This is a genomic window from Streptomyces sp. NPDC005141 (assembly GCF_053599975.1).
Window position 1 is genome coordinate 1 of record NZ_JBSFYW010000049.1, and the last position, 57671, is coordinate 57671.

Here is a 57671-nt window from a genome sequence, read left to right on the forward strand (position 1 = left end):
CGACTGCGCGACCGCGCGCGGGAACGCTGGCCCCAGCTCTCGGGTGTCCAGGTCCGTTTCCGTACGGGATTCGCCTACGTGGCAGGCGAATTGCCGGGCGAAGAGGAGCCGCTGCCGCTGTGCCGCCTGCGCTTCACCGGCGTCCTGCACACATGGGGCTTCGCGATCTACCTCGCCGGCAGCGGCAAGTACCAGGACAACTTCCTGCCCACCGGCCTGCCCTTCGGCTCCCCCGAAGAAGCCCTCGACTGTGCCTGCGGCCTCTACCTCAACGACCCCACCGCCTGGACCACACCGCCTGGACCACACCGCCTTCCACACCTTGGTAGAGGGCTCGGTAGATGGTCTCGTGACAGAGGTGCCGCTCGGGACGGTCGGGCCAGCGGGTCCTGAGATGGGCGGCGATCTGGTCCGGGCTCCACTCCATCCAGCCTGGACTGAACCTCTGCTTTGAGCTCGGAATCCGTGGACAGCTTGGAACGTCTGGGACGCCCGGCCCGTTCGCGGCCGCGGTGGTGGGCAAGGTCGGCGTCGTACCTGCCGTAGTCGTGCGGACGGCTGTTGCGCCGCAACTCCCAGCTGACCATCGGTGCCCGCCCGAGCAGCCCGGCTATCTCCCGGATCGCCGGGCCGCGACCACGCAACGAGGCGATCCTCCGACGCTCCAACAGCGACAAGTACCGGCCCGAACGCGAGACTTCCGGGAGGTAGTCCGGTTGCAGGCCACCGTTCTCCGCACGCCACCGGTAGCCCGTCTTGCGCCCGATCCCAAGGCACCTGCACGCTTCGACACTGCCCACCCCGGCCGCCAGAAGGCGCCAGTACTCAACCTCGAGCTCCAGTCTGCGCTTACGTCCCCGCCTCGCCATCAACACTCCACAATGATCAAGGAATGTTGCGACAAGCGTTAGAACCCAAGCGTCGGAACTGGATCACGATTCGCCCGTCGCCGACAGTCTCGAAGTACTTGCCTTGCGGAGCGTCACACAGCCCTGCCCGCGATGGCGTGGGCGATGATCGCGTCGAGCTCTGTGCCCACGCCAAAGTCATCATCCGAATGCCCTGTAGGTGCTGGGTTCCCAGCGCCAGATGAGGGCTGACTTCCGCTCGGATGTCGGTGAAGCGTGGCACTTGAGGATGTCGGACCCATTGAGGGGCGGGCACCGCCAGCGGCATACCGTCAGTTCTCCCTCGCGACTTCCCCACACTTGCGCCCAGCGTCTGCGCGCCGTACTGACCGGTGGCGGCCTCACATTGCGAGAAAGCAAAGATGTGCGGTGACATCCGTTGATCCGACCGGGGGGTGTGGTGGCAGAGCCTGTCCGTGTGCGCTCGGTTGACCGACCAGGAGGGCACAGGGTACCGGTGATCGCGAAACTGGTGCAGGCGGACGAGGACACCGTCCGCAACATAGTCCACTGATTCAACGAGATCAGCCTGGCCTACCTGGACTCCTCGCGGGGTGAAAGGCCGTCCCGCCTGCTCACTCCTGACGACGAGGACTTCGTCGTCCAGGACGGCGGCCGCCCGCCCGACCAAGCTCGGCCAGCCCTTCAACTTGCTGGTCTTGCACACTCGCTCTCAATCCTATTGAGCACCGTTCGTAGACCACTCGTTGGCGAAGTGCTCCATCTGCTTCAGGACCAGGTCGACAGCCTCCGCGCGCCTGTCCGGCGGGTAACCGTGGCGGGCCAGCAGGCGCTTGATGGCGCTGCGGAGACCGGCGCGGACCGGTTCACGAGCGATCCAGTCGGGCTTGAGCTTCTTCTGGACCTCCGCGACGAGATCGCGGGCGATGCTGGCCAGGATTTCATCGCCCATAAGGTCTTGGGCCGTGCCGTGCGCGGCCACGGCGTCGTAGAAGGCGAGCTCACGCCAGTTCAGCGGCGGATCGAACTTCTCGCCGCGCCGAGCGTCTTCGACCACCTCCTTGGCCATCTCGACCAGCTTGGCGATGAGTTCGGCACTCGTGTACTGCTGCCGCGTGTACCGGATCATCAGGTCCTGCAGACGGTCGGAGAAGGCCGTGCGGCGGACGATGTTGTGACGCGTGACCTCGCGCATCTTCTGCTCGATGAGCCGACGCAGCGCCTCCGCCGCGAGGTGAGGGGTATCGCTGCCCTGGAGCTTGGCGATGAGCGCGTCATTGAGGTGCGTCAGGTCGGCCATCTCCAGGCCGGCCTCGGCGAACAGGTCCGATATCCCCCCAGTCTCGACCACGGACGAGGTCAGCTGGGCGAGGTACAGCTCGACATCGCGAGCTACCGGTAGGCCACGGGCTTCGCGGTCCGCCGCGTCGAGCTTGGCCATGTAGGCGCGGACCTCGACGAAGAACTGGATGTCCCGGCGCCAGGTCGGGTGGTCCGGAAAACGCTCGCCGATGTTCGTGGCACTGGCAGACAGCGCGTAGAAGCGCTCCAGGCGGTGGGAGTGGTCGCGGAAACGCCGGCCGACGGTCTGGCGGGGGTCGTCGAGCTTCTCCGGGTCATTGCCGGGGGTACGCGGGTTCCGGAGGTACTCGGCGGCCCCGCCGGCGGCGTTGACGAACGCCTTCGCAGTCGGCTGTTCAAGACGCGCACGCCAGTTGAAGCCGCGCAGGATGTCGCTGAGGATGTCGTACTCGTTGCGCAGCTCATCCAGCGCGCGGTCGAGGTCCTGACCGAGGGTGCGGTCCTCCTGGTCGGCGTCCGTGTACTCGGCGATCGCCTTCTGCAGGCTCTCCGTCAGCGGCGCGTAGCCGACGAGCAGACCGTCCTCCTTGCCGCGGAAGCGGCGGTTGACCCGGGCGAGGGCCTGCATCAGGTTGGCGCCCTTGAGCGGACGGTCCAGGTACATGGTGTGGACCGGCGGGGCGTCGAAGCCGGTCAGCAGCATGTTGTTGACGATGAGCAGCTCCAGCTCGTCGTCGGGGTCCTTGGCCCGGTTGATGACCGCCTTGCGCTGGCCGTCGGGCAACGCGTGGACGAGCAGGTGGTCCTCGTCCTTGCGGGAGTTCGAGGAAAAGACGATCTTCATCGCGCCCTTGGCTGGCTCCTCGCTGTGCCAGTCCGGCCGCAGCTTGCGCAGGGCGTCGTAAACCTTGACGCAGATCTCACGGGTCGCGCAGACGACCATCGCCTTGCCGGCCGCCCCGCCCTTCTCGGAGACGCCGACGAACGGCCGCATACGCTCGCGCCGCTCCTCCCAGTGCGCCACCAGATCCTCGGCGAGATCCCTGACACGGGCCGGCAAGCCGTACATGGCATTCATCGTGGCGACGGCCGTCTCGACACGGCGGCGCTCGGTGTCGTCGAGGCCGTCCGTGATGCGGTCGGCCTCCTCGTCGATCTTCGTCGGGTCGACGTCTTTGCCGAGGACGAGCTTGATGACCCGGCCCTCGTGGAAGACCTTGACCGTCGCGCCATCGTCGGCGGCCCTCTTGAGGTCGTAGATGTCGATGTAACCGCCGAAGACCTGGCGGGTGTTGCGGTCGGCCTCGGAGATCGGCGTTCCGGTGAAGGCGAGGAGCGTGGCGTGCGGGAGGGCGTCGCGGAGGTGACGGGCGTAGCCGTCGAGGTTGTCGTAGTGGCTGCGGTGGGCCTCGTCGACGACGACCACGATGTTGCGCCGGTCTGAGAGCAGCGGGTGGTCGGCCCCCGACTCCTTCTCCTGCTTGGTCTTACCGAACTTCTGCAGGGTGGTGAAGAGGATGCCGCCGGTCCGCTTGGCCGCGAGCTCCTCCCGCAGCTTGGCCCGGGTCGCGACCTGGAGGGGCGTACCCGGGAGGATCTCGCTCTCCAGGAAGGTGGAGTACAACTGGTCGTCGAGGTCGTTGCGGTCGGTGATGACGACGACGGTCGGGTTCAGCAGGGCCGGGTCGCTCATCACCATCGCCGTGGTGAGCACCATCTCCTCGGACTTGCCCGAGCCCTGCGTGTGCCAGACGACACCGGCCTTCCCGTCTCCGGCTGCCGCTTCGCGCACCTTCTCCGCAGCACGGGTCACCGCGAAGTACTGGTGCGGCTTCGCGATGCGCTTCATCCGCTTGGACGGCACGAAGTTGATGAAGGACCGGCACAGGGAGAGGAACCGGGTCTGGGTGAACAGCCCGTGCAGCGCCAGGTTCTGGCCCGAGTCGGCCACCCCGTCACCGTCCGCGGTGAACGGGTCGACGCGGGCCCCGAACTCGTCCGTGTTCCACGGCGCGAAGTGCTCGTACGGGGTGAAGGGCGTGCCGTACTTCGCCGTGATGCCGTCAGAGAGCACCACCACCGCGTTGTAGCGGAAGGCGGTCGGGAACTCCTTCACGTATCGGGCGACCTGGGAGTGCGCGTCCTGGAGTGTGGCGTTCTCGTCGCCGGCGCGCTTCAACTCCAGTACAGCGAGCGGGAGTCCATTGACGTACAGGACGATGTCGAAGCGGCGCCGCTTCTCGCCGTCGACGACGGTGACCTGGTTCAGCGCGCGGTACGTGTTCCCGTCCGGGTCCGCCAAATCCACGAGGCGGACGGTCGGGTTGTGCTCGGCGCCGAAAGCGTCGGTGTAGACGACGGAGCGGATGCCGGCCGTCAGGGAACCGTGGGCGGTGCGGTTCTCCTCGTACGTGTCCTGCGACTGCGGGGTCGCCGCGGCGGTGACGGCGTCGCGGACGGCATCCGGAGGCAGCTCGGGGTTGAGCCGCTCGATCGCCTCACGCAGGTCGGGGTAGAGGATCAGGTCGTCCCAGGACTTACGGTGCCCGGAGCCGGGGGCGAACTCGTTGCCGGGGGCGGGCAGCCAGGCCAGCTCGGCCAGTTCGTCGAGGGCGAGCAGCTCCCAGTCGGCTTCCAGGGGGCGGTGGTTCTGGCTTCTTCTGCTCGCGCTCTTGTCGTCGTGCGTCATACGTGGTCCTCGACAATCTTCTCGGCGTCCTTGACGCGAAGGCGGCCGGACATGAGCTGGGGGAGGAGGGTGTCGCGGAGGGACGCGAGGGCGCGGCTTTCCTCCTCTCGACTGCGCTGCAGCTGGAAGAGGCTGCGCGCTTCACCCGTGAACTCCCGCATGGCATCGGGCTCAGGAATACGAAGGAATAGTGACTGCACCCTGTCCCTATTGAGGCCAGGAACCGCAGAATCGGAGTTCATATGCTCCAGCCCCAGAGCCCCCAGGGCAAAATACATATACTCCAGGGAAATCTTGTTATTCTTGCATGCGACATAGAAGGTGGTGTCGATGGGAAAGAAATCCACCTCCGACCAGTAGACGGCTCCTACGGTTCCCTTACGGCCAACGACAATTCCGGGCCCCTTCACCAAGGCATCGCAATGAGTACCGCTAATTCCTCCACTACCAAACACAGGAACGTCCCCAGCGATACGTCGCACCACAGGCAGAGACTTTCCATATTTGAGCTCGACTACATCACCAACAGTCACTTCCGCGTTGGCCGCACTAGAGAGGAGTTGGAATTTTGCCTTACCCAAATCCATGGCCGAGGCCGCAATGTGCTCGTTGACGGCGATCTTGTCATCCAGCGCCCCTAGCACGGCGGAAATTGCGTCCCGTTCTCGTTTCGGGGGGACGATGACGGGAATCTCGCGAACATCTCGAAGGTTAAGCGTGGCCTGCACTGTAGTATTCAGGCGTGTCTTAATGAACTGTTGAACCGGCTCCGAGGAAAGCCAGAGCTTGAGCCACACATTTGAGACGGCTTGCCCAGGCCGGAGTACTGCCACCGCACGCACAGTATTCCATCCAGAAAGTTCTGGGGGGACAATCGCCACGCGACCGACAGAGCCTACGAGAGACAGCAGAATCTCTCCACCGATCAATCGTGCCCCGACGTGCTTCTGTTCGACTTCCACGCTCACTCTCAGTACATCGCCAGTCGTGATGCGACCGTTCTGCATGTCCTTCACGCGGACAACGGGAACACCATCCGGATCATGTGCACCCGGGTACATTACGCCGATAGCGATTCCCTTAGGTTGCAGCAGATCCCGCAAGGAGAAGGTTTCCCAGCCATCTGGCAAATCAACACTTTCCAAGAGTTGGTTAACGCTCATCTCAGTCACGGATCATCCCCAAGTTCTCACGGACTTTCCGTGACAGCGCGTCCGACTTGTCAAATAGATCGAACAGCTCAGCCGATAGCTGTTCGATCTTCTCGGCGACCGCCTCCGCGTCCTCCTCCTCCGCCTCAACGGCCCCCACATACCGCCCCGGCGTCAGCACGTATCCGTGCTGACGGACCGTCGCGAGTTCGGCCGAGAAGCAGAACCCGGGCTCGTCCGCGTACGTCAGCCCCGCCTCACGAGCCGACGCCGTACCCCGCCACGCGTGATAGACACCGGCGATCTTCGCGAGGTCAGCCTCCATCAGTACGCGCTCCGTCCGGTCCACCATCTCGCCCATGTTCCGGGCGTCGATGAACAGGATCTCGCCGCGCCGGTCGTCCAGGCGCTTCGCGCCTTGCGGGGTCTTGTCCTTGGCCAGGAACCACAGGCACGCAGGGATCTGCGTCGTGCGGAAAAGCTGGGACGGCATCGCGACCATGCAGGCCACCAGGTCGGCCTCGACCAGCGCCTGGCGGATCTCGCCTTCGCCGCTCTGCTGGGAGCTCATGGAGCCGTTGGCCAGGACGATGCCAGCGGTGCCTCGCTCGCCCAACTTGGAGACCATGTGCTGGAGCCAGGCGTAGTTTGCGTTGCCCTTAGGCGGTACCCCGTACCTCCACCTCGGGTCGCCTTCGTCCCTCGCCCAGTCCTTGATGTTGAACGGGGGGTTGGCCATGACGAAGTCGGCCTTGAGGTCGGGGTGCTTGTCGTCGGCGAAAGTGTCGCCCCAGCGGGGGGCGAGGTTGCCGTCGATGCCGTGGATGGCGAGGTTCATCTTGCCCAGGCGCCAGGTGCGCTCGTTGAGTTCCTGGCCGAAGACCGAGATGTCGGCCTTGTGGGTGCGCCCGGCGTGGGCCTCAATGAACTTGGCCGCCTGGACGAACATGCCGCCCGAGCCGCACGCCGGGTCGTAGACCCGTCCCTCGTACGGCTCCAGGATCTCCACGATCAGCCGGACGACGGACTGCGGTGTGTAGAACTCGCCGCCCCGCTTGCCCTCGGCTCGCGCGAAGTTGCCGAGGAAGTACTCGTACACCTCGCCCAGCACGTCCTGCGCCGGCTTGTCGCCAGAGCCGCCGAAGCGGGCGTCGCTGATGAGGTCGACGAGTTCGCCGAGGCGCTTCTGGTCGACGTTGTCGCGGTTGAAGATCTTCGGCAGGACGCCCGTGAGCGAGGCGTTCTCGCGCATGACCGCGTCCATCGCGTCGTCGAGGAGCTTGCCGACACCTTGGCTCTTGGCGTGGGTGGCGATCCACGTCCAACGGGCGGTCTCCGGGACCCAAAAGACGTGGGCACCGGTGTACTCGTCCCGGTCCTCCAAGAAGTCGTCCATCCGGTCCTCGGTGATGCCATCATCGGCGAGTTCCGCGGCCAGTTGGGAGCGGCGCTCGTCGAAGGCGTCGGAGACGTACTTCAGGAAGATCAGTCCGAGGACGAACTCCTTGTACTGCGCGGCGTCGATGGAGCCGCGCAGCTTGTCAGCGGCCTTCCACAGAATCGCCTGGATCTCCTTGGCGGTGGAGGCGCTGAACAACTCCGCCTGATCGGTGGGTTTCTTCGCAGCGGTAGCCATGGGGCAGACCGTCTCCTTCAGTCGTCGATTCCGGGGAGGTTCTGGAGGGTGAGCGTGCCGTCGGCGATACCGGCGGCGGTGAGGCGGGCCAAGTCGTCGAGAGCGGCGGACTGCTCCCGCAGGAGGTGCGCGCGAGTCTCGATCTCCGCGAGCACGGCGTCGAAGCGCTCGGCCTCGCGTCGGCTCAGGTCGGGGATGAGGAGGTCTTCGACGCCTCGCGAGGCCCGCACCGCGCCGCTGATGCGCGCGTACTCGGCGGCGGTCGCCCGCAGCAGTGCCGCGAGCACCCGTGGCAGCACTGGCGGGTCGGCGTCGGGGTGGACGCGGAGGATGCGGGCCGGGGCTGCCACCAGGGACAGGCCCGCCTCGTCGACGTAGGCGCCGAAGCGGGGGCTCGTGGTGACGACGATGTCGCCCGGCTCGGTGAACAGGGCGTGTTCGTAGCCGGTGAGGAGCACTCCGCGGTCGATGCGGCGCCCGCCCGGGCGTGCGATGCCGAGGACGACGTCGGGCGTGAGCACCGTGTAGTGACCGTCTGCCGTGAGGTGCTCGTCGGCGAAACGGTGCCCGGGGCGTCGGCGCAGGCGCCGATCGTCGAGGAGCCGACGGACGGTGGTGCGCCGCACCGGCTGGTCGTCGGGGCGCAGCACGGCTTGAGTGCTCAGTGCCGTGCGCAGGTCGGCGCGCTGCCGGGCCTGCTCGTGCAGCTCCGTCACGCGCTGCTCCAGGGCGCTGATGCGGACCGGACGCTCGATGACGCCCCGGGTGTAGCGGGCCAGGGGCGGGCGGTGCTGGGTGGTGAAGGCGGCGCCCGGCCTGTCGTCGAGGTCCTTCGCGGGGACGATCACCGCGTGGCGGGGTTCGTGGCGGCGGTCGCCGCGCCAGGGGGCGGCGCGCCAGATGGCGATGTCCTCGGCGAGCACGTCAAGGACCGTGTCGGTGAGCGGCTGCGCGGAGTAGTCGGCCAGCAGGACCAGGCCCGTGCGGTGTTCCGCCGAGGTGCGGGCCAGTACCCAGAGGGCGGTGCGGTAGCCGGGGCGGTAGGGGAACGCGCCGTCGGGGAGGCTCACCGCGGCCTTGAGTAGACCGTTTCGGAGAAAGGACCGGCGCAGGCGGTCGGCCTCGCTGTGCCGGGGGAACGCGCGGACGAGCACGTCGGCGGGGCCCAGGACGACGGCTGTTGAGCCTTCGTCGAGGTAGTCGGTGAGTGCCTGTACCTGTTCCAGGACGATCTGTGGGTTGCGGTTCTCCCCCGCTTCGTAAGGGAGGACAGAGACCAGCAGATGGGGGTATCCCCATTCGTCGGCGGACAGGTCCTCCCCCTCTGTGACGCCGAGGTCGAACTCGTTCACGCCTCGGACGAGCATCCGGCGGCGGACCAGGCGGGCCCGCCCCGGGTCGGGGTCGGCGGCGAGGTAGGTGTGGCCGGAGTCCTCGGCGGCCCGGGCGTGCAGGGCGGCGAGCAGGTCGCCGGAGCGTGCGTGCGGGGTGGCGACGACGGAGCCTTCGTCGAGGGTGTCGACGCCGGACAGGGCCGCGAGGGCGCGTACCACCGCCGGGGTGGGCTCGTCGGCGGCCAGGTCGTGGGAACCGAGGCGGCGGCGGGCCTCCAGGACCCAGTCGAAAGCCTCGGCGGGGGTGTAGGCGGCCTCGGTCAGCTCGTCGACGAGGTCAGCCAGGGCCTGGCCGGTGTGCTCCGGGTCCGGCACGGCACGCAGTTCGGCCGACAGGAACGTGTCCTCCGGGTCGAGGTCGGCGGCTTGGGCGAGAACCTCGTCCCAGCTCCGGCCCGAGAGGGGAGCGTCGAGCTGCCGGCGCAGGCAGATCAGAGCGGTCAGTGCCCCCACGAGGATGGGGGCAGGCAGGGCGGGAGTCCGCCAAGCGGAGAGGGTATGCAGCGCCAGCTCGGCGCGCAGCCGACGAGGGTCAGCATTGCCGCGGCCGGTCGTCGTCAGCCAGTCAACGACCGCACGGGCGTCGAACAGGGGGCGGCCGTCCTCATGGGCGACGGGCGCTGGGAAGTCCGCATGCCTGCGGCTCCAGGTAGTGGGGACGGGCCGCTGCACGTGCGCGAGGGCGGCGATTTCGGCGTATGTGATCCGCCATGCCAGCATCTCGGGCAGGATGTGGGATCCCGCTTCGAGCGCAGCGCTCATCGTCTCCACCACCCTTTCCGTACGGGCCCTGCCCTGTCAGCTCCGGAAGGGAATCCCTGAGCCGGAGCAGGTGGCAGAACCCTACTGCGGGCGGACCACGCTGCGACCGAGATGCTTGATAACCAGGGTTATCACCTTCATTAACTCATCCTGTCATCCACGAACGTCACCTTGATCTCCGTTGACACATCGCCGCGTGGGACTGCCCACGCGACAACCCGGAGGTCCCTGAGATGACTGGCACTCCCTCGATTCCGCCCGCTGCCCAGCCCGATGGGGCCGCCCCGACCACCAGCTGGGCCGCCATGTCGCCCCCGGTGCCGCCGCAGCCGCCGGTCCAGAAGCCGTCTCGCCGAAAGGCTTGGCTCACTCACGGTGCGACGGCTTTCATCGCACTGATCTTCGGCGCCGCGATCGGCGGCAACGGAGAGTCGAGCAGTGCGACGGACTCCGCGCGGCCCGCACCCGCCGTTACCGTCACCAAGACCGCCGGAGCCCGTGCGCCGAAGCCGGCCGCGACCGTCACCAAGACGCCCAAAAAGACAGCCACCGCCAAGCCGAAGCCGACCAAGAAGCCCGGACCGCCCGACACCATTGAGGGCGACGGCCAGTACCTGGTCGGCGAAGACATCCAGGCCGGCACCTACAAGACGGCCGGACCCGAAAACGACAATTTCGGCCTCGGTTGCTACTGGGCCCGGACCAAGAACGCCTCCGGCGAAATGGAGGCGATCATCGCCAACGACAACATCACCGGCCAGTCGCGCGTGACGGTAAACAGGGGCGAGTACTTCGAGACCAAGGGCTGTCTGAAGTGGGAGAGGGTCGGCTGACGCCACCCCTTGCGGTTCTCCCCTCACTAGGGCGGGCAGGGCTGCCGCACTCACGGCGGGCTGCCCCCGCCCTCTTCCGAGTCCTGAAAGGAAGCACAGCGATGTCCGAATCCGAACCGCCTGCTCACCTCCCCGCCCCGGCCCCAGGCCCGTCCATGCCAACGTTCACGCCGGAGGAAGACCGTTCCCCTGCCGGACCGTTGAGCCCTTCCCGCTGGGCGCGACTGCACCGGGGCACCGTCCTAGCCCTCGGGGTCGGTGCAGGAGCCGCAGCGATGGCGGCGTGCTGGCTGACCGTGTCTCTCATCGGCGGAGACACGGTAGGGACGAAGGGTGGCAGTCCTTCGAAAGCCGCCACGGCCGAGGAAACGAAGCCACCGGAACCGTTCGATACGGATGGCACGATCACGCTCACCGACGTCGGCGCGGACCTCGAAGACGGGGAGCCGTGCTCCGGCACGGGCGGTTACTCCGACATCGACTTCGGCGCCCAGGTCAACGTCACCGATGCGGCGGGAACCCTGGTCGCCACCAGCTCCCTTGGCCTCGGGGAGAAGACTGAGGCGGGCTGCGCTTTCGCGTTCACGGTCGACGAGATCACCCCGGGCTCGAAGTTCTACACCGTCGAGGTGTCCCACCGCGGTGGTCTCACCCAGACCGAGGCCGAACTGCGCGCAGGCGGACTCGATTTCACGCTCGGCGACTGACGAAGGTTCGGCAGGAACAGCGCGATAAGCACGCGTCCAAGCGCCGCCCGGTTCCGACCTCTGCGCGCAGCCCGTCTTTGGGCATGAAGCCGCCGCCGGAACAGCCAGGCCTGCGGGATCGAGCGTGAGTGCACGGATTAGCAACTCGAATTATCACCAAGGAAGTTGATAACCCTGGTTATCAACTTCTACATGATGCACAACACCTGGTTCTCCCTATCGTTCCCGGTGTCGGATGCGGCGCAGGAGTCACACCCTCCACGGTCGCAGCCGGTGTCCCACCCTTCCTCCGCATCAGCACCGGACCCCGGGAGACACCCATGACCGTGACGAAACAGCCCGAACAGAGCGCGCTCCACCTCACCCTCCCCGCCCAGCCGACCCAGGTCGAGCAGCCCGTCCCCGTGGCGGAGCTGGTGCAGACCCGCTTGGCGGGGGCAGACCTCACCGAGGCCGTGAAGGTGATCCTCAAGGAGGCTCTGGGCGACGGCGAGACCCCGCAGACCGCCCAGGCTGGCCGGATCTGCCTCGAGTCCGTCGCCGTCACTCGGTTCCGCGGCATCGGCCCCCGTGCCTGGCTGAAGCTCAGCCCCCGGCCCGGCGTGAATCTCGTCGTGGGCCGTAACGGCTCCGGCAAGTCCAGCATCGCCGAGAGCATCGAGACTGCCTTCACCGGCACCAACCTGCGGTGGCACGGGAAGGACGCGACGCGTAGCCGCAACTGGCGCAACCTCCACGACACCGGCAAGCCGGAGATCGAGGTGAAGCTCGCCATCGAGGGGGACACCGGTCGCAGCACACTCACCCGGACGTGGAACAGCGAGGACTTCAACGACTCCGAGGGTGAACTCAAGCGGCCCGGACACGGTCGTGTGGCCCTCGACCAGGCGGACTGGAGGCAGGCCCTGACGGATTACCGGCCCTTTCTGTCGTACGTCGACCTGGACCGCATGATCAGTGGCAAGCCCTCCGAGATGTACGACGCCATCGCCACCATTCTCGGTCTGGGGCAGTTCAACGCTGCCGACAGTCGGCTCCGCGTGGAGACCAAGGCTCTCGAGGACGCGGCGAAGGTGGCGAAGGCGGAGCTGCCGAGCCTCAAGGAGGGCTTGTACGAGCTCGAGGACGACGAGCGCGCCGTAGAGGCGCTCGTGGCCATCGACTCGAAGGGGGCTCCCGACTTCGCGACCCTTGAAGCACTCGTCAGTGGTCTGCCCAACGTCGACGAGGGCCTGATCGCCGAGCTGCGCTCCGAGGCTGTCGTAGAGGGACCCGACATGGCACAGGTCGGCTCGGCTGTGGACCGGCTGCGTAAGGCCCTCGCCGGCGTCGAGGACCTGCACGGTACCGGCGCCGAAGACGCACTGCAGCGTGCGGAGCTCCTCGAGCGGGCGGTGGCTCACAACGACCGCCATCCCGACGAGGATTCGTGCCCCGTGTGCCGAACCGAAGGAATGCTGGACGCCGCCTGGGCCATGGATGCCACCTCCCAGATCGCCGCACTGCGGCAGGAGGCCACGACCGCCGAGAAGGCACGGAGCGAACTCCGCTCGGCCGCTCGGGCTGTGCAGGATCTCGTCCATACGCCTGGGTGGATCCCCGTCGCCTTGACCGATCCGTGGGGCGCCTGGACCGCCTGCCGAGCGATCAGTGATCCCGCCGAACTCGCCCGGCGTGCCCACGAAACCGCCGCGCCCCTGGCCGATGCCTGCGCTGCGGTCAAGGAAAGGGCCTGCAGGGAGCTGGAGAAGCGGGATGAGCGCTGGCGCAGGCTTGTCACCCGTCTGACGGGCTGGGCGGAGAAGGCCCTCGCCGTAGAGGCGAACAAGGGGCGGCTGCGTGACCTCAAGAAGGCGAGCACCTGGATCAAGGCCCTGGCCGCCGAGCTGCGGGAGCAGCGCATGGAGGGCTTCGCGGACCAGTCGCAGCGGATCTGGGAAAAGCTCCGCCAGGAGAGCAACATCGACCTCACGGCCGTGAGCCTGAAGGGTAGCGAGAAGGCCACCGTCCGCAAGCTCGTCATGGACGTCTCCGTCGACGGTCAGGAAGCCTCAGCGCTCAGCGTCATGAGCCAGGGCGAACAGCACTCCCTCGCGCTGTCCCTGTTCCTGCCCCGGGCCGCCACCACCGACAGCCCGTTCGGCTTCGTCATCATCGACGACCCCGTGCAATCCATGGACCCCGCCAAGGTTCACGGACTCGCCCAGGTCCTGTCCGAACTCGGCAAGCACCGACAGGTCGTCGTGTTCACCCACGACACCCGCCTCCAGCGCGCGTTCACCAATCAGGAGCTGCCCGTGACAGTGTTCGAGGTCGAGCGGGGCGAAGCCTCGAAGGTGAAGATCAAAGCGGTGACCGACCCGGTTCAGCAGGCCCTCGACGACGCCCGTGCCGTGGCCAGCACCGTGGACCTGCCGGAGGCGGCCCGCACGCACGTGCTGCCCAGCCTGTGCCGCATCGCCCTGGAGAACGCCTTCCTCGAAGCCGCCTGGATCCGCCACCACCGCTCGGGCGGTGCTGAACACACCCTGCAGGCCGCCGTGTCCGACGCCGACAAGCTCATGAAGGTCGCCGCGCTGGCTCTCTTCGGCGACACCGGGCGGACCACCGACGTCTACCGGGAACTGCGCACCCGGTGCGGGCCGCGTGCGGTGGACCTGCTCAAGCAGTGTCAGAGTGGCGCCCACGCCGCCGGGGCCCGGATCATCGATCCCCACCGGTTCGTGGACGAGATCACGCTCTTCGCGCAGAAGGTGCGCAAGCCGGAGGTGACGGTGTGATGATCGCCCCGACCACTTCTGCCGAGGACCTTCTGCTGACCGCTGATCGGCTGCTGTCCTCTCTCCACTTGGGGGCGACGCCGGCTGGGCGCCACCGCGGTGCCGCCCTCGCCCTGCGCACCGCCCTGGAGATCGCCGTCGACCGCACTCTCGAGGCGGCGGTGCCGGGGCTCGCGGGCAGCACCGTGCGGGCCAGGATGCTCTGCCTGCGCTGCTACACCGGTGCAGCGACCGCACGCCGGGCCCGCGCCGTCTGGTCGCACTTGTGCCTGGGGTGCCACTACCACCAGTACGAGATCGGCCCCACCCGCGACCAGGTGCACGCATGGCGAGCGGAGGTGGGCGACCTTGTCGCTGTCTTGATTCCCTGACTGCCCGCCAGCCGGGGTGTTGTGTCTGATATTTCTTTCGCTGGGACCGGGCCTGTGCCCGGCGCAGCACCTTGCGAGGTGCTGCTGGGGAGGGGAAAAACGCATGAGCACCACCACACGCGACGAGATCATCGCCATCGAGCAGAAGGCGGTGGACCGCGCCTACGACTGCTACCACGAGCGGATGGCCGAACTGACCGGAGGCTCGATCGCCTCGGCTTCTGCCAGCGGCAAGGACGGCGTCGCCAACCGCCTCGATGCCGAGGACAAAGCCGCCGCGTACGGCGGTCTCGGCGACGCCTCTTTGGTCATCAACCGGGTGGACGTGAACGACGGCCCTGGCAGGCAGCCGGATACCTGGTACGTCGGGCGGCGAGCCGTCTCCGACGTCCACACCCGCGACACCGTGGTCGTGCTGTGGACGACCCCGCAGGCCAAGAAGTGGTCCGAGGCACTGCCCGACGCCCCGGGCGAGATCGTCCTGCGGCGGCAACTGCGCTGCACGCGACAACGCGTCGAAGGCTACGCCGACGACATCTGCCTCGTCCTTCCCTCCCTGCAGCAGGCTGTGGACGACGCCGAACAGCAGGTCGCTGCGGCCGGCACGGCCGATGCCGTACCGCAGGCGGGGAAGATCCGGCCGCCGGCTGGCACACCGACCGATGTCGCCCGCCTGCACCGGCAAAAGCCCCAGCCGCCCGACGACTTCCTCCTGCAAGAGCTCCAGCGCTCCCGCAGAGGCAGCATGCGCGACATCGTCGAGACCATCCGCCGCGACCAGATGGCCCTCGTCACCGGCTCCCCCACCGACATCCTCGTCGTGCAGGGAGGGCCGGGCACCGGCAAGTCCGCCGTCGGCCTGCACCGCGTGACGTGGCTCGTCAACAACGAGCACTTCACCGCGCAGGACATCCTCGTCATCGGCCCCCACCAGCAGTTCCTCGACTACGTCAGCCAAGTCCTGCCCACCCTCGGCACCCGCAACATCAACGCCGTGCAGCTGTCCCGCCTGTGGGACGGCGAGATCCTGGGCACCGACACACCCCCGGCACAGCTCCTCAAGTCCGACGAGCGCATGGCGGCCGTCCTGCGCCGCAGTGTCGAGCAGGCGTGCCGTCCCGAGGCGATCGACGACTTCACCACCACCCCCTCCTACAAGGACGCCACCCCGGAATTCACCGTCACCGCCGGCAGCACCACCCTGCGCATCCCGCGCTCCGAGGTCCTCGCCCTCCTGACCGACGTCCGCGCAAGCGACGGCTCCTACCGTCAGCGCCGCGACCGCTTCCGCAGCCTGCTCGTCGACCGCCTGCTGCAGGAACTCGCCGCCGTCGCCCCGCGCCGCGGCCGCGACGCCACAATCCGCCGCGACCTGGAACGCAATCGCCAGGTCGAGCGTCTGATCGAACGCGTCTGGCAGTCCCCCGGCCCCCGGGAGACACTCCGCAGCCTGTACGACTCCCCCGACCTCCTGCATGCCTGCGCCGACGGCATCCTCGAGGACCAGGAGCAGACCGTCCTGCACCGTCCCCGGGCCGACAAAGCCGACGCCGACCCCTGGACCCTCCACGACCACGTCTGCCTCGAGGAACTGCAGTACCTCATCACTGGCGAGACCCCGCAGCGCTATGGGCACATCGTCATCGACGAGGCCCAGGACCTCACGCCCATGCAGGCCCGCTGCCTGCACAGACGCTCCGCGGTGAATGGCTCCATGACCATCCTCGGCGACCTCGCCCAGGCCACCGGCCCCCACGCCTACACCGACTGGGACCGCCTGGGCGCTCTCCTGTCCGACCACGGCGACTGGCGCGTCGCCGAGCTGAGCACCAGCTACCGCGTTCCCGCGGAGATCATGGAGTTCGTCGCGCCCCTGGCCCGCGCGATCGCCCCCGCGCTGCCCTACCCGCGGGCCATCCGCGAGGCCGGCGAGACGGCCGTCCGAACGCTGGCGACCGACCCGTGGAAACTCCTCGACGACACCGTCGGCCACGCCACCCGGCTCCTGGGCAGCACTGACGGCAGCACCCTGCGCTCCGTGGCCGTCATCGTCCCCGACGACTCCGGCTGGCTCGACGAGATCAGTCGCCACCTGGGCCAAGCCGCCGGCATGAGCGACGAACAGCGGGAAGCCGTGTCCGTCCTGGCCGCCGCCCAGGCCAAGGGCATGGAGTACGACCACGTCCTCGTCGTCGAGCCCGCCACCATCGCCGACCGCGGCCCGGCCGGCCTGCGCCAGCTCTACATCGCCCTCACCCGCAGCACGCAGAGCCTGACCGTCCTGCATACCTCCCCGCTCCCGCACGCCCTCACGAACACCGGTGACACCGCCACACCCTCACCCGCACAGACCGCACCCGCCATAGCGGACGGTGAACTCCCCGAGATCGGGACCGACATCCGGGTCCGCGTCCTCGGCCCCGGACCCGGCGGCCGCTACCGGGTCGAAGCCCTCTCCCCCGTCACTGAGGTGCCCCTGGTCCTGGCCGTCCGCCACGGCTCCACTCTCCCGCACACCGGCGATGAACTGGACTGCTGGGTGCTCGCCCACGACACACACCACTGCCTGCTCACCGCGGACCAGCGCGGACGCCAGCCCATCTCCCCCCGGATGGCCGAACGCTATGTGGCCGCCCTCGGCGTTCTAGAGGAACTCACCACCGAAGACTGCACCGTCCCGGACGACGCCCGCGAACGCCTCTCCGAACTCAAGGGCATGGCCAACCGCGTCCTACGCCGCGACCAGGCGGACTGGGTGGACGTACGACGCGTGCTCGGCTCCCCGGACAAGCACCGGTTGAACCTGCTGCGCGACCTCGCGACAACTACCAACCGCGCCCTCAAGGACCACACCCTCGACATCGACCGACTCCAGGCGGACCTGGCCCGCGCCGGTTGGACACAGCCGCTGGCCGAGGCCCGCGAGACGCTGCAACAACGCCTGGCTGACCTGCCCGAGCCGGAAACCGCACCCTCAACGGCTCCGGCCACACCGCAGCCCGCACAGAAGGAAGCCGTACCCATGGCGCCCGTCGCAGACCCGCCCGCCACGCCAGCACCCACCTCCACGGGTCTCCTGGACACCCTGGAGGCCGCGGCCGCTGCCGACCGCAGGTGCAAGAAGCATGAGGCAGTACGCCACGCCCTGATGTCAGACCTGCTGTGGGCAGACCTTCAGCCGACCGACTCCCCGGCAATCGACGTCAGCCGCGTCGCCGAGGACGGTCACTTCCTCTACGAGGTCCTCGGCGCAGGCCACTCCACACACACCGACCTCCGTTCAGGAGCCGCCCGTCTCCTCGAGATCAACCACACCCTTGCCACTCCCGCCGACCGCCTGTACCTGGTCCTGTCTGAACCACCCACCGAGGACTGGTCGACCGACACCCTGCACAACGTCTTCGACGTCCGCGTCTTCTGGCGCACACCGGGCAGCTGGGACGGCCCCGACGCCGGATCTGCCCTCAAAGCATGAACTCAGCCAGGCCGTCGGTCCGTCCGTCGCACAATCAGATCGGGACCTCCGGAAAAGGGAAAGTCGCACGTCAAAGGTCTAAATGCCCTCGCGGCTACATCCCCATCACGAGCGGCCCACCTTCGAGACGCCCCGGCCCCAGGCCCGAACAAGCCATGCCCTGCTGCCCGTGCACCACCGTCAGCCACGCGGCCAGGAGCAACTCGCGATCTGTGACCTGACAGCTCACCCACTCGTACATCACCATCCACGCCCCGGGGGGCATTCATGAGCAACCCTCAGCAGCCCAATCAGCTGCCCTCGGACTACGAGCTCGCGGAATGGCAGGCTATCCAGCAGTTCAAGCAGCGCCCGCTGTCACGAGCGATGAGAAACGCCGGCGAGCAGGTCGCCAACAGCGTCAAGGAAGTCGGCAAGCGTGCCACGAAACAACTGGAGAACTACCCACGGGCCAAATCGGCCGTTTCGCGTGGACAGGAATTCGTTGCCAAGGGCACACACAAAGTCGGCGTCGGGGCTCGCGGAGCCGCCGACGCCCTGCCGGACTGGAGCGGCACAGCCGTTCAGTCCATACGACGGACGTTGGGACGAGTCTCTCGAGCAGGACTCTCCTCCAAGCGCGTGGTGGCACTGCACAAAAAGCGCGGACACGACGTCGCAAGGCTCTCCGACCTGCGCCGCCTCGACCTCGAACAGGTCGACGCGGTCCGCGGGCGGGCAGCGAGCTGGTACTTCCCGGCCGTCGCCGCGCTCTCGGGAGCCAGCGCGGGGCTTGTGATCTCCGGAGGACAGCTCGTCATCGCCGCCTCCGCCGGCGCCGCGGCGGCCCCCACGGGAGGTGCGATCACCGGTGCCTTCGTCGCCGATACCGCGTTCGTCCTCGGACTCGCGTCCCGTGCCGTCGGCCAGGTCTCGCTGTTCTACGGCTACGACCCCGAGGAGCCTGCCGAGAAACTCTTCGTGATGTCTGTCGTCAACGTCGGGACAGCAAGTTCTGCCACCGCCAAGAACGCTGCGATGGCAGACATCTCGCGACTCACCCAGGCACTCTTCCGCGGCAAGACGTGGGAGGTCCTGAACGAAACGGTTGTCGCCAAGGTCTCCTCGCAGTTCGCGAAGGCATTCAGCTTTCGCCTCACCAAGAAGGGACTCGGCAAGGCCGTACCCGCAGTCGGGATCGTCGTTGGAAGCACCCTCAACTGGACCACCCTGGAGGGGATCGTCGACGCCGCCGAGCTGGCATACCGACGGCGGTTCCTCCTGGAGAAGTACCCGCATCTCGCCGACGAGGAGGGCTCAGGATCATTCCCCGATGCCGGCCCGGATGTCCCAGACGACGCCGACGAGGAAATCAGCTTGCTCGGTAAAATAGTTGAGGCGGGCGGACCTGACCTCCACTGACCCGGCGTCCCGGCGTCCCGGCGTCCCGGCGTCCCGGCGTCCCGGCGTCCCGGCGTCCCGGCGTCCCGGCGGAGGATGTCATCACACGGGCCGCCGGGACTTCACCCGAACAACGAGCAGTCACCCGCTCAACACACGCTCCGCGCTGCTCCAGCTGGAAGCCTGACTCAGGCTAGAGCCAATGCCGTTGCCTTACGGCTCTGTGGGGTGGGGTCTTGTGATGAGGATGGCTTGGGTGCCGGTGCGGGTGGGGTGGGGGCAGGCATGGTGTTCAGCGCGTTTGAGCCGGTAGTTGGACATCTTGCGTTTGACGACGCGGGGCTGGCTGCGGAGCCGCCTGGCGGGCAGGAGGCGTTCCAGGAGGTCCTGCTGGAGCATCACCAGTGCTCTGACCAGGAGGTCAGGGGGAAAAGCTGCCCGGCGTGACGGTCACACTGCGCCGGGCGGAGCGCAGGGTTTCGGTGAAGGAGACCCGGTCGGGATCCAGGCCACGGGTGCCGGCCGTTCTCAGCATGAGTTCGCGCAGGGCGTGGTGGACCAGCAGGTGTGCCCAGATCTGCTGACGGACACCGTCGGGGGTTTTGCTGCTGAGGACGACACGTGCGCCGCGCTGTTGGGTTTTGATCTCGGCGAAGACGGACTCGATCTCCCAGCGTTCGCGGTAGAGCGCGGCGAGTTGCCGGGCGGGATACCGGCGGGCGTCCAGCAGGGTGGTGACCAGGCGGTAGTTGTCAGCTGCACCCTCGCTGCCCTGGCCCTTGAGCTGGTAGGCGAGGACCCGCACGGTGACCGGTTCATGCCGGGCAGGGCCGCTGCTTGCCCGGATCCGTGAGAGCCATGACCCGTCCCGGAACTGCTTGATGACCGGCAGAACGCGGTTGGCGGGCACCCGCCACAGCAGATCGGCGCCGGTGGCGGTGAAGGCCTGCCACAACGGGACACCGAGGAACTCGCGGTCGGCCAGGACGAGCTGGCCCGGACCGACCGAACGCGGCAGGCGCCCGACCAGGGTGACTTCCCCGGTGCGGCAGCCGGCGAGTTCCGCGTCCAGCACCGCATGACTGCCCACCTCCACCAAAGCAGCCATTCGCACCTGCGGGAACGCGCTCTTGTCCGGCCCGCGGCCGTTGCCCGGGCGTGCGAAGGCGGCCTCGTTGGCCTCGCTGTCCGCGACGTCCCAGCACGTCCCGTCCACCGCCAGCAGCCGCAAACCCCGCCAGAACGCACCGGGTGTCGCCTCGTTGGCCATCGGCTTGGCGGTGGCGGCGAACAGCACCCGCAGGGGCTCACAGCCCAGCCGCTGCCGGGCCCGGAACAGCGAGGACTTCGCCGGCACATGCCAGTCGCCCAGCAGCCCCTGGCCTCGCAGCCCCTCCACCAGGTGACGCATCACTTCCAGGTACGGAGCCGGAGAGAACAGCGCCAGCCCCAGCACGAAATACACCACCAGCCGGGCGGGAAGCAGTCGCTTGCGTCGCTCCGCGCATTCGCAAGCGGCCACCACACGATCCACCAACCCCGGTGGATACACCCAGGTCAACAACCCCAGACCCGATAACTCAGACACACTCGCAGCCACCCGAACCACCCCCGGGACCCACTGCCAAGCAGCCTACGCCCGCCACCTAAAACAACGGCATTGACCCTAGGCGTGGCCGAGCGCGCGACTGAGTCGGGCGGCTCCTTGGCAAAGACACCGACCTGCTCGTCGCCGCCGCCGCGCTGCACGACGTCGGGTATGCGCCTCGACTGGCTGTGACGGGATTTCACCCGCTGGACGGGGCAAGGTTTCTCCGTGACGAGCACGAGGCCGACGAGCCACTTGTACGGCTCGTCGCGAACCACTCGTTTGCCTTGTTGGAGGCCGAGGAGCGCGGGCTGCATGATGAGCTGGCGTCGGAGTTCCCCTTGCCGGACGACGCACTGCTGGTGGACGCACTCGTGTACTGCGACATGACGACGACGCCCGACGGCGGCCGGACCACTGCGCAGGAGCGTGTCGCGGAGATCATCGGCCGCTACGGTGCGAAGAGCGTGGTTGGGCGGTTCATCCGGCGGGCGGCACCGGAGATTTTCTCCTCGGTCGCGAGGATCGAGGCCGCGCTGGCGGCTCAGCCGAGGTAGGGGTAGGTGCCGGCGAGGTAGTCCCCGATCTGCTGGCGCATGCTTGGGTGGATGTCGTACTGGTTCAGGTCGGTCGGACGAACGAAGCGGACTCCGTCGGCCTCGTCGTTGATGGTGGGTGCACCGCCGACGGGGCGGCCGATGTAGGTGTTCTCGTACTGCTGGCGGATCTCGCCGTCGGTGTAGGCGACGATGTGGTTCGGGTTGGTGTAGACGCCGAGGAAGCCGGTGATCTCCGCGATGATGCCCGTCTCCTCCAGGCACTCGCGGACAGCGCACTGGGCCGCGGTCTCGCCGATGTCCTGGGCACCGCCGGGGAGCGCCCACTGCCCGGTGTCGCGGCGTCGCTGAAGGAGGATGGCGCCGGTCTCGTCGACGACGAGGAGGTTGCTGGCCGGGATGAGGGTGTTCGCCTTTGGGGCACTCGGGTCGTTGAAGTACTCAGTCCTGCCCATGGTCGGTGGTCCTCTCCTGGTGGGATGCCCACGGCCGCGCGGCGGCCCAGACGGCGTCGAAGCTCTGAGCGTAGTTGTCGAACCACCCGGTGCCGTCTGCCCTCTTGAGGTGGAACAGAGGGTTGGCGCTGGCCGGTTGTCCCCAGATGTGAGGGTTGACGAGCAGGTTGTCGTCGTAGCGGAACATGGAGGTGTAGAGCGTGGTGTCGTGGAGCCGTACGGCGCACCCGGCCTCGCCCAGCAGCGGGCGGTAGTACGTCAGCGAAGCGCGGATTTTGGCAGCGAGGGTGTCGCCGATTCCCTCCTCGCGGCCTCGGATGGAGACTGCCTGCCCGTACGGGTCGCCGAAGCACAGGCGCACTCGCACTCCGTCGGCGGCGCGTTCGGAGAGCATCTTGGCGACGTGGGGGTTGGATTGAGCGAAGAACGTGCCGGAGAAGACGAGGACGCTGATCTCGTGCCGGGCCTCTAGCAACAGCGCCAGCCAGACGTCCCGGGGCACGCTGGCCCGGTTCTGGTAGGTGCCGACCAGCTCGGTGCCTAACCCGTCCCGCGGTCGGCCGGGGCGTTTGAGCGGCTCGGGCCAAAGGAAGGTCTCTTCCACGCGCAGGTGTCGCGCAACGCGGAAGCGGTGCCGGGCATGGGGAATCCGCCCGCCCAGCCACCGGCTTACCGTTTTGGGATCCACCTCGCAGACCTCGGCAAGAGACTCGGGCGAGACGCCACGCTGGCCGAGCACAGTGCGCAGTCGGTCGTTCACAGCAGCCATCGAATCGGTGCAGCACATGATCACGCAAGGACGTTTTGGGACGTAGTCGCTGATGCGCAACCCCGCCCCCTGCCTAATCTGGCGCCATGGAGCTCATCGTCCTGTGGGACATCGACCACACCCTCATCGAGAACTCGGGGGTGAGCAAGGAGATCTACGCCGCTGCCTTCTCGGCGCTCTCGGGACGGGAGCCTACGGCGCCGGCGCGTACCGAGGGGCGTACGGATCGGCTGATCATGCGCGACATGTTCGTGCGCGACGGGCTGCCCGTACCTGACTGGCGCTCCATCGAGACCGCGCTCGCCCAGGCGGGGGAAGCGCGCCTGGATGATCTGCGCAGGCGTGGGACTGCCTTGCCCGGTGTCCATGAGACGCTGAAGGCCGCCTTCGCCCAGAGCGGTTGGGTTTCCTCCGTCCTGACCGGCAATATCGCCGCCAACGCCCGTGTGAAACTGTCAGCGTTCGGCCTCGACTCGCTGCTGGACCTGCCGGTGGGCGCCTACGGAGCGGACGCTGAGCTCCGTCCTCAACTGGTCGCTGTCGCCCGCGAGCGCGCGCAGCGGCTTCGCGGCGTTCCGGCTGGCGTCCCCACCGTCCTGGTGGGTGACACCCCTCGCGACGTGGAAGCGGCCCTGACCACGGGCTCCGGGATCGTCGCCGTCGCCTCCGGCATCCACAGGCCGGAGGAACTGACCGCCGCCGGCGCTGCCGAAGTCCTGCCCGACCTGTCGGACACGAAGCGCGTTCTGGGCATCCTGGAGTCCTTCGCAGGCCACTGAAAACGTCCCAGGACGTCCTCGGATCGTCCCTGAACGCGGTGTCGAGGTCCCCGGGCAGAAAGCCATTATCAGGGCTCCCAACAGGCAGTCAGCCGAAGGAGCCGATGTGATCGGGGAAGTCACCGGGATCAGAAAGATTCGAATGCTGTACCTGCAGCTGCTCTACCGCTGCAACTTCACGTGCCTGCACTGCTTCCACGGCAAGCGGCTCCAGTACGCCGACGCCTTCACCGCCGAGGAAGCCGTCAGCCTTCTCGCCCTGATGCGGGACGAGTACGGCACGGAGGCCGTAACCCTGCTCGGCGGAGAGCCGTTCGTCTACCGGGACCTCGCACAGGTCGTCCGCCATGCGAAGGAGGAACTGGGCCAGCGCGTCGAGATCTGCACCAACGGGTACCGGATCGAACGCCGACTGACCGAGATCGCTCCGCACCTGGACCTGCTCAGGGTCTCGCTGGAGGGCGTCGGATCGACCAACGACGGCATCCGCAGGCAGGGCAGTTACCTCAGCGCCCTCAACTCGCTCAGTCTGGCGCGGGACCTCGGCGTTCCGACGGGCGCGACGATGACCGTCACTTCGCGGAACATCGACGAGGTCCTCCCCCTCGCCAGCGTCCTGGCGCAGCTCGGGGTCCGGCAACTCAAGCTCCACCACCTGCGGGCGGTCGGCAACGCCGCCGACCACCCCGAACTGCTGGTCACCGCCCCCTCCGCCTACGGCCGGCTCCGCGAAGAGCTCGCTTCGGCCGACCTGCCCCTGGAGGTGATCGTCGACGAGGATCTCTCCGAGCACGGCGCCCCGCAGGTCTGCGCACCGGACGACGGGCCTCGCGAGATCGACCGCATCGAGGCGGACCCACGCGGCGCGCTGACCATGTTCTGCAAGGCCGTGGGCAAGGACTCGCACGCCTTCTGGTACGAGAAGGCGGCGGGGCACATCGTCCATAAACCCTCGGCCGCCGACGAGCTCGCCCTCGCGGTGCCGGACGTGGTGTACGCCCGTGCCTGATCGTCCGCGTTTCGAGAGCCTGGAGGGCCTACGGGGCACCGGTAAGTCCACCCTGGCGCTGATGCTCGCCGCCGCCCGCCAAGCTGTCCTCGTCCCCACCGTCCCGGCCCCCTATCAGCCGCTCAGACACGCGGTGGACGAGCGGACGAATGTCGAGGCGCGGATGTGCCTCTACCTCTCCGCGCTGTTCACCGCGGCCGAGGAGATTCAGCGCCACCTCGACGCCGGCGTCCCGGTCGTCGTCGAGAGCTACTTCGCCCGGTGCCTCGCCAACCACTGGGCCCTGGGCGCCCGGCTCGGCGTCACCCTGCCGAGCTGGTTGCCGACACCCGTCACCTACCACCTCGTCTGCGCCGACGACGAACGACAGCGCCGCCTCGCCGGTCGGAACAAGCCGACATCGCGGTGGGACGTACTGATCGAGTCCGTCACGGAACGGGTGACGGACGCCTACGCCTCGTTCCCGACGCATCGCATCGACACCACGGGGCGCAGCCCCGACGAGGTCCTCCGCGTGATCACAGACACCGATACGCAAGGAGCGCACTCCCATGCAGACACAGAGCCTGTGGGAGCACACCCTCACCTTCTTCCCCCAGTTCCTCGCCGCCCTGCGGGAACGCGTCGCCCCTGACGCCACCGTCGCGGTCATCGGCGCGAGTGACGGCAAATTCGTCTTGCCCCTCGCCGCTGCCGGTTACCACGTCGTCGCCATCGAACGCGACGCTGTCGCCCTCCACGGAGGCGAGGTCCACCTCCCGGGTGGCCAGGCACACGCATTGGGGCTACTCGATCGGCTGAAGCTCGAAGAACTCCACGACCGCGTACAGGTCGTTGAGGACGACTTCCTCGATGGCGAACCCCTGGGCCTGCAGTGCGAGGCTGTCTGGACGAGCTGCTCATGGCACTACAGTGCCAACCACCATCGCCCGCTCGCCGAGTTCGTCGACCGCATGCAGCGTCTGGTCCGCCCGGGTGGTGTATTCGGCGCGGAGTTCATGATGCCCGTCGAAAGACGCCATCACATGATCGAGCACTACACCTCCCCAGAGCGCCTGCGCCATCACTTCCTCGGCGGCTGGGAGGTCCTGCTCACCCTGCGCACGAACGAGTTCACCGAGCGACCCCACGTCGGCCAGCTGCACGACCACACGCACCGCATGGGCCTGCTCATGGCAGCCCGAACGTCCACCCTCACCGACCACTTCTGAGAGAAGGACCCGTGAAGCACGAGTACGAGGCGAAGTTCCTGGCCGTCGACGCCGCCGACCTCCAAGCCAAGCTGACCGCCCTCGGCGCTGTCCAGGCGCTCCCCCGCACGCTCCTCACCCGCAAGATCTTCGAGAACGACTCCCTCGACGGCGGGGCCTGGCTCCGCCTGCGCGACGAGGGCACCCGCTCGACGCTCACGTTCAAGCAGGTCACCGACGCCACGACGATCGACGGCACCAAGGAGATCGAGACCGAGGTCACCGACCTGCATGCCATGGCCGACATCCTCCGTCGGGTCGGCCTCGCCGAGGTCCGGTATCAGGAGAACTACCGCGAGGAGTGGCGCCTGGGCGAGGTCGCCTTCGACTTCGACACCTGGCCCGACCTCCCCACCTTTCTGGAGATCGAAGGGCCCGACGAGGCATCGGTCCGGGAGGCCGCCGCGCTCCTGGACCTCGACTACTCCGAGGCCCGGTTCGGCAGCGTCGACGAGATCTACAAGAGCGAGGCCGGCCGCGACATCCTTGCCGAACCCACCCTCCTGTTCTCCGGCGCCGAGAAGCAGGAGGACGCTTCCCCGACGGCCCAGGGCCGCTGATCACGGAGGTGCAGGAGCAATGCTGACGGAAGTCGCCTTACAGCACAGGGTGATCCCCGGAATCGCCGAGTTCGCCCGCGGAGGACTGCCCGCACCGGCGGCCACCGACGACGGCAACGAATGGGTCGACGGGTTCTGCTGGCTCTACTGTGGGCAGCGGTGGACGCGCGTCCTGTGGATCGGCCCCGCCAGGGTCGCCGGCGCCCAGGCGCCGATGTATGCGTGCGGCCCCTGCATCCGCGTGCTTCAAGAGCGGGTCTGGCAGTCCCTCTTCAGTATGGACCGCCCGGACCGCTCCGCCCAGCGGAGCGAAGCCGCCGCGATGGGACGGCCGACCTCCGGCAGGAGGACCGGCAAGCACCGGGGCCAGAGCAGGTTCCTCCGCCGAGGTTAAGCCCCGCCCTAGTCACGCAGTGTGCCCGCCGTCCCCCGCGGCGTGAGCCCCGTGGCCAGGGCGGGCCTTGGCCGTGCGCACCGTGCCGGCGTCCGCCGCCGACCACCGCCCGCACCGGTCTGGCGTGGAGATCAGCCGGGTCCAGTACGACTCCCCGGGATGGGACGACCGCTCCAACCGCCTTGGCTGCAACGGCCATCCATGCCGCGAGTGCACGAAGCTGACGCAACCACGGCCCAGGCACCGTTGCGGCAGTTGGCCACTGCATCACGCCCGCCAGGCCCCGCCACCCCACCAGACGTCCGGCCGCCACCCGAAAGTGAGTAACAACCCCGCGCCCGACCAGTCGCTCCTGCTCCGGACAGCAAAAAAAGACCCCGTCCCGCAGAACACGGGACAGGGTCTTCACAGAGCGCCGGGCAGGCCTTGCACCTGCATCTCCCCACAGGAAGCGGGACGTCTTTCCTTGGACCACCAACGCATCACCAACCGGGGCAACTTCCGCCGATCAGCTCAAGATCAATACTACCAGGGCACGGCACACCCGGCCTCGCCAACCGGCTCCGCCTATGCCTACCCTGCATGAACCGCGAGACTCAGGACACGCCCTGAGCAGCCGCGCGCATCTCAGCGTGCCCTGTCGGCCACCATGTCCCTCCCTCCCGTCCCCCGCCGCACCGGCCGTTCGCCCCATCTGCAACACCCGATCCGCGCGGCACTCAACTACCCACTGGAGAGGCCGTGTTGCAGGCGGGCTCTTCGGCAAACGAGCCACGCCCCAGTGACCTGGTCCGTAGGCTTTGCGACGGAATCACTGGAATCTTCCTGCATGGGCTGAGACACCGTGGACACTGCGACTCTGCTGCTGCTCGGCGCCGCGGGCGGAGCTGTACGCGGGATCATGCACGCCTACGACTGCATGACCGAATGGCTCAACAGGCGTCAGCAGTACCGGCTTGCTCCCGAGCCGGGTGCTGAAGGGCCGCCCGCGTTCGGCGCGTTCTACGACATCGGGGGCGAGTCGATCGCCGCTGTGGTGCACACCGTCCTGGGAGCCCTGGTAGCCGGACTACTGGGGGCGTCGGGACAGGTCAGTGGCGGCTTCGCGATCTTCGCCGCCGGAGCCTCCGCGCCCCTGGTCCTCGTCCAGCTCAAAAGCTCCCGTCTGGCCGAGGCGATTCTCGGGGAAGGCGCTGCTCCCGCAGCCGCGAGCGTCACGCAGACGGCCGACGCAGCAGGCAACGGTCCGGGACAGGTCCTGCACAGCACCCGGGATACCCCACCGGCGCAGCGCACCGCCGCCAGCACACTGCTACCGCCTGCGGCGGACAGCCCGCCCTCATCACGTCCTTCCCCGCAGCCGGGCAGGGCACGCAGGCCGGCCGCGGACCAGGACGGCACCGGATGAGCCGGCCCAGCCTGCTGCGACGGGCCGCCGCAGCCGCCCTCGGCACCACCGCGCATCCCACCCGGACCACCACACTGACCCCCGCCCTTGAGCTCCGCCTCGCGCGCCGGGCCGCGGCCGCCGTCATCGGCATCCGCTCCTACCGGCTGGCCGGGCGAGTGGAAGCAGCCGGCCCGTCCCACCCAGCCGGCAACTCCCCCAGGCAGCCGAGGGTCTGGGAAGTCCGCCGCCCGACCGACAGCACCTCACGCCGGTCCATCCTCACGGCACCACCACCGCAGGCCGAGAAGAGCACAGCCACCGTCCCTGGGCCCACGCACCACGACAGTCCCCGACCAGACCCATCGGACTGGCTCACCATCGTCCTCGATCACGCGTCACCCGTCGTGATCGGTACGAGCGACACCCCTGCGCAGCAGCACCGGCCGCGTCACACTCTCGCGCTGGCCGCGATGGCCGCCGTCCTCGCCATCGCCTTCACCGCATTCGGCTACCAGCTCCGCCCCTTGGTCCACCGGCAGACCCCCTCACACTCCGTGGGCAGCAATACGCCCTCCCCCACTCCCGTCGTGAACGGAGACGTGCCAGAGGGCTACCTCGGCAGCTGGACCACCACCATCACCAACACCACCGGCGAAAACACCAGATCACTCGTCATCAAACAGGGCAACATCGGCGACGACGTACTGATCCTCGTCGCCGACGGCCCCACTAGCAACGACACCTACCACTGCGTGTTCACGGCCCCCCTGGCCGCCGTGCCGAGCGGGGGCAGCCGACTGGAACTCGGCCCGAGCACCGTCACCTCCGGTATTCCTGCAGCCTCCTGCACGCCGGGTGGTACCTCGACCCTCAGCCTCAAGAGCGGCAACAGCCTGCGCCGCACCACCGACAGCGGAGAAGCCCTCACCTACACCCGTACCCGATAGCCCGCACCGCCCCGCAGGCACCCAGGTGGCCTACTTGGGTGTGTTGGCCTATCGGTCCCTGAGCACGCAGGACAGAATCCAAGAGAAGAGAAGCCGAGTCGTGGACTTCGCTCCCACCGGATGTGCGGGTGGGTGTCAGCGCTTCAGCCCCATTTGATCCGCTCCCTGGGAAAGTTTTCGGCGCCGTGGATACCAGGGTGGTTCCGTGGCACACCGAGGAGCTGTATCCGCAGGTCAGGCATGCGCTCGAGCCCCGCCAGATCGGCTTCCCAGCCGATCCCCGTGACACCGAGCGTGAGCCGGCGCAGGGCCGGGAACGCGGTCGGCAGACGCGTCAGGTCGATGTCATCGAGCCCGTGATCCGCGTGAAGCATGAGACCGAGGTGGTTCACTCCGCCGTGGCCGAGGCCTGAGGGCATGGTGAATTGCCGCGCCGAACACGAGACGGACAACTGCGTGAGGGCCGGCAGGTCGCCGAGCGAGTCGATCCCCTCCACCGCGGAGCCGGTGAGCCAGACCTGGGCCAGGCTCGTCCACTCGGCAACATGCGCCGGCCAGTCGAGGGGCATGGACGTGAGCGCCAGATCCCTCACCTCGGGCAGCGCGGGCAGGGTGAACCGGAACGCTTCGTAGTGCCGATGGGGCATGAGAATCATGGAGGCAATGAACAGCGGGTCACTCGTGGTCGGCGCGATTCCGAGAAGAAGGCTGGTCAGCCCATGTGCCTCACGGAGAAGGTCAAAGGATTCGGTGTCCTTGAGAGCGGTGGGCGTCCAGTTCAGCAAGCTGGTCCGGTGCCTGTTGGCGAAGGAGACGACCTCTGCGAGAGGCATAGCCTTTCGCACCGTCAGGCCCTCGACCGAGCCCAGAACGTGCGCCTGGCCGAGCTGCTCGGCCGAGTCGGCCCACAGCCGGGAGACATCCAAACCGGCGAGTACGGCATCGGCGTATTCCCGACCCGGGCAGTTCTCCCATATGCCGACGAGTACCGAGGCGAGCTTCTTCCGCTGCTCGAACGGCATCTGGGAAAGGAAGCCGAGAGCCTCGGAGCCTCCCAGCCTGCCAGCCAACTGGGCGGCGCTGCGGCAGAGGTCCATGTCCTGCCAGTCGAAGTCACGCTGCAGAGCGGAGAGCAGGTCGGGCCCGACCGAGGCGTACTGGTCGGTCTCGTGCGAGAGACCGTCGTCCTGCGACCCGGTGGGTTGTGCAAGGGCCTTCTCCGGCCCCGAGGCGAGTGCCTTGCTCTCTTCGTTCGCCGCGAGCCGGAACGTTTTGGCGACCCCCGCGATCAGGGACCCGCGGTCCTCCTCCTCCATCTGCACCGCGTAGGGAATGCACGATGCCGCAGCCAGGCGCATGCGCGCGCGCTGCTTCCCGTTGGTCACCAGGCGGGCCTTGCGCCGCATCTGGGCGACGAACTCACGGGTGTCGGCAAGATTGCACTGGCTCATGGCGAAGCGCAGGACGTCGTCCCACATCTCCTCCCCGGCGTGGCCGGCGAGTTGCCCGAAGGAGCGCTGGGCGACCAGATCTGTCGCCGCGAGGTAGTCCTGGAAGGTGCGATGGCTGAAGCGCAGGGTGTCCTCGGCCGGGGCGACGAGAAGCCCGCTCCGCTCGTGCAGGGCCTTGCGGATCTCACTGGGGGTGTGGGCGCCGGGCTCCCGCCCCAGACTGGGCAGCCGGCTCTGCACCTTCTCGTCGAAACGCGTCAGGGTGATCTCCCGTTCGCCTTCTGCCGTCAGGTATCCGGCGATCCAGGAGAGAACGGCCCGGCGTTGATCGATGTCCAGGCCAGGGAGCGGCTCGGGCACCTCACGGTCCGCGTCGCGCAGCCCGAGCATCATGTCGACGGTCCGCGCGTACAGCTCCTGTCGGAACCGCGGGAGCCGGGTGCCGTGCACCTCGTGGAGCTTGCACAGTACCGCGCAGAGCAGTGGGGTCGCGGCGAGCGCGGAGAGATCCGATGATGCGTTGATGTGGCGGGTCAGAGAAATTTCGTAGGCGGAGAGGCGGTCGATCCGCCGGTCACGCTCCTCATCACCGAGCCGTGACGAGTGCACCCCGAGGATCGCCGCCTGGTGCCACTTGTGGATGAGCTCCGCCCGCTGGTCGGCGTCGAGTTCAACGAGTTTGAGCTCCACGAAACCGAGCCTGGCAGGCGGGGACCAATGCTGCAGCGCCTCCGGGCGCCCCGTGACGATGACCTGCAGGGCAGGGAACTCCCGCAGAAGATCGCTGATCCAGCGCAGCACGCCGTCCCGGTCGCCCTCCAGCACCTCGTCGAGGCCATCGACGAGCAGGAGCGCCCGCTCTTGCTCAAGCATCCGGCGAATCCACCCGTCGGGCGGGGCGAAGTCACTCGCCATCCCGCTGAACTCGAGGAACTGTCCAATCCGCGGCGGAACTCCGTCCCGTCCCTCGATCCGTTTCCATCTCGGCGCGTACATGTCGCGCAGGCGTAGCAGGAAGGGAATCTGGTCGTTGAACGGTTCGAGTTCGCCCTTGCACGAACCTCGCGCCATGGAGACGGCAAGCCACTCGAGCAGGGTGGACTTCCCCGCCCCCGGGCTGCCCCGCAGCAGGAGCCGCGTGTTCTTCGCGATGAGGGGCTCAACAGGTCTGGTCTGCTCCGCCGTCGACGACAGGCGCCGCGAAGGAACGCCCGCACGCAGACTCACGTACGCGTGGTCGATGCTGATGTCGTCCGCGAGATGGCCTTGGAGCCCGAGCCCGAACAGCTCGATGTGCCCGTAGCGGCGGATCGTCTCGCTGCGGTACGTGTCCAGGAACGCGGCGTCGCGAGCGTCCGACTCGGTAACCGGCGGTGAAGGCCGGACGCGGAACAGGGCGTCAGCAAGCGGCAACCCCTCGAACAGTGCACTGATAGGACTCGCCTCGAGCCGGGAGTGGTTCCATCCCGTCGAGTCGCGCACGACGACACCGATCAGCCACCGGCCCGCATGGAACACCGGTGCACCCGACATGCCGCTCCACGGTTCCGGACCCGCCGGCGGGTGTCCGTCGAGTTCGAGGGAGAGGTAGCCGTGGTTGTCCGCGCTGTTGGGTGCCACGCGAAACGCGGCCTCGAGCGGGGCGACGCCGGCAGTCACCCGGGTCATCACCGCGGGCAGCCCCAGTGCCGAGCAGTCACCGAAGTGCGAGTCGGATCCCAGCTCGCGCAACGCCACGTTCGCCAGCTCCCCCGGCGCGGCCAGGTCCTCGGCCGTGAGGAGTACGGCGATGTCCTTCTCGATCCGTACAACCTCGGCAGTGGTCGCGCGCAGGGTATGCAGTCGGCAGACACGCAGATCCTCAGCCGGGACGCCTTCGACCACATGGCCCGCCGTCACGACGACGCGGCTGTTGAGGAGGTACCCGCTGCCGCGCACTTGGTCGTCGCTTGTAGTGAGAGCGACCAAGTAGAGGCGGCTGGGGTGGCGGACGGCAGCGCTCATCGGACGATGCGGTGGCCGGACTCGGTGTTACGGATCTCGGGGCTCTCGCCGGTGGCGGCCGATACGGGAGTGAGGTTGAGCGTCACGCGATGGGTGTGCGCCATGGACCGCTTGCGCTCCGCGTCGGCCGTGACGACCCACGCCTTGATCCCGCCCTTGGCAGTCCGGTCGCGGGTCAGCGCAACAGTGAACTCCAACTGGATCGGGCCCATTTGGAAGCGAAGGTCCGAGTCAGGGTCGGATGCGGCCGCCTCGGTGATCTGTGCACGAAGTGCCCGCACGGCAGACACCAGTTCGACGGATGCCTCAGCAGGACCGTCGTCCGGCTTGCCGCGAGAGAACCACATCTTCTTCAACTCCTGGCACAGCCGCAGTATTTGGGCCACATCATGATGAACCCCGCGACGTGGGCGAGCAAGACCGTCTTCGCAGCGCCGGTATCGACGGGGACGAGCGAGCCTTGGCTACCAGCGCAGCGTGATCCCGCCGACGGCGTTGCCACCGCCCCGTACTGCGGACGCTTCGTGGCCAGACATCACCGGGTTCCTTCGAGGATGCCTCGGCCTTCAGGCCGGGGAGGAATCGGACTCCTGCGGAGCAGGGCAGGAAACGGGTGTTCGCCCCAAGGGCGAAACACCGTCCACCTGATTTGGGTAAGCTGCACACCGTGCTGATCGAGAGCCAAGACAGCACATGCACCTCCAAGCTTTGCTGTATCAAACCGGGCTGTTTTCGACCCGGCTGGTGTTGATCGCGGAAGACCTGTGGGGTCGCTGACCCGCAGGCAGCGTGAGCCAGGAATCCCCCTGCTTTAGCTGGGGGAGGATTCAAGCGCCTTTGCCGGGATGAGCAGGACGGAGCAGACCGTCGCCCGGCCACAGGACGCGCCCGGCTTCCGCCAAGGCCAATTGCTTGCCGACCTCGACCAGGACCTCGATCCGGTCGGCGGGCCCCCACGTCTGATATCGCGCGGCCGCCGGGTCGTAGGCCCGGACTCGGCTGTGCGGACCGGAGCACACCAGGGAACGGGCGATGTATGGCAGGTCCAGGCCGAGGGCGTCGCACGCGCGGTCGTGGATGAGCTGGACCAGGTCTACGGTGACCGCCTCCCAGTCGCCGACCTCCGGCCAGCGCGCGCCGCCGTCCAGTTCGTGGGTGAGGGTGGACAGCGGCACGATCTCGCCCTGCCGGCGCCCCCGGGTGAGGCGGTCGTAGATGCGGGCGCCGTCGGGTTGCCTTACGCGCGGGTGGAGCAGGGAGGCTGCGGCCACCAGCGAGGTGTTGATCTCCTGGGCGGCGGCCGGGTGGTAGGCCTCATGGGCGAAGAGCAGATACACCTGGCGGGCCTGCTCTTCGAGACCGTCTTGGGGCATGTGCGATTCCTCCTTCATCGACGCGATGGGAGTCGAATGGCCGGCTGAGTGACGGGGCCTGGGCGGATAGGGGCCCAGCGGCTCCTCTGCGTCGGCCCGGTCGTGCCGGACGGACGGTGCGCCGTCCTGCGTGGGCGTGACGATGTGGTGGGTCTGGACGGCGAGTTGCAGCATCAGCTGCTCCCGGGCGATGAGCTCGCCGGAGGCTGAGCGGGTGTCGTGGCGCTGGAGCAGGTCAGCTGTGTCGAACAGTTGGTGGTGGCCGGTCTCGACGGCGCGCCGCACCTCGGGGTGATCCCTGCCGGCGGCGGCTATGACGAGGCCGGCGTGCAGAGCGGCGAGGCGCTGCAGGTAGCGGCAGGCGGCTTCGGCCTCGACGATCCGGACCCTCTCGCCGGTACGGGCCTTAAGCGGGTCGCTCGAGTGCTCCACGAGGAGCGGGGCCAGGACGGCTGCCGGCAGCACGATGCCGAAGGGGACACTGTGAAGGATCGCGAGGACGGCCGCCGGCAGAGCAAGGACCGCGACGGCGGCTGCAGCGGTCCGTACGGCCACCGGGCCGAGGCGGATCCGGTGTGCGGAACTCCTGGCCAGCCAGCGCAGGCGAAGGCGCTGGGTACGGGTCGCGATCGGAGTGAACACGGCGATCCGGTGGGGCTGTTCGGGCAGGCTGCCGTCGGCCGGAACGCTCCAGTCGATCCACCCCCATCCGGCCTGTTCCCGAATCAGGACGGGTTCGCAGCCGGCTGCGCAGCCAGTGCAGACGTGGCCGCCGCGCACCGCGCGGGCCCGCTTCTTCTCCCATCGCTGGGGATGCTGCCCAAACGGGCTCAGCGGCTGAGCGATCCCGGACGTCGGCAAGGCAGGGGTGGTCATGGTGTGCTCCGTTCCGGCAGGCAGGTGGATGCGGTGGCGCAGGCGGTGCAACGGCCGTTGCCGTCGGGGTGGGCGCGTCGGGGTGTCGGCCCTGGGCAGGTTCGACACAGCGGCCAGCCCAGGCAGGCCGGGCAGAGGTCTTCGCCCAGGGCGGTGCCGGGTACGCCGCAGCCGGCGCACTCGACGAGCGCCCGGTAGGTCAGGGCCTCGGTCACTGTGCGGGCCGCGCACACTGTGGAAGTCCGCTCGGTCACCGGCCACGCGGGCAGCTCGTCCTGCAGGACGCGGCCGCCGTGGTGCAGGCTGTCCCGAGCGGCGGGCGGCGGATAGGCCTGAGCGGCCCGCAGGCGGGCGGCAATGATCGCGCCGACCGAGGTCCGCAGCGGGTTCGGCAACGGCCGACCGGTGATGACATGGCGCAGCTGCTCCCTGCTCCAGCCGGACTCCATCATCACGGTGGCCACGCGCCCCTGATCGGTCAGCGCCTTTCCTGTCAGCAGGAGTTCGGGATGGCTCGCTGCGATTTCAAGCAGGAGCCGGAGCCCTGGATGCATCTCGTCCGCCGGGACAGCGGCTGGCAGGGATGCTGGTGTGTCCGGACGGCTCGCTCCTGGGGGCGTCGCAACGTCGGCGCGGTCGCACGGACGGAGGGGTCTGGTCTTCTGCTTCGTGGTGTTCTTGCTGTTGGTGTTCTTAGTGGGGCGGTGAACCGATGTCGGGTCATCCACCGGTGGAAGACCCGACATCGGCTCGGACCTGGTGTTGTGCAGGCTGGGCAGGTCGGTGATGACGTACGCGGCCGCGCCGAGGGTGCCGTCGGGGTTGCGCTCGCGTTCCCGGAGCAGGAAGTCGTGCCTCTCCAGCTCCCTGAGACCGCTCTTCACGGCCGCCTCGCCGTCCCGGCCCCGGCGCGCCAGGTCTGCGACGCTTGTCCGCCAGCCGTCCCTGTGGGTGCTGATGAGTCCGAACAGGCCCTGGGCCTTGAACGACAGACGTCGGTCGCGGAAGAGGCCGTTGGCGATCTGGGTGAACTGGTCCGCCGCCATCACCCCCCGGCGGATCCCCGCCCCGGATACGGCCCCTGATCGGCTCGGCGTGCTCGGCGTGCTCGGCGTGCTCGGCGTGCTCGGCGTGCTCGGCGTGCTCGGCGTGCTCGGCGTGCTCGGCGTGCTCGGCGTGCTCGGCGCAGCGAAGACGCATGGCGTGTCCTTTGGCTGTGCGAGCACCGTGTCGAGGGGTGCCGGGCGGTCCGTGATCGAGTAGGCGATCTCGCCGAGCGTCCCGTCGTCGTGCCTCAGCTGTTCGCGGATGAGGTAGCCGTGCCTCTGCAGTTCGTTCAGGCCGGCGCGCACGGCGTCCCGCCCATCGGGTCCAGCGCGCACGAGGTCGGCGACCGTGACGTGCCAGCCGGCGACGTGGGTGCTGATGAAGCCGAAGATTCCCTTCGCCTTGAAGGAGAGCCGGGGGTCGCGGAAGAGGCTGTTGGCGATCTGGGTGAACTGATCCGCTGCCATCACCCCCCGGCGGATCCCCGCCCCGAAGCGGCTCATCGTGCTACCGCGCCTGCCATGAGCCTGCGGCGGCTGACGCCTTGGGGGCGCGCTGTGGGCCGGAGGCAGCCGGGGCCGCTGAGTGAAGAGACGTACGCGAGATCCATACGGTCAGCTCACCGGGCGCCACCGACCAGGCTGACGGCCACAGCCCCCGACCATCGGTCACGATCCGACACCATGCACGCGGGGCTGCCGTGGTCAGGCTCCTGGTCTGGCCGGCCATGGGCGTCCCCCGCGCGCTCAGAAGGGTTACGCGATGCTCACGCCGGACGAGCCGTCCGGCTGGGAGGGGGGTGTCGTGAAGTGGCCGAGATTCCCCGATCGTTCTTGGGTTCTTGATCACTGTCTGCCTAGAGTCCCCATTTGTGCCGACTTCTTGTGTCTGGCACGGACCTGCAAGGGGGAAGAACAGCGTGAACCGAGTCAAAAACACGGTGGGTGCCATAGCAGCCACAGTCCTACTCGGCGCCTTCAGCGTTCCGGCAGCTGCCACGACCAGCAGCACAGCCGAAGCGACTGCGGCGGCCAACCCGGCCTACCGGGTTCTCAAGCACCTCGACTACTCCGGTCCGGGCAAGGCGTCGTTACGCGTGGGCTACTACGACCGCGGACAGGACAAGGGCTTCGGCTGGAACAAGGTAAAGAAGAAGCACAACATCACGAAGTACTCCGCGGTCGAGTACATCGCCAAGTCACCGAACCGCAATAGGGTCGGCAACACGACGACCTATCACATGACGGGATATGCAGGGAAGTACCGGTGCCGCAACGGGGTGTGCACTCTCGTCAAGCAGTACAAGATGATTCTCTCGGTCAACGAGAAGGTGCAGCGTGACGGCCAGGACAAGGGCGTCATCACCATGTACTGCGTGGGTGTCGTCCGGTGCCCGAATTGGGTCAGCACGACCTTGGCCAAGGAGAACAACTCCCTTGCCGCATCCCCGGAGGAGACGACTCCGGAGGAAGACGCTCCCGACAACACCGAGGCCCCATCCGACGAGGGTGTGGACGAGGGCGACACCGAGGATGAGAACACGCCCGTGGATGGGAGGGCTCCGGCAGACGACGGCGACGCTACGGACGGCACCGAGACGTACCTGAGCTCCTACGAGCCACTGGCGAACTCCGTCCCCACCACAGCACTGGCAGTCGCGCCGGCTGCCTCCAGCAGTGAGAGGCTGATGGCCTCGTACAGCCCCCTCGCATGGACGATTCCTGTGTCCACCGCTGAAGACCGGTACCGCTACGTCGGGTCCTACACCCCACTGCGGTAGACGTCGATCCACTCTGGCCGCCCCCGCCCGCTCGGGGGCGGCTCTCCACCGCCCAGGAAGACACGATCGTGGCCGATCAGGACAGCGAATTCCTCACTCATGCCGCGGAGGTCACCTTTGACCTCGGTCTCGACAGTTTCCGTGTCACCAAGCTCACGCTCGGATCCCGCGCCATTGAATTCACTGAAGTCAGCGGAGAGTCAGAGCCGCCCGTCTATCTCGAGGGCGAGCCGCCCGGGGAGGGACGCGAGGCGCGCCGCATGTACGACTGGCAGCCCGCTGCCAGCGCGCCGGCCTGGATGAATATGGCATGGCTGCTCGATGACCTGGCTTCCTGGGTCGATCAGATGGCCGACGACCACATCACTTTGATCGGCATCGAGGCGCCGGAGTCGCACTGGTGCGATGTGCTGCTCCTTGACGGCGACAGCCGCTATCGAGTCCGGATGACACTGGCCGATCGACGCGAGATTTTGGACTTTCCCGGAATGTATCTGCGGGAGATGTTCATTGAGGGCCGCTATCGCGCCTACCTCGTCGAGGGCCAACCGGTCGTCGACCTGCGTGCTGTCCTCTGAAGGCTGCTCGTTCCCCCCTGAGGGCGGTGGCGGCAAGGCGGCCACCGCCCTCAGCCACCGGTCACGATCGGCAACCTGCGCACGGCACTGCCGTGGTCGGGCTCACGGTCGGGCCAACCACGGATGTTTGCCCGACGTCGAAAAGGCTGCGCATCGCGGTTGCGCAGCAACGGCGGGCGCTCGTCGCGCGGTGGCTGTGCAGGGGCGCCGCCATGTCTTGGGGCTGCGCACACGGCCCCCCGGGGTGCGCAGCCCCGGAGCGCTTGAGCCAGTTCCCGTCCCGCCGCCTTCAGCACGCCGACCCGTTCCGTCATGCCCGGGGCTCGTGGTCGGCTTCGTGGTCGGGGCGACCATGGGCTTTGTGTCCCCATCGTGACTGTGGTCGGGCTCTGGTGGTCGGTGGTCGGGTCGGGGCCTGCGGGTTTTCTCAAGGTCAGCAAGTACACGTTCTGACCTGGGAGTTCGACCATGTCTGTTGGCAAGCAAGCCTCGGGCAGCGAGGCCGCTGCTCCGATGGTTGCGGGGGCCCGGCTGGAGGCGATGCGACGCCGCGTCCGGCTTTCGCGCCTGGCTCTTTGGACCGTCATCGCGGCCGGCCCCGTCGCCCTGGGTGTCGCCATCACTTCCACCCCGGCCACGGTCGAGGCAGCCACGCCCACCAGGCCCGCCGCCGTGCGCACCTCGGTGGCCGCTGACCCGTCCGGCTATGCGCAGCTGTTCGTCGGCGCCTGGTTGCGCAGCAGTGCCGATGACGCCACGAGTGCGCAGGCGCGACTTGCGCAGTCGATGGGGCCGGACATCGAGTTGCCCGACCCTGCCGTCGGTGCGCAGTCCAAGCCGGCGTCCGTGACCACCGTGCGCAGTACGAAGCGCGCGAGCGATGCGTGGTCGGTGACGGTGGCTGCGCAGTACGCCGACGGAGCGGTGCGCTACTTCGCCGTCCCCATCCTGGTGGACCGTGCGGGCACAGCGTTCGCGGTGACTGCGCAGCCCGGCGTGGTGGCCGGCCCGGCCCGGATCGACGTGCCGGCGTCGTCGTACGGCGTGAGCGTCCCCGAAGGAGAACTGGCTTCCGCTGTCGCGGAGTTCCTCGGCGCGTACCTCACGGGGGCCGGGGAGGTGGAACGCTACCTCGCGCCCGGGGTGACGCTCCCGGCCGTCTCTGCCTCCCCGTATTCGACGGTCCGCCTCCAGCAGGTGCTCGCTGCCGAGAAGGCGGCAGCCGCCGAGCAGATACCGGGCGACGGCACCCGGGTGCACGTCTTTACCCAGGTGGAAGCCCAGGATGCGGCAGGACGGTGGCCGCTGGCCTACGAGGTCGTGCTGAAGGCCCGCTCGGGCCGGTGGGAAGTCGCCGCACTGGAGTCCGCAACCGCCCAGGCCGGGGGTGCCCGGTGAACACGGTGCACAGCCTGATGCTCGCCGGGGAGCTGAACGACCTCGGCGACAGCTGGATCGCCATGTTCAAGGAGTGGGCGACCAAGGGCCTGCAGGCCGGTCTGGTCGTCCTCGTGGTCGTCATCATGATCCAGAAGTTCAGTCTCAAGGCGGGGATCGGCGCCCTGATGCTGATGATCATCGCGCTGGGGCTGTACAACTCCCGCGAGGACCTTGCCGGCATGTTCGAGGACGAGGTCAAGAACCCGGCCAAGGGTGCGCCCGCGATCCCTGGCATCGTCCGTGCCCCCCATTCCGTCGTGTGGGAACACGCCGCAGGCTCGGGAGACCGACGGTGAGCGCGGCCGCCGCCGGGCGGGTGGGGCGCTTCTACACGTCGGCCCGCCGGCACCCGTGGGTGCTGGGGAAAGTGGCGGACTGGAAGATCCCGCTCGGCCCGTACACCCCGGCGCAGATCGCGGTCGCCGTGGGCGGCTGTTTCCTTCTCATCAAGAGCATCAGTTGGTGGTCGTGGATGGGGCCTGTCCCGATCGTGGCCTGGCTGCTGGCGGTCTGGGCGGTGCGCCGGCCGAAGGTCGGGGGCCGTGCACCGATGCAGGCGGCCGTGGGCTGGATGCTGCTGGGCCGGCAGCCTCGCGGAGGCCGGATCGGCGGCCACGCCGCACGCGACCGTGCTCCCCGCCCGCTCCTGGGCGGCTTCACCATCGAGGACGCGCTCTCCTCCACCACGACTAGCGCCTTCGCCCGTGCCGGGCGTCGGCCTGTCGGCCGGACACCGCGCCACAGTGCCACCTCAGTTCACCAGTCGGTAAGTCGGCGCCCGCCGTCGGCCGGCCCCGCGGCACCGCTGCCAGTGTCGGGTGTACAGCAGTTGCTGCACCTCGCCGAGCAGGCAGGGGGTGCGCGGTGAGGATCCCGATCCGGCACATCGCCGGACACCTGCTCTGGTCGGCGCACGGCAGCGTGTGGGCCCTCTACCGGCTGCACCCCGGCCCGGATGCCCTCGGCTGGACGGAGGAGACCGTTCAGGGCACCTACGTGCCCGCCGCCGTACGCGACGAACAGCTCGCCAAAATCACCCACCTGGTGCGCTCCCTGTCCGGTGCACCGCGTCTGTACGGGATGTGCGCGCAGGTCGATCCGGGCGAGGTCGCCCTCCGCATGATCGAGGGCATCGCACCGGCCGGCCCCTCTCACGATGACGGCCCGCATCCGTGGGTGGAGAACGTCGAGGCCACCCTGGACCTGCTGGACGAGCAGGAGATGCACCGCCGCACGCTGTGGCTCGCCGTACCGCTGCAGACCCAGACAGCCGGCCTGCAGGTGTCGGCATCGCTCGGAGCCATGCGGGCCGAACTCGGCCTGGTGCTGGGCGTCCGGCCCGCGCCGGTGGCGCGGCGTGAAGTGAACGCCTACCGCGAGCAGGCCTCCCGCGTGGAAGCCGCCCTCGCTGGCGGCATCGCCTTCCGCCCGGCCCGTCCGGCGGAAGTCGTGTGGATGGTCCAGCACGCCCTCCACCGCGGCCTGCCGGAGCCGCTCCTCGCTGAGGCGGAGAGCAGCAAGCTGTACGGCGGTCAGGTCCGCAAGGGCGTGCTCCACTCCCCCAGCTACGCCGACCTCGGCCAGGTGCGCCTGCAGGAAGGCGGCATCGACCCCGCCGTCGACGACGTCGACGATTTCACGAGCGCAGGCCACATCACGCGGTCGGGCCGCAGCACCTGGTGGCGGCTGAACACCTCCTCCCCGCTCAGGCGCCGCTGGCTGCAGGTCGAATCCGACGCCGGCGTGGGCTACCAGGCGCAGTTGGCGCTGGCCGAATGCCCGCCCCTGGTCAGCCAGGATGCCGCCGACCTGTTCGCCCAGCTCGAGACCTTGGACTTTCCCGTCGACTACACCGTCGACCTCACCCTGGTGCCCGCGGAGAAGGCCCGTGCCCAAGTTCGGCGCAAGAAGAACGAGCTGATCGACCAGGCCGACCAGTACGACGCCCGGCCCACCGGGATGCCCGCCTCCCTGACCGAGGCGGCCCGTGATCTGGGCGAGCTGGACGCCCGCCTGTCGCGCACGTCGGTCGAGGTCGAGGTGCAATCGGTGACCGTGCTCACGGTATGGGGGCCGAGCGCGGCCGTCTGTGACGCGCGAGCCCGGGCGCTGGCCGCGCTGCTCGGCGGGGCGGACTACCGGGCGGTGCGACCGGCCGGCCTGCAGGAAGCGTTGTTCACCCTGGGGCTGCCCGGCACGACCCGGCCCGGGCTGGTGCGGGAGTTCACCCAGCACCAGGTCTCCGAGGACTGGGCGCTGGGCGGCGCCTTCACGGTCGGCGAGGTCGGTGACCCGAACGGCATGTTCCTCGGCATCGACCTGGACAGCGGCACCACCCGCCCCGTGATGATCAACGTTGCGGACGCGCCCAAAGTGGATGCGTCCGCGTCCATGGGCATCGTCGGCGACCTCGGCGCGGGCAAGAGCGTCCTGGAGAAACTGATCGCGGAGGCGGTGTGGGCACGCGGCGGCTGCGCGATCTGCATCGACCGCACCCCGGTACGCGAATGGGCGACCTTCGCCCGCAGTGCCGCCAAGGGCCGCGTCCAGATCGTCGACGCCGCCCAGGCCGAGGTGTCGATCGACCCGCTGCGGATGTTCGACGGCCCCGAGGGCCGTCACTACGCCCTGTCCTACCTCACCCTCCAGCTCGGCATCGGCCCGATGAGCACCAGCGGCGCAGTCCTGCACCATGCCGTGGAACAGGCCGCCGCAAGCGATGCCCCCTCCATGCACCGGATGCTTCAGGTCCTCGAGAAGATGTCCGTGCAGGCGGCGGGCAAGCGGCAGGACGCGGCCGCCACCCTCGCCGGCCTCATCCGCGTGGTGGCGACCAACCCGCTGGCCCGGATGGTGTTCGACCCGACGCTGCCACCGGTGCGACTGGACGCCTCCAGCACCTCCGACATGATCGTCATCACCACGACGGGCCTGAAGCTGCCGCCGAAAGCGGCGTTCGACAAGCCCGAAGTCCTCCACCAGCAGCCCCTCGAAGCCCTGATCGGCCGCGCGGTGCTCTACCTGATCGCCGCGATCGCCCGCCAGACCGCGTTCGAGGATCCCGGGCGGTTCACCGCGGTGGTCCTGGACGAGCTGTACTGGCTCACCTCGTCCGCCGAGGGCACCGCCCTGGTCCACGAGATCCTCCACGACGGCCGCAAGCACGGCGCCGGCCTGCTCGCCGCTTCCCACGACGCCGCAGAGCTCGGACCCGACCGCGGTCTGATGGCCTACCGGGCGCTCGCCCGTACCGCGGACCGTGAACGTGCCCGCCGTGGCCTGGAGTTCGTGGGACTCGACCCCGATGATCCAGGCCTGCTGCGGCTGGTGACCACCGGCCTGTCCCCCGTCGGGCAGCGCGGCCGGGAGGGCGAGTTCCTGCTGACGTGCCCGCGGCAGAACACCGGCCGGGTGAAGGCCGTCATCCCTCGCATCACGCGGATCACGTCGTCCATCACCACCACCCCGGGACGCCGTGCAGAGCCGCCGACCGGCGCGGCGGCCTCCGCGGCCAGGCCGGAGGTACCGATCCGATGATCTCTGCATCCTGGGACCGCGCCCGGCATCTGCGTACGGCCGCCCGCATCGTCGCCGTGCTGGCTGTTGCCGCCTGTGTGCTCGTCCTGTCCGTCGCCATGAGCCTGCCGGAGACGTGGTGGCCGCGCACTGGGCAGGCCTTCGCCGCCGGCGCCGGCCCAGCCCGCGAGGACCCCTGCGGTCTCATCGTGGGACCCGCCAAGGCGTACTGCCGGCGCGACGCCGTGCACTCCGCTTCCTTCGCGCCCCGGGACACCGTCGGAGCAGCCTGTCGGCTGGTGCCGGCCGGGGCGGGCCTGGCCGTCCTTGCGATGTGGCGGCGCCGGAGCGCTGCTGGGCAAAGGCGGCGCTGAGATGGTCCGTCCAGATCGCGCAACCCTGCGCTCTGCCGGCTTCGTTGTGCTGCTCACCGGTGTGTTCGTCCTGGTGAACAGCCAGGTCGTCTACGCGGCGAGCAGCAGCGGCAGCGAGAGTGGCGACCTGCTGTCCCCGCTGAACATCACCTCCTCCGAGGGGGTGGCGATCAACGGGTACGAGCTGAACGCTTCGGGCGGCTCCATCGTCGCGTTCAAGACGCAGGCCCTGGCCTTCGCGCTGTCCGGTCTGTTCACGCTGATCAGGCTGCTGGTCGGGCTGGCGGGGTGGGCGATCGAGCTGGCGTTCCGGTTCCCGCTGCTGAAGATCTTGATCCGTCCGGCGCAGAAGGTCGCCGACACCTACGGCCAGGTGGTCGTCGACACGCTCGGGCTGAAGGGGCTGCTGCTGGCCTGGGCGTTCGTGTTCGCCGGATTCATGATCGTGCGCGGCAAGGTGGGCCGCGGCCTGGGCGAAGTCTTCCTGACCCTGCTGATCGCGGCGTTCGCTGCCTCCACGTTCGTCCGTCCCGATTACCTGCTCACCCAGGACGGCCCGCTGGGACAGTCCCAGCAGGTGGCCGCCGAGATCGCAGAGCAGTCCGTCAACTCCTATGACTGGGGCGGCAAGCTCGCCAGCATGGGGCCGTGCGACGGCCTGGCCGGCAACGCCGAGCTCCAGTGCCTGGAGCGTGAAGGCGAAGGCCCGGTCTCTGCCGCCGAGGTGGCCCGCCCTATCCAGGACTCGATCACGAACGCGCTGATCGTCAAGCCGTACATGCTGCTGCAGTACGGGCGCGTCCTCGATCCGGCCAAGACGGCCGACCGCCAGGCCTACGCGGTCCATCTGAAGTGGGTCACCGGCGGCTACAAGGCCGGTGCGGACAAGGATGACAAGGACGATCCCTGCCGCCTGGTCAAGGGACCGGGCAAACGGTGGTGCCAGCGCGAACACACTGACCAGCCTGCCGGCAGCAAACTGCCCGAGCTGACTCCGGGCGGGCAGCTGCTGGATACGGCAAGCCCGGTCGTCAGCGAAGAGGACCAGGAGTTCGCCGCCTTCCTCGCCGACATGAAGAAGGCCGGCCCGGTCGGCACGTCGTGCGCCGCCTACGCCGCAAAGCCCACCTGGTGGCGGGTCGGCGGCGCCGCACTCCTGCTGGTCGCTGCTCTGTTCGTCTGCGGCATGCTGCTGTCGTCCGCCATCGTGCTGCTCGGCACCCAGGGCATCTGCGCGGCCGCTGCAGCCGCGGGCGGCGTCACGTTCATCGCGGGCATGCTGCCCGGACCGGCCCGCCAGAGCGTGTGGAAGTGGCTGTCGCTCTGGGGCATTTCCGTGCTGACGCTCGTCGGCGTCTGCGCCTTCGTCCCCTTCTTCGGTATCGCCGTGGACGCCACCATCACCAATGGCCCCGACCTGATGGTCGAGCGGATCCTGCTGATCGATGTGCTGGCCGTCGCCGGAGCGGCCGGACACCGCAGGCTGCTGACCGGCATCACCTCCTTCGGCCGGCGCATGGCGATGCGGATGCGCTACGCCAAGGTCGGCGGCACGCACCTGCCCGGTGACACCTCCGAACTCGGCGCTGCTCTCGCGATGAACTCGCCCGCTGCGCTGGGTGGTTACGGAGGCGGTCTGCGTGCCTTCACCGGAGGCGGGGGTGGCCGTTTCGGGCTGCTCGGCACCCGGCAGCGGTTGATGGGCGCGCTGACGTCGCTGGTCGACGGGACGGGTATGCCGGTGGACACCGGGCGCATGTTCGCCGACGCCAGTGCCGAAGCCGGGCGCGGGCTGGCCCCGCTCACCGCGGCGGCCGCCGTGAGCGGGGCCGGGGCGCGGCTCGGCGTAAAGGGCGCCCACTGGCTGCTGATCGGCCGGCGGCCCGACCGGGAGCAGTTGGCCAAGTGGCGCAAGCCCACGGCTGACGGCGACCCGAACACTCCGGGCCCTGCCGGCGGCGCGGGCGGCGGTTCCGGCGGCGGGGGCCCACGCCGTCCCGGCGGTCCGCCCGACCGCTACCGCAACCAGCACGGCCAGATCATCGACACCCGTTCCGATCAGCCCCTGCACGACCAGAACACCGACCGCACCCTGCTCTCCACACGCGCCCACAACCGGCTCGTGCGCTTTCGCGGCTACCGCATCCTGCACCGGGGCGGACGTACCGCATACGGGGCGAGCGTCGGTCTGCCGGCCAACGTCCGCCGGGCACGGGCGGGCGGATCGCAGTACGCGCAGGACGCCCGCCAGCAGGTACGGGTGTGGGGCAACACCGTCCGCGAGGACGGCCGCGCCTGGGCGGACACGGGCCGTCACGTCTCCCGGGTCCTGCGGGAACACACCGATGACAAAGGCGGGCCCGGTCCGTTCGCCGGCCGCCGCCTACCGACCGCAACATCGCCGACCGCAACCTCCCGCCCGCCTGCCCCGACACGGCCTGCCAGGTCCGGCCGATCCCCGGGCGGCACCGTCCCTCCTTCCCCACCGACCCGTGCTCCGGTCTCTGGAGCCGGCAGCACCGCGGCGCCGCCTGCCTCGGCACCGCCGCCGCGGGGAGGCAGCGCACCGCGGCCTTCGGTGCGCATCCGACCGCAGGGGTCGGCTCTTCCCGGCGTCGGGAGCGCACGCAGCAGTACACGCAACGAGGCGGCAGCCCGGTGGCAGGAGCTCATGCGGCGGACCGCGCCCCAAGCCGAACGCCGGCGCCCGCAGCAGAACCAGCCGCGGCCACCCGAGGACGGTGAGGACACGTGAGGCCGCCCGTGCGCCGCGTCCGGCGATGGGGATGCATAGGGGCGCTGCTGATGTTCGCCGCCGTGTGCTGTGCCGCGCCGGCAGGGAACGCGATCAGCGCGTACGTCGCACTGCAGACGGGTGCACGAGGCGACGGCGGAATCGCCGAGGGCGGCAGTGCCGCCGACATCCCGGCCCGCATGCTCACCGCCTACAAGAAGGCCGTCCAGCAGGTCGGGACGTACGTGCCCAAGTGCCGGGGCGTGCGCTGGCCGGTCCTGGCCGGGATCGCCAAGGTGGAGTCGAACCACGCCATCGGCCGGAGCATCGCCGCAGGCGGCGACATCCGCCCGCGCATCTACGGGGTGCTCCTCAACGGCTCCGGAGCAGGCGGCAACACCACAGCCTTCCCGGACACCGATGACGGCAAGTGGGACGGCACCGCGAACGGCGAGCGTGCCGTCGGCCCGTTCCAGTTCCTGCCCTCCACCTGGGAGAGCGTCGGCAAGGACGCGAACGCAGACAAGGCCGCCGACCCGCACAACGCCGACGACGCCGCCCTGGGTGCCGCCGTCTACCTGTGCGCAGGCGGCCGCGACCTGACCCAACGCACCCAGCTCAAGGCCGCGATCCTCCAGTACAACCACTCAAACGAATACGTCGCCAACGTACTGGGATGGATCGATCAGTACACGGCAGCCGCCAAGGAACCGGACCTGAAGAACGTGTCCGGGAAGGTCCGCACCGTCATTGAGGCGGCGCTCTCCCAGCGGGGCGTGCCCTACGCGTGGGGCGGCGGCAACGCCTGGGGCAAGTCCTACGGCTTCTGCTGCTCACCGAGCGGGAAGAGCGGCGCGACCATCAGGGGCTTCGACTGCTCAGGACTGACCGTGTACGCCTACGCCCGGGCCGGCATCAGCCTGCCGCGCACCGCCGCCGCCCAGGCCGGGGCCGGCCGACGGATCCCCGCCGGTCTTGGCACCAGCGCACTCGAGCCCGGCGACCTCGTCTTCTATGCCGACGCCCCCGGCCACGACGCGACGATCTACCACGTCGGGATCTACCTGGGCAGCGGCCAGATGGTCAACGCCGCCCGCCCGGGCACCGTGGTCCGCCTGGATGCGGTCAACGCCATGGCGGGATACGCGGGAGGGGCCCGGCTGCTGTGACCCTTTTCCCCGCGCGCTCGCCGCGCCTCCTGCTGATCGCCACCGTGGTCCTGATGGTGGCCGGGGTCATCCTGCTGACGGTGCCGCATGCGCCGAGCGCACCCACAACCACAACACCGCGGGCGACGGTCTCGTCGGCAGCCTCGGCAACCACGCCCGCCAGCCGCGCTGTGCAGACCACGATGCCCGCGTCAGCCACGGCCTCCACCACGCCGGCAAAAGCGGCTGGCGCGTCCGCGCTGCCGCCGCACGGTGAGGGCGCAGCCGGCGATGGGGCCATCCAGAAGTCGCTGGAGGAGGCCTGGCCCGCCGACCTTGCCGACGACGACGCACGCAAGCTGCTCGCGGCCGGCCGGGGCCTGCTGCGCGCAGACGCCACCGGCATCGGCCGCACCACGTGGCCGGCGCTCTTCGGCAACCCGGACCAGGAGATCGCACCGGCATTCGCGACCGCTGGTTTCCGCATCCAGGCTGCCATCGCCCGCACAGACGGCAGCCCGGACAAGGCGGTGGTGCACCTGGTGTGGGCGGGCACCGACCGCGGCGGCACCTACACCGACCGGCGCATCACCGACTGGCACTTCACCCGGAGCACCGTCAAGGGAGAGTCCGCATGGAATCCGCAGCGCCCCATCTGACCGACCCGACGCATGTGACCGCAGGCGGCGAGGTCATCGGGCTGTTCGCCAATGCCGCAGGCGCCGCCCTGTGGGTGGCCCAGCACTGGTATCTGGTTCTGCTGGCCGCCGGTGCGCTCTGGGCCGTGGGCGAAGCCGTTGTGCGGTGCCTTGCAGTGAAGGCCTCCGCCGAGCGCATGGCGCTCGAACTCGAACCAGCCCGGCACTTCGACCCGGGCCTTGAGGAAATCTTCCGCCGCGGGGTCCAGCTCGCCCGCGCCTCCACCAGCATGCCCTGGTGGGCGCCACGCCGGACCAAGGCCGTACAGATCCGGCTGCGCGCCGACGGCTCCCGCCCCCTGCGCTACCGCATCGAGGGACCGGTCGGCGGCGAACGCCTGCTGTCCATCACGCCGTTCGGCCCCAACGTCACCGTCACCCGGGCCCGGCCGATCGCCGACAAGCAACGCCGGCACACCGTGCGGGCCGAGTTCATCCTGCGCGGCAAGCCGATCGCCCCGCTGCGGGAGGTGCCCCTGGACCCCGACCCGCTGCAGCCCCTGGTCGACGCGGTCTGCGACCTGCGCGCGGACCTCGGCGATCTCGCCGAAATCCGCCTCGACATCCAGCGGGCCCCCAAGTGGGCCCTGCGAGCACGCCGGATGCAGCTGATCCAGGACGCGCGCCGCAGCGAGCAGCGGGAAGCCGAACGCGCCTTTCGATGGGTGCGCCGGGACGCCGCAAGGATCGAGGACTCGCTGGGCTGGCAGCTGAAGCAGATCCTCAGCGGCACGCCGCCAGCGGGAGCAGGACGCAAGCTGGTGATGCCACCGGTGCCCCGCCGCGTCGACCCCGCCGAGGCACTGGGCAAACTCGCCCATGACGATCAGCTGGTGCGCGTGCAGCTGCTCGTCACCTGCGCCTCCAACGTCCAGGGGCGGGCCGAAGCGCGCCTGGGACAACTCCAGGCCGCACTCGACGTGTTCGGCGGCCACTCCCGCTGGGCGATGCGCGGCCTGCAGGTCGGGCCGTGGCGACTGGGCGCCGACCGGTGGCCCAGCCGCCGCGGTTTCGAACGCCGCTGGCGGCACGGACACTGCCAGCCGCCCCGCCCGAACTGGGTGCGGCTGGAGGAACTCACCGGACTCCTCAAACCCCCGACCCTGCACTGCCGGCTGCCGCTACTAGCCCCCGAGCTGCCGACCTTCGAATTCGGCAACCCCGCCCTACTGCTGCAGGGCATCCACCGCGCACCGGACGGCCGCCACCGCCTGGTCGCCACCTACGCCGCAGAGACCCTCTTCGAGTGCGCGGTCGGCAAGGCAGGCGGCGGGAAGACCGAACGCGCCCTCGCCCAGGCAATCGGCTGGGCACACGCCGACGGCGGCCTGCTCTTCCTCGACCCGCACCGCGACTCCTGGCCGCGCGCCGCACCGTTCCTCGCCCACGCAACCCTCATGGACCGCATCGCGCTGATCGACCTCAACACTGTCGGCCCCACACCCCAGATCAGTTCCTGGAACCCGCTCGACATGCACCAGGGCCCAGCCGCACACGAAGTCGTCGAGGCGGTCACCGACGCCTTCGCCGCCGCACTGGGCTGGGAGGACGCCACCGCACCCCGCGCCCTCACCCTCCTGACCGCCACCCTGTCCGTCCTCACTGCCGTCAACCAGGCCGCCTGCGGAGCCGACCGCCCCGAGGACCAGGCCACGCTCTTCCACGTGCGGTCCCTGCTCACCGACCCCGCCTTTCGCACCGCGGCCCTGGCCGCCACCGCCGACCGGCTCAACGAGGACACCCGTTCCTGGTGGCAGACCGTCTTCCCCACCCTCCCCGCCGACGCCTTCGGCGTCGTCCTCAACCCGCTGGCCCGCCTCGCCGCCAACCCCGTCACCCGCGCCTTCCTCGGCCAGCCCCGCGGCGTCTACAACATCCGCGCAGCCATGGACCACCGGATGATCGTGTGGGTGTGCCCCGCCGGCAACGGACCCACCGACCGGCTCCTGACCGCCCTACTCGCCCGCGACCTGCTGCGCGCCGTCCGCTCCCGCCGCGACACCCCCGAAGACCAACGGGTGCCCTTCCGGCCCTACTTCGACGAACTGATCACCCTGACCGGCGCCGCCCCCGAAACCATCGCCGCCATGTTCGAGGACTTCCGCAAATACAAGGCGCACGTCCACGGGATGACCCAGCTGCTGGCCCGGCTGCCCGGCCCCGTGCGGATGTCGCTGACACAGAACGCCTCCACCCTCGCGACCACCGCCGGATCACGGACCGCCATCTCCGCGATCACCGCCGAGTGGGGCGACAACCCCAGCCCCGACCAGGTCGCCGCCCTCAACCGCTACGAGCACTACGCCACGCTGACCGTCCACGGCCGCCGCCTCGGCCCCCTGCGCCTGCAAGGCCCCCACCTCGACGACGTCTTCGCCGACCTCGCCCGCCCCGGCAACGTCGCCGCCCTCGAACACGCCGCCCGCACCACCGCAGGCACCCGCCCCCTGCACCAGCTCACCACCCACGCGGCCGGCCAACTCGACCGCGTCACCGCCTTCCTCGCCCAGCACACCCCCGCATCAGCACCCTCCTCACGCCCGAACACAAACAAGGGATACCAATGACCACCACCCCTCCCCCGGCCCGGCCCCAGCCGCCCCCCTTCACACCCAGCCCCCTCGAACCGCTGCCCCACCAGCTCCTGGCCGCACTCGCCCAGCACCGCATGGCCACCACCAGCCAACTCCGCCTCCTGCTACGCCCCCACGCAACCCGGCAGGCCATCTCCCAACCGCTCAACAGACTGCGCATACACGGCCTGATCGACTACACCGTGCTGCCCCGATCGAACCGCACCCGCGCCTGGTACCTCACCCCCGACGGCGCACGCCTGACCCGCAACTGGCCGGCCCTGCGCGGCCGACCGCCCTACCCGATCACCTCGACAACCGCCGCATCACTGAAAACCCCGCACACCCTCACCGCCGTCCGCGCCCACCTCACCTTCGTCCGCGACGCCCGCCGCCGCGGCGACGAACACGGCCACCTCGACTGGACCCCCGAAGTCACCCACCCCCTGAGCGAGCGCGAACGCGTCATCGCCGACGCCGTCATGCACTACACCCTCAACCACGACCAACAACGCCGAAAACTGCGCGCGTTCATCGAAATCGACCGCGCCACCATGAGCAGCGAACGCCTCGCAGCCAAGCTCATCGACTACGCCCGGCTCTGGTCCCACCCCTCACAACCCGCCAACCACCGACGCCCCCGCCAGCACACCGAGACCGACGCCGCATGGCTGCGCTGGTACCCGGTCTACCCGCGGATCCTGTTCATCCTCACCGGAGCCTCCCCCACCACACTCGCCAACCGGATCAACGACCTGCGGGACATGACCGCCCAACACCCCCTCGTCGCCGCCCTCGCCCGCAACGTTCCCCTCGGCGCCGCCACACTCAACGACCTCGAAACCGCCGGACCCAGCCAGAACGTATGGGTCTGTCTGGCAGGCTCCCCGGACCGCCAGCCTTGGCACACCCTCCACCCTGGATTCACTTACGCAAAGACAAAGTGATGCTGAATTCAAGCCAAGTAACGCCTGAGACGGACCAGTCCAGTCAGAAACGGACCGGCATATGCTTAGTCTTTCCTCAACGCAAACAGAGCAACGCACGGCCGACCGGAAGCATCACCCCGCCCGCACGGGCGGCGACAGAGCAGCGTCCATCTCGCACCGCGTCCCACGGGGGATGACAACGTGACACGAGCACCACGCCCGCAAAAGCGCACCGTTCATCAGTGGAAGCCCGCAACGGCCGTGCTCATCGCCACCAGCCTGATGGCGCTGTCCGCGTGCAGCAGTGCCGAAGAAGATCCCGGTACCTCCGCAAAGCAGCCATCGTCCGCGAGCAGTCCGGTACGGCCCTCAAAGTCGCCGAGCACCGACCCGCAGGCTGCCGTGCGAAAGGACGTACTTACGGCCTACAGCGCGTTCTGGCGCGAGCAGGTCAAGGCGTACGCGAAAGGCGACTCCAAGGGAACCGATCTACGTCAGTACGCCGCGGCGGTCGCCTTGTCCGGCGCTGAGGACGACCTGAGAGACCTGCGGTCGAAGGGCATCGTGACCATCGGCGCGCCCAGTCACAACGCTGCTGTCGACACCCTTGAGCCGGACAAGAAGGTTCCCCACGCGAAGCTGACGGACTGTCTGGACAGCACAGACTGGAAGTTCGTCTACCGCAAGTCCGGTAAGCCCGTCGAGATGCCGAAGAACCGGCTCGTTCGCTACGTGACGAAGGTCGAAGCGGAGAAGTGGGGGACGCAATGGAAGATCGTGGATGTCGTTCCACAGCAGCGCGCCTGCTGACACACGCTGGCCTCGGCCTGGCCGCTGCGGCTGCGACGTCACTCTTAGTTCCAGCGCAGGCCTTAGCCGACCCGCCTGAAGGCGGGGGCTGCGGAAGCGCAGGTAAGTGGGTAGTTTGCGAGGCCGACGATGACTCGTCCACCTCAGGATCAGATTCGAAGCCCGCCGATACTGGCACTGGCAAGCCCAGCAGCAAGCCCGCGTGCACCGTCAAGAAAATGGCCCCACAGCCGCCGCCCGGAAGCATGTACTGGGAGGGCAAGTCCCCCAAGGACGGCGCGGTGTACGAACGCACGTGCCGGAACGGCCCGGACGGCGCCCCGATCATCAGCACGTTCATCGCCGATGCGGCTGCGGACGTACCCGACGTCGATCCGGCCGTGGTAGCCCAGCAGGCTGTCGCCAAGATGAAGCTCGTCGGCCCGGACATCGCCAGTCCGCGCACCGCGGGCCGCTATGTGGTCGGCATGCCGATGTGGATGTGGGTGAACAAGAGCCCCACCACGTACGGACCGAACGCCACCATCGCCACGGCAGGGGGCGTGACCGTATCCGCGACTGCCAAGGTCACCAAAATCGTCTGGACGATGGGCGACGGATCAACGGTGACCTGCAACGGGCCCGGCACGGCGTACACGGCTTCCTACGGCAAGCAGAAGTCCCCGACCTGCGGCCACACATACACCCACACGTCAGCCACCCAGAAGGACGGGATGTACCCCGTCGCCGCCACGGCCACTTGGACGGTCGACTGGCAGGTCAACGGTGGGGGCGAGACGGGCCAGTTCACCGAGACCAGGCAGTCGCAGGCGCAGGTGCCGATCGGCGAGGTGCAGGTCGTCAGGTAAGGCCGCCGGAAGGATTACGACGTTGAGCAAGACCAAGCAATCAACAGCGGTGGCCGAGCGCGGGCTGCCCCAGCCGACCGGAGTGGCCAGCCCGGTCAGTCCGCCCCGGGTGTCGGCCCGCCGCCGACGTCCGGGCGTGATTGCCCTGTCGCTGGGGCTGATCGCAGCTGGCGGTGCTGGTGTCGCGGTCCTCCTGCTCCAGGTCGGAGACCGCACCGAGGTCGTCACCGTGGTCCAGGACGTACAGGTCGGCCAGATCCTCACCGAACAGGACCTGGGCAGGGCGTCCATCGCCCTGGACCCGGCGGTCAAGGCGGTCCACGCGGACGACCTGGCCCAGGTGGTGGGCAAGCGGGCGGCCGTGGAGCTCAGGCCCGGCTCGCTCCTTGCTCCGTCACAGGTGACCAAGGACAGTCTCGTGAAGCCAGGTGAGCAGCTGGTGCCGATCGGGCTCAAGCCGGAGCAGATCCCCGCGACGGTGCTGGTGCCGGGCCAGAAGGTCCAGCTGGTCCATGTGCCCGCGCAGGGTCAGGCTGAGACAGACAAGACGTCCGGCAGCCCGCCGCAGACGCTTCCTGGGCGGGTCGTGAAGGCGTCGCAGGCCGCTCCGGGTACCGGGATCGTGGTCGTCGACGTCGCCACATCGGCCGATGACGGGCCGACCGTCGCGGAGTGGGTGTCGGCCGGCACTCTGCGCCTGGTCCTCGCCGCCCCGGACGGCCTCTGATGGCAGTGATCGCACTCGCCGGGTGCAGCGGCGCGCCAGGTGTGACCACGAGCGCGCTCGCTCTGCTGCTGGCCTGGCCGCTGGAGCCGGGTCGGCGGATGATTCTCGCCGAGTGCGACCCGGACGGCGGGGCCGTGCTGCACGGGCTGCTGCAAGGCACGCTCGGTGACCGGTACGGGCTGCCCAACCTTTCGGTGGCTGCTCGCAAGGGCGAGTTCGGTGAGGCGTTCTGGCGCCAGCTGATCGACCTGAACGGCGAGGACAGCGCAACCGACTCGCCAGCTGACCGGCTGCTCCTGCCGGGCATTACGGATCCGGTGCAGGCCGCGAGCCTCGGTTCGGTGTGGAAAGGCCTGGCCCAGATGTTCCGCGGCATCGAGGCCGACCACGGTCACGATGTCCTGCTCGATCTCGGCCGCCGCGGAGCGTTCGGCCCCTCCGCTGTCCTGGCCGACGAGGCCGACGCCGTGATCGTCGTGGTCCGCAACACCTTGCGCTGCCTGCAGGCCGGACAGAGCCGGGTACGCCAGCTGGAAGAACGGGTCGGCGACATCGGCCTGCTGGTCGTCGACGAAGGCCCCTACCCCGCAGGCGAGGTACAGCGCGTGCTCCAGGCACCGGTAGTGGCGACCCTCCCGTTCGCGCCGAAAGACGCCAGGGTGCTCTCCGACGGTGACGAGCAGCCCCGGCATTTCACCAAGTCGAAGCTCATGAAAGCGGCACGGACCGCCGGCACCCTGCTGGTGCAGCGGGCGGCCGTCAGGCGTTCCCGCCTCGATCCGCGCGCCGCGTTCGCGACGGGGGTGCCCGGTGCGCGGTAGGCCCTTGCACGACGACCCGACCGTGGCCCCGCCCCCCGGCCCCCGCCCGGCCAAGGCGACACGTGCCGGTGGCGCCTCCAGCCCTCACGCACTCGGAAATGTCGCACCTCAGGTCACGGTCGACTACCAGGTTGCCCGGCACATCGCCGCCCAAGTGGCCAAGCAGCGCGAGGAACTGCTGAAGACCACGGCGGACATGGACCGCGCCAGCGAGGAGCAGCGCTGCCTGGACTGGATCAACGAGGCGGTCGCGCTGTGGTCGGACGCGCAGGCGATGACACCGCAGCAGGACGAAGCGTTGCGGCGCGCCGTCTATGACCTGCTTTTCCGCGCGGGAAGGCTTCAGCCGTACCTGGACGACGACCGGGTCGAGGACATCATCATCCAGGGCCCGGGCGAGGTGTGGCTCGACTACGGCGACGGTGAGCGGCGCATGGTCGGGCCGATCGCCGACTCAGAGGAAGAACTCCTGGAACTGCTGCGGGAGTTAGCCCGGGGCTCGGGGCACAGCGAACGCACCATCTCCACCGCGAACCCGACACTGGCACTGTCTCTGCAGGACGGGTCCCGCCTTCAGGCGATTACGGGGCTGGGGCCGATGACGTACGCGGTCATCCGCCGTCACCGGGTCTCCCAAGCAGACCTGGACCATCTGGTCCGCCTCGGCACGATCGACCCGGTGCTGCGGGAATTCCTCGGGGCCTGCGTACGGGCGGAGAAGAACATCATGATCGCGGGCAAGCAGAAGGCAGGGAAAACCACGCTGCTGCGGGCGATGCTCCGCGAGTTCGACGCCGAGACGCGGTTCGCGACCATCCAGACCGAGGACGAGCTGTTCGCCCACGCCAACGGCTATCACCGCCAAGTCGTCTCCCTGGTCGGGCGTGAGTCCAACGGGGAGAAGGACGTCACGGGCCGCAGCGCCGGTGAGGTGACACTGCTGGACCTGATGCACCCGGCTTTGCGGATGTCGCTGGAGCGGATCGTGGTCGGCGAGGTCCGCGGCCCCGAGGTCGTCGCGATGATGCAGGCGCTGACGAACGGGTCGGGCGGCAACCTGTGCACCATCCACGCCAGACGACCCGACATCGTCTTCGACCGGATCGCCGAACTGTACGCGCTGGCCCAGGAGAACCTGTCCGAGGCTCTCGCCTACCGGCAGACAGCGAACGGCCTGGACTTCATCGTGTACGTCGACATGACGGACGAGACGCAGATCGGCGGGCGCCGTCACCGGTATGTCTCCCACGTCCTGGAGCTGACCGGGATCGGCGAGAACGGCCGCCCGGCCACCAACGAGATCTTCTCCCCCGGCACCGAGTTCGGGGAACTGCGGGCCGTTCCTCGGATGGACCCGGGCTGCGTCGACGACCTGCGCCGCGTCGGCTTCGACTCCACTCTGCTCCAGCAGTCCTACGGCGCTTGGTCTGCGCCGCTGCCGTTGAAGGTAGGGGTACACCAGTGATCTTGTTGTGGGCACTCCTCAGTGGCATGACTCTGGTCGCCGGGCTGATCGGCGTCGTGGCCGGCGTGGCGGGCACGACCGCTCCACGCCGCGCTCCGCTGCGCCGGCGGTGGCAGGCCAGACGCAACGGTGCCGCTCCGGGCGAGGACGTCCGGTTGCGTCGGCGGACGCTGGCGGCTGCGGCGGTCGTGGCGGTGGTCGTGGTGTGGCTCGTCTCAGGAAACTTCGTGGGCGGCGCACTACTCGGCGCGGCCGTGCTCGGCGTGCCCTGGCTGATCAGCCCGGCGCAGATCGCGAAGGAACGTATCGGCCAGCTGGAGGCCCTGTCCGAGTGGACCCAGCGGCTGGCCGGCTTGCTCCGGCTGGGCATGGGCCTGGAACAGGCAATGATCACCAGCCGTCGAGGAGCACCGGAGGAACTCACCGGGCAGATCACCACCCTGTCCGACCGGCTGCGGCTGGGCTGGCGGCCTCAGGAGGCGCTCCGCGCGTTCGCCGAAGAGCTCGACGACGTCACCGCGGACAAGGTGGTTGCCGCGCTCATTCTGTCGGCGGGCGACCGTGGCCCGGGCCTGGCGCAGGCGCTGGAGGACCTGGCCGGCACCGTCCGTGAGGAGGTCGCGAAGAAGCGCGCCATCGAAGCGGACCGGGCCAAGCCGCGGACCACGGTGCGGTGGATGACGATCATCACCGTGGGTGTGGTGGTGGCCGGGTTCTTCGTGCCGTCCTACACCAGGCCGTACTCCACTCTGCTCGGGCAGCTGGTCCTCTCGTTCCTCACGGCCGGATTCGTCGGGGTTCTCGCGCTGATGCGGCAGCTGGGCGACTTCCGCCGCATCCCACGCTTCCTGGTCACCGACCCGGCCAGCACCGTCCGGCTGCCCGCCCCCGCAGCGGAACCAGACCAGGTAGGGCCCGGCCGGCTGCCCGAAGGAGCCACGCCATGAACCTGCTTCCCGTCGTGGCGTCCGGCGGCACGGTCGGCGCCGGCGTGGCTCTGCTGGTACGCGAACTGCTGCGCCCCCAGCCTGCCTTGGCGGCCGCGCTCGTGCGCAGCGCCCCGGCCACCTTGACCATGCCCGAGCCGGACCTGGACCGCGAGGAAATCTGGGGGCGATGGCTGCTGGCCCGCATGGAGCGCCTGCCGGGCGTACGGGTGCCCACCGTCAACCTGGCGCTCATCGGGCAGGGCCCGGGCCAGTTCATGCTCAAGAAGGTCGCACTCGCCGCACTCGGTCTGCTGTGCCCGGTCATCGCGACGATCCCGTGGATCATCGCCGGAGTGGGCCTGCCGTTCTACGTGCCCGCCGCCGTCGGACTGCTCGTCGCGGGGCTGCTGTTCATCACCCCGGACCTCGCAGTACGCGACCAGGCCAAGCGGGCCCGGGAGGAGTTCGCACACGCCCTGTCCGCCTACCTGGACCTGGTCGCA

The 57671-nt window shown here is 68.9% G+C and carries 45 protein-coding genes and 4 pseudogenes (1 of these 49 running past the window's edge); 37 read left to right on the forward strand and 12 right to left on the reverse strand.

Annotated elements, in window-relative coordinates; genetic code table 11:
- The coding region (locus ACWD68_RS30440; RefSeq protein WP_451809722.1) for a Sec-independent protein translocase subunit TatA/TatB at positions 1–393 on the forward strand (393 nt) is incomplete at its 5' end.
- 227 nt (positions 394–620) lie between these two features.
- Here ACWD68_RS30440 and ACWD68_RS30445 read toward each other — a convergent pair.
- Positions 621–869, reverse strand: a pseudogene (locus ACWD68_RS30445) (IS30 family transposase); the annotation flags it as partial.
- Between the two features lie 478 nt (positions 870–1347).
- Between ACWD68_RS30445 and ACWD68_RS30450 the strand changes: the two are divergent.
- Positions 1348–1555, forward strand: a pseudogene (locus ACWD68_RS30450) (helix-turn-helix domain-containing protein); the annotation flags it as partial.
- 32 nt (positions 1556–1587) lie between these two features.
- On the opposite strand, the gene ACWD68_RS30455 reads toward ACWD68_RS30450, so the two are convergent.
- Genes ACWD68_RS30455 through ACWD68_RS30470 form a run of 4 tightly spaced genes read right to left on the reverse strand, consistent with a single transcriptional unit; the run spans position 1588 to position 9803 of the window.
- A complete protein-coding gene (locus ACWD68_RS30455) occupies positions 1588–4860 on the reverse strand; it encodes a type I restriction endonuclease subunit R (protein WP_451809670.1) in 3273 nt (1090 codons plus the stop codon).
- Positions 4857–6023: a restriction endonuclease subunit S gene (locus ACWD68_RS30460; RefSeq protein WP_451809720.1), complete on the reverse strand. Its 1167-nt coding sequence runs from the start codon at positions 6021–6023 to the stop codon at positions 4857–4859. The genes ACWD68_RS30455 and ACWD68_RS30460 overlap by 4 nt, the downstream gene beginning before the upstream one ends.
- 1 nt (position 6024) lies before the next feature.
- Positions 6025–7647 (reverse strand): class I SAM-dependent DNA methyltransferase, encoded by a 1623-nt coding sequence (locus ACWD68_RS30465; RefSeq protein WP_451809671.1) that lies wholly within the window; start codon positions 7645–7647, stop codon positions 6025–6027.
- A 17-nt stretch (positions 7648–7664) separates the two neighbouring features.
- Positions 7665–9803, reverse strand: a complete 2139-nt coding sequence (locus tag ACWD68_RS30470; protein WP_451809672.1) for a hypothetical protein — start codon at positions 9801–9803, stop codon at positions 7665–7667.
- A 305-nt stretch (positions 9804–10108) separates the two neighbouring features.
- Between ACWD68_RS30470 and ACWD68_RS30475 the strand changes: the two genes are divergently transcribed.
- The 6 genes from ACWD68_RS30475 to ACWD68_RS30500 all read left to right on the forward strand — a co-directional run bounded on the left by ACWD68_RS30475 (position 10109) and on the right by ACWD68_RS30500 (position 19370).
- Positions 10109–10636 (forward strand): hypothetical protein, encoded by a 528-nt coding sequence (locus ACWD68_RS30475; protein ID WP_451809673.1) that lies wholly within the window; start codon positions 10109–10111, stop codon positions 10634–10636.
- A gap of 275 nt (positions 10637–10911) precedes the next feature.
- On the forward strand, positions 10912–11343 hold the full coding sequence (locus tag ACWD68_RS30480; protein ID WP_451809674.1) for a hypothetical protein: 432 nt from the start codon (positions 10912–10914) through the stop codon (positions 11341–11343).
- Between the two features lie 320 nt (positions 11344–11663).
- The gene (locus ACWD68_RS30485; RefSeq protein ID WP_451809675.1) at positions 11664–14123 is read left to right on the forward strand and encodes an AAA family ATPase; all 2460 of its coding nucleotides are present in this window, start codon (positions 11664–11666) and stop codon (positions 14121–14123) included.
- Positions 14123–14494, forward strand: coding sequence for a hypothetical protein (locus ACWD68_RS30490; protein WP_451809676.1), 372 nt, complete (start codon positions 14123–14125; stop codon positions 14492–14494). The genes ACWD68_RS30485 and ACWD68_RS30490 overlap by 1 nt, the downstream gene beginning before the upstream one ends.
- 103 nt (positions 14495–14597) lie before the next feature.
- A complete protein-coding gene (locus tag ACWD68_RS30495; protein ID WP_451809677.1) occupies positions 14598–17969 on the forward strand; it encodes an ATP-dependent DNA helicase in 3372 nt (1123 codons plus the stop codon).
- Between the two features lie 267 nt (positions 17970–18236).
- Positions 18237–19370, forward strand: coding sequence for an EcsC family protein (locus tag ACWD68_RS30500; RefSeq protein WP_451809678.1), 1134 nt, complete (start codon positions 18237–18239; stop codon positions 19368–19370).
- 400 nt (positions 19371–19770) lie between these two features.
- On the opposite strand, the gene ACWD68_RS30505 is transcribed toward ACWD68_RS30500, so the two are convergent.
- Positions 19771–20958 carry an IS4 family transposase gene (locus ACWD68_RS30505; RefSeq protein ID WP_451809679.1) on the reverse strand — a complete coding sequence of 396 codons (1188 nt, stop codon included), beginning with the start codon at positions 20956–20958 and terminating at the stop codon, positions 19771–19773.
- Positions 20959–21009: 51 nt separating this feature from the next.
- On the opposite strand from ACWD68_RS30505, the pseudogene ACWD68_RS30510 reads away from it, so the two are divergent.
- Positions 21010–21494, forward strand: a pseudogene (locus ACWD68_RS30510) (HD domain-containing protein).
- On the opposite strand, the gene ACWD68_RS30515 reads toward ACWD68_RS30510, so the two are convergent.
- Both ACWD68_RS30515 and ACWD68_RS30520 read right to left on the reverse strand, forming a co-directional pair.
- Positions 21482–21949: an NUDIX hydrolase gene (locus ACWD68_RS30515; RefSeq protein ID WP_451809680.1), complete on the reverse strand. Its 468-nt coding sequence runs from the start codon at positions 21947–21949 to the stop codon at positions 21482–21484. The pseudogene ACWD68_RS30510 and the gene ACWD68_RS30515 sit on opposite strands and share 13 nt — an antisense overlap.
- Positions 21936–22709 carry an XRE family transcriptional regulator gene (locus ACWD68_RS30520; RefSeq protein WP_451809681.1) on the reverse strand — a complete coding sequence of 258 codons (774 nt, stop codon included), beginning with the start codon at positions 22707–22709 and terminating at the stop codon, positions 21936–21938. Before ACWD68_RS30520 ends, ACWD68_RS30515 begins: the two co-directional genes overlap by 14 nt.
- 95 nt (positions 22710–22804) lie before the next feature.
- On the opposite strand from ACWD68_RS30520, the gene ACWD68_RS30525 reads away from it, so the two are divergent.
- The 9 genes and pseudogenes from ACWD68_RS30525 to ACWD68_RS30565 all read left to right on the forward strand — a co-directional run bounded on the left by ACWD68_RS30525 (position 22805) and on the right by ACWD68_RS30565 (position 29047).
- Positions 22805–23497, forward strand: a complete 693-nt coding sequence (locus ACWD68_RS30525) for an HAD family hydrolase (protein ID WP_451809682.1) — start codon at positions 22805–22807, stop codon at positions 23495–23497.
- 106 nt (positions 23498–23603) lie between these two features.
- On the forward strand, positions 23604–24506 hold the full coding sequence (locus ACWD68_RS30530) for a radical SAM protein (RefSeq protein ID WP_451809683.1): 903 nt from the start codon (positions 23604–23606) through the stop codon (positions 24504–24506).
- Positions 24499–25140 (forward strand): AAA family ATPase, encoded by a 642-nt coding sequence (locus ACWD68_RS30535; protein ID WP_451809684.1) that lies wholly within the window; start codon positions 24499–24501, stop codon positions 25138–25140. The genes ACWD68_RS30530 and ACWD68_RS30535 overlap by 8 nt, the downstream gene beginning before the upstream one ends.
- The gene (locus tag ACWD68_RS30540) at positions 25058–25717 is read left to right on the forward strand and encodes a class I SAM-dependent methyltransferase (RefSeq protein ID WP_451809685.1); all 660 of its coding nucleotides are present in this window, start codon (positions 25058–25060) and stop codon (positions 25715–25717) included. The genes ACWD68_RS30535 and ACWD68_RS30540 overlap by 83 nt, the downstream gene beginning before the upstream one ends.
- Before the next feature lie 11 nt (positions 25718–25728).
- The gene (locus ACWD68_RS30545; RefSeq protein ID WP_451809686.1) at positions 25729–26316 is read left to right on the forward strand and encodes a class IV adenylate cyclase; all 588 of its coding nucleotides are present in this window, start codon (positions 25729–25731) and stop codon (positions 26314–26316) included.
- Positions 26317–26335: 19 nt separating this feature from the next.
- Positions 26336–26710, forward strand: coding sequence for a hypothetical protein (locus ACWD68_RS30550; protein ID WP_451809687.1), 375 nt, complete (start codon positions 26336–26338; stop codon positions 26708–26710).
- 73 nt (positions 26711–26783) lie between these two features.
- Positions 26784–26891 (forward strand): annotated as a pseudogene (locus tag ACWD68_RS30555) (lamin tail domain-containing protein); the annotation flags it as partial.
- A gap of 663 nt (positions 26892–27554) precedes the next feature.
- Positions 27555–28118: a hypothetical protein gene (locus ACWD68_RS30560; protein WP_451809688.1), complete on the forward strand. Its 564-nt coding sequence runs from the start codon at positions 27555–27557 to the stop codon at positions 28116–28118.
- Positions 28115–29047, forward strand: a complete 933-nt coding sequence (locus ACWD68_RS30565) for a hypothetical protein (protein WP_451809689.1) — start codon at positions 28115–28117, stop codon at positions 29045–29047. Before ACWD68_RS30560 ends, ACWD68_RS30565 begins: the two co-directional genes overlap by 4 nt.
- Positions 29048–29190: 143 nt before the next feature.
- Here the strand turns inward: ACWD68_RS30565 and ACWD68_RS30570 are convergent, their stop codons facing one another.
- The 4 genes from ACWD68_RS30570 to ACWD68_RS30585 form a co-directional block, all read right to left on the reverse strand.
- Positions 29191–32502 carry an NACHT domain-containing protein gene (locus ACWD68_RS30570; protein WP_451809690.1) on the reverse strand — a complete coding sequence of 1104 codons (3312 nt, stop codon included), beginning with the start codon at positions 32500–32502 and terminating at the stop codon, positions 29191–29193.
- Positions 32499–32888, reverse strand: a complete 390-nt coding sequence (locus ACWD68_RS30575; RefSeq protein ID WP_451809691.1) for a trypco2 family protein — start codon at positions 32886–32888, stop codon at positions 32499–32501. Before ACWD68_RS30575 ends, ACWD68_RS30570 begins: the two co-directional genes overlap by 4 nt.
- Positions 32889–33329: 441 nt before the next feature.
- Positions 33330–34751 (reverse strand): hypothetical protein, encoded by a 1422-nt coding sequence (locus ACWD68_RS30580; RefSeq protein WP_451809692.1) that lies wholly within the window; start codon positions 34749–34751, stop codon positions 33330–33332.
- Positions 34748–36301, reverse strand: coding sequence for a hypothetical protein (locus ACWD68_RS30585; protein ID WP_451809693.1), 1554 nt, complete (start codon positions 36299–36301; stop codon positions 34748–34750). The genes ACWD68_RS30580 and ACWD68_RS30585 overlap by 4 nt, the downstream gene beginning before the upstream one ends.
- A gap of 416 nt (positions 36302–36717) precedes the next feature.
- Between ACWD68_RS30585 and ACWD68_RS30590 the strand changes: the two genes are divergently transcribed.
- The 19 genes from ACWD68_RS30590 to ACWD68_RS30680 form a co-directional block, all read left to right on the forward strand.
- The gene (locus ACWD68_RS30590) at positions 36718–37578 is read left to right on the forward strand and encodes a hypothetical protein (RefSeq protein ID WP_451809694.1); all 861 of its coding nucleotides are present in this window, start codon (positions 36718–36720) and stop codon (positions 37576–37578) included.
- 68 nt (positions 37579–37646) lie between these two features.
- Positions 37647–38156, forward strand: coding sequence for a hypothetical protein (locus ACWD68_RS30595; protein WP_451809695.1), 510 nt, complete (start codon positions 37647–37649; stop codon positions 38154–38156).
- 468 nt (positions 38157–38624) lie between these two features.
- Entirely contained in the window at positions 38625–39554 is a 930-nt protein-coding gene (locus tag ACWD68_RS30600) for a conjugal transfer protein (protein WP_451809696.1), read from the forward strand.
- Positions 39551–39892 (forward strand): hypothetical protein, encoded by a 342-nt coding sequence (locus ACWD68_RS30605; protein ID WP_451809697.1) that lies wholly within the window; start codon positions 39551–39553, stop codon positions 39890–39892. Before ACWD68_RS30600 ends, ACWD68_RS30605 begins: the two co-directional genes overlap by 4 nt.
- The gene (locus ACWD68_RS30610) at positions 39889–40464 is read left to right on the forward strand and encodes a hypothetical protein (protein ID WP_451809698.1); all 576 of its coding nucleotides are present in this window, start codon (positions 39889–39891) and stop codon (positions 40462–40464) included. The genes ACWD68_RS30605 and ACWD68_RS30610 overlap by 4 nt, the downstream gene beginning before the upstream one ends.
- On the forward strand, positions 40461–43133 hold the full coding sequence (locus ACWD68_RS30615; protein ID WP_451809699.1) for an ATP-binding protein: 2673 nt from the start codon (positions 40461–40463) through the stop codon (positions 43131–43133). The genes ACWD68_RS30610 and ACWD68_RS30615 overlap by 4 nt, the downstream gene beginning before the upstream one ends.
- Entirely contained in the window at positions 43130–43486 is a 357-nt protein-coding gene (locus tag ACWD68_RS30620; protein WP_451809700.1) for a hypothetical protein, read from the forward strand. The genes ACWD68_RS30615 and ACWD68_RS30620 overlap by 4 nt, the downstream gene beginning before the upstream one ends.
- 1 nt (position 43487) lies before the next feature.
- On the forward strand, positions 43488–46241 hold the full coding sequence (locus ACWD68_RS30625; RefSeq protein WP_451809701.1) for a hypothetical protein: 2754 nt from the start codon (positions 43488–43490) through the stop codon (positions 46239–46241).
- Positions 46238–47389: a C40 family peptidase gene (locus tag ACWD68_RS30630; protein WP_451809702.1), complete on the forward strand. Its 1152-nt coding sequence runs from the start codon at positions 46238–46240 to the stop codon at positions 47387–47389. The genes ACWD68_RS30625 and ACWD68_RS30630 overlap by 4 nt, the downstream gene beginning before the upstream one ends.
- Positions 47386–48027 (forward strand): hypothetical protein, encoded by a 642-nt coding sequence (locus tag ACWD68_RS30635; RefSeq protein ID WP_451809703.1) that lies wholly within the window; start codon positions 47386–47388, stop codon positions 48025–48027. Before ACWD68_RS30630 ends, ACWD68_RS30635 begins: the two co-directional genes overlap by 4 nt.
- The gene (locus ACWD68_RS30640; RefSeq protein ID WP_451809704.1) at positions 48003–50633 is read left to right on the forward strand and encodes an ATP/GTP-binding protein; all 2631 of its coding nucleotides are present in this window, start codon (positions 48003–48005) and stop codon (positions 50631–50633) included. Before ACWD68_RS30635 ends, ACWD68_RS30640 begins: the two co-directional genes overlap by 25 nt.
- The gene (locus ACWD68_RS30645) at positions 50630–51586 is read left to right on the forward strand and encodes a replication-relaxation family protein (RefSeq protein ID WP_451809705.1); all 957 of its coding nucleotides are present in this window, start codon (positions 50630–50632) and stop codon (positions 51584–51586) included. Before ACWD68_RS30640 ends, ACWD68_RS30645 begins: the two co-directional genes overlap by 4 nt.
- 183 nt (positions 51587–51769) lie before the next feature.
- Complete coding sequence (locus tag ACWD68_RS30650; RefSeq protein ID WP_451809706.1) at positions 51770–52378, forward strand: hypothetical protein; 609 nt, start codon at positions 51770–51772, stop codon at positions 52376–52378.
- Between the two features lie 218 nt (positions 52379–52596).
- Entirely contained in the window at positions 52597–53226 is a 630-nt protein-coding gene (locus ACWD68_RS30655) for an ATP/GTP-binding protein (protein ID WP_451809707.1), read from the forward strand.
- Between the two features lie 22 nt (positions 53227–53248).
- Positions 53249–53953, forward strand: a complete 705-nt coding sequence (locus ACWD68_RS30660) for an SAF domain-containing protein (protein ID WP_451809708.1) — start codon at positions 53249–53251, stop codon at positions 53951–53953.
- Positions 53953–54774: a hypothetical protein gene (locus ACWD68_RS30665; RefSeq protein WP_451809709.1), complete on the forward strand. Its 822-nt coding sequence runs from the start codon at positions 53953–53955 to the stop codon at positions 54772–54774. Before ACWD68_RS30660 ends, ACWD68_RS30665 begins: the two co-directional genes overlap by 1 nt.
- The gene (locus ACWD68_RS30670) at positions 54764–56239 is read left to right on the forward strand and encodes a CpaF family protein (protein ID WP_451809710.1); all 1476 of its coding nucleotides are present in this window, start codon (positions 54764–54766) and stop codon (positions 56237–56239) included. Before ACWD68_RS30665 ends, ACWD68_RS30670 begins: the two co-directional genes overlap by 11 nt.
- Complete coding sequence (locus ACWD68_RS30675; RefSeq protein WP_451809711.1) at positions 56236–57186, forward strand: type II secretion system F family protein; 951 nt, start codon at positions 56236–56238, stop codon at positions 57184–57186. Before ACWD68_RS30670 ends, ACWD68_RS30675 begins: the two co-directional genes overlap by 4 nt.
- A protein-coding gene (locus ACWD68_RS30680; protein WP_451809712.1) for a type II secretion system F family protein crosses the window boundary here: on the forward strand, positions 57183–57671 show its 5' portion. Its footprint extends 396 nt past the window's final position; the window shows 489 of its 885 coding nt (coding positions 1–489); it begins with the start codon at positions 57183–57185; its stop codon lies beyond the right edge, outside the window. Before ACWD68_RS30675 ends, ACWD68_RS30680 begins: the two co-directional genes overlap by 4 nt.

Excerpts from the sequence above, each read along its gene's own strand:
- ACWD68_RS30455 (WP_451809670.1), bottom strand. The coding sequence starts at position 4,860 with ATGACGCACGACGACAAGAGCGCGAGCAGAAGAAGCCAGAACCACCGC.
- ACWD68_RS30460 (WP_451809720.1), bottom strand. The coding sequence starts at position 6,023 with ATGAGCGTTAACCAACTCTTGGAAAGTGTTGATTTGCCAGATGGCTGG.
- ACWD68_RS30465 (WP_451809671.1), bottom strand. The coding sequence starts at position 7,647 with ATGGCTACCGCTGCGAAGAAACCCACCGATCAGGCGGAGTTGTTCAGC.
- ACWD68_RS30470 (WP_451809672.1), bottom strand. The coding sequence starts at position 9,803 with ATGAGCGCTGCGCTCGAAGCGGGATCCCACATCCTGCCCGAGATGCTG.
- ACWD68_RS30475 (WP_451809673.1), top strand. The coding sequence starts at position 10,109 with ATGTCGCCCCCGGTGCCGCCGCAGCCGCCGGTCCAGAAGCCGTCTCGC.
- ACWD68_RS30480 (WP_451809674.1), top strand. The coding sequence starts at position 10,912 with ATGGCGGCGTGCTGGCTGACCGTGTCTCTCATCGGCGGAGACACGGTA.
- ACWD68_RS30485 (WP_451809675.1), top strand. The coding sequence starts at position 11,664 with ATGACCGTGACGAAACAGCCCGAACAGAGCGCGCTCCACCTCACCCTC.
- ACWD68_RS30490 (WP_451809676.1), top strand. The coding sequence starts at position 14,123 with ATGATCGCCCCGACCACTTCTGCCGAGGACCTTCTGCTGACCGCTGAT.
- ACWD68_RS30495 (WP_451809677.1), top strand. The coding sequence starts at position 14,598 with ATGAGCACCACCACACGCGACGAGATCATCGCCATCGAGCAGAAGGCG.
- ACWD68_RS30500 (WP_451809678.1), top strand. The coding sequence starts at position 18,237 with ATGAGCAACCCTCAGCAGCCCAATCAGCTGCCCTCGGACTACGAGCTC.
- ACWD68_RS30515 (WP_451809680.1), bottom strand. The coding sequence starts at position 21,949 with ATGGGCAGGACTGAGTACTTCAACGACCCGAGTGCCCCAAAGGCGAAC.
- ACWD68_RS30525 (WP_451809682.1), top strand. The coding sequence starts at position 22,805 with ATGGAGCTCATCGTCCTGTGGGACATCGACCACACCCTCATCGAGAAC.
- ACWD68_RS30540 (WP_451809685.1), top strand. The coding sequence starts at position 25,058 with ATGCAGACACAGAGCCTGTGGGAGCACACCCTCACCTTCTTCCCCCAG.
- ACWD68_RS30550 (WP_451809687.1), top strand. The coding sequence starts at position 26,336 with ATGCTGACGGAAGTCGCCTTACAGCACAGGGTGATCCCCGGAATCGCC.
- ACWD68_RS30565 (WP_451809689.1), top strand. The coding sequence starts at position 28,115 with ATGAGCCGGCCCAGCCTGCTGCGACGGGCCGCCGCAGCCGCCCTCGGC.
- ACWD68_RS30570 (WP_451809690.1), bottom strand. The coding sequence starts at position 32,502 with ATGAGCGCTGCCGTCCGCCACCCCAGCCGCCTCTACTTGGTCGCTCTC.
- ACWD68_RS30580 (WP_451809692.1), bottom strand. The coding sequence starts at position 34,751 with ATGACCACCCCTGCCTTGCCGACGTCCGGGATCGCTCAGCCGCTGAGC.
- ACWD68_RS30585 (WP_451809693.1), bottom strand. The coding sequence starts at position 36,301 with ATGAGCCGCTTCGGGGCGGGGATCCGCCGGGGGGTGATGGCAGCGGAT.
- ACWD68_RS30600 (WP_451809696.1), top strand. The coding sequence starts at position 38,625 with ATGTCTGTTGGCAAGCAAGCCTCGGGCAGCGAGGCCGCTGCTCCGATG.
- ACWD68_RS30620 (WP_451809700.1), top strand. The coding sequence starts at position 43,130 with ATGATCTCTGCATCCTGGGACCGCGCCCGGCATCTGCGTACGGCCGCC.
- ACWD68_RS30625 (WP_451809701.1), top strand. The coding sequence starts at position 43,488 with ATGGTCCGTCCAGATCGCGCAACCCTGCGCTCTGCCGGCTTCGTTGTG.
- ACWD68_RS30640 (WP_451809704.1), top strand. The coding sequence starts at position 48,003 with ATGGAATCCGCAGCGCCCCATCTGACCGACCCGACGCATGTGACCGCA.
- ACWD68_RS30645 (WP_451809705.1), top strand. The coding sequence starts at position 50,630 with ATGACCACCACCCCTCCCCCGGCCCGGCCCCAGCCGCCCCCCTTCACA.
- ACWD68_RS30655 (WP_451809707.1), top strand. The coding sequence starts at position 52,597 with ATGGCCCCACAGCCGCCGCCCGGAAGCATGTACTGGGAGGGCAAGTCC.
- ACWD68_RS30665 (WP_451809709.1), top strand. The coding sequence starts at position 53,953 with ATGGCAGTGATCGCACTCGCCGGGTGCAGCGGCGCGCCAGGTGTGACC.